This is a genomic window from Pseudomonas sp. B2M1-30, from assembly GCF_025447575.1.
Taxonomy (GTDB): domain Bacteria; phylum Pseudomonadota; class Gammaproteobacteria; order Pseudomonadales; family Pseudomonadaceae; genus Aquipseudomonas; species Aquipseudomonas botevensis.
The window spans coordinates 112,371-170,041 of record NZ_JAOEJT010000007.1; the positions used below are offsets into that span (position 1 = coordinate 112,371).

The following is a 57,671-nucleotide window of genomic DNA, read 5'->3' on the forward strand; positions in this document are numbered from 1 at the left end:
GAGTGGGCTTGTCCACTCCCGCACGGACGATTTGTGAAGGATCAGGCGGTGACCGTCTGCTCCACGAGGTGTCCATTGTCGATCCGTACGTGCCTTGGGTGGAAGCGCTTGAGGCTGCTGCGGTGGCCGACGCTGACGATGCTCAGCCCCGGCAACTGATCGATCAGCGCCTGATACAGCGTCGCTTCGTCTTCCTCGTCCATCGCCGACGTCGCTTCGTCCATGTACAGCCAGTGCGGCGCGTAGAGCAGCGCCCGGGCGAAGGCCAGTCGTTGCTGCTCACCCGGCGACAGCATGCGCTGCCAGTGATTGGCCTCATCCAGACGCGTAACCAGATGCGGCAGGCGGCAAGTTTCCAGCACTTGTGCATAACGCTCCGGCGCGTAGGTGTCGCCCGGCTGTGGATAACTCAGCGCTTCACGCAAGGTGCCGATCGGCAGATAGGGCTTCTGCGGCAAGAACAGGTAGCGCGCCGCCGGCAGCCGGATATTGCCATGCCCCGCCGGCCACAAATGGCCCATCGCGCGCAGCAGGGTGGACTTGCCGCTGCCGGAGCGACCGCTGAGCATGACGCGCTCACCCGCCTCGACGGTCATGTCGCCGTTGGTCAGCAGATGACGACCGTCGGCCAGATCCAGACCCAGGTTGTGCACCTTCAATTCGCTGCCCTGGTTCTGCACGTCGATGGCCGGTGCGCGCTCTTCATTGTCGCTCATGGCCTGGCGGAAACTCAGCAGTCGGTCGCACGTGGCACGCCATGCCGCCAGATCCGAATACGCGCTGATGAACCAGCTGAAGTTCTCCTGCACATTGCCGAATGCCGAGTTGATCTGCATCAGCTCACCCAGTTCGATCTTGCCCGACAGGTAACGTGGCGCGGCGACGATGAACGGGAAAATGATTGCGATCTGGCCATAGCCGGAGGTGAAGAACGTCAGGCGTTTGGACACGCGCATGATGTCCCAGAAGTTGTGCCAGACCAGCCCGAAGCGGCTGCTCAAGCGGCGAGTCTCATTCGGCTCGCCGTTGTACAGGGCGATGCTCTCGGCGTTCTCGCGCACTCGCACCATGGAGAAACGCAAGTCGGCTTCGAAGCGTTGTTGTTGGTTGTTCAGACCGATCAGGCGCCGACCGATCAGGTGCGTCAGCCAACTGCCGACCGCCGCATACAGCAGCGCACACCAGAACATGTAGCCGGGAATCTCGACCCCGAACACTTCGATGCTGCCCGACACGCCCCACAGGATGATCGAGAACGACACCAGGCTGACCACGGTGCGGATCAGTCCCAGGCCAAGGCTCAAGGTGTTGGCGGTGAAGGTGTTGAGGTCTTCGGAAATCCGCTGGTCGGGGTTATCGGTGTAACCGCCCTGCTCCAGCTGATAATAGTTTTTGTGGCCGAGCCAGCGTTTGAAGTGGTTCTCGGTGAGCCACGCCCGCCAGCGGATGGTCAGCATCTGCGTCAGGTACAGCCGGTACACCGCGCCAAGGATCGCCACCGTGGCGATGCCGCAGAAATACAGGATCAACTGCCAGAACGCTGCCTCATCCTTCTTTTGCAGGGCGTTGTAGAAATCCTTGTACCAACTGTTGATCCACACCGAAATGGCAACGCTGAACAGCGACAGCGCAATCACGGCGATCAGCAGCGTCCAGGCCTTGCCCTTCTCTTCGCTGCGCCAGTAAGGCGTGGTCATCGCCCACACTTTGCGAAAAAACTGCCCGCGCACAGCATCGTTGACCGCGGAATATTCAGCGTTCTGATTCATGGAAAAGGCTCGATAAAGAAAAGAACAGACACGCACCGATCATAGTTGATCGGTGCGTTTTATCGCGAGGGCTGGCGATAGCCGTTCAGCGCAGGTTCAGCGACGAACCGGGCGCTTCTGCAGTTTGCGCTGCAAAGTGCGGCGGTGCATGCCCAGGGCGCGGGCAGTGGCGGAGATGTTGCCTTCGTGTTCGGTCAGCACGCGCTGGATGTGTTCCCATTGCAGGCGATCCACCGACATCGGGTTTTCCGGCACCAGGCTGTCGAGGTCGGCATGCTCGGAAAGCAGCGCGGCCAGGACGTCGTCGGCATCCGCCGGTTTGCACAGGTAGTTGCACGCACCGCGCTTGATCGCCTCGACGGCGGTGGCAATGCTCGAATAACCGGTGAGGATCACCACGCGCATTTCCGGGTCCAGTTCCAGCAGCTTCGGCAGCAGGACCAGACCGGAGTCGCCGTCCATCTTCAGGTCGAGCGCGGCATAGTCCGGCAGATCGGCCTGGGCCAGCGTCAGGCCCTCCTCGGCGGAACTGGCGGTGCTGACGCGAAAGCCACGACGGGCCATGGCACGGGCCATCACCCGGGTGAAGGTCGCATCGTCGTCGACCAGCAGCAAATGCGGCAGTTCTTCGCCTTCGACTTGGATTTCGTCACTCATGTTGGTCTCCTCGGGCGCCGTGGGGCAGACGCAGCTCGGTGAGCGTGCCGCCTTCCTCATGACTATAGAGTTTCACTGAGCCGCCGGCGCGTGTCACGCTGGCCTTGCTCAAAAACAGGCCCAGGCCGAAACCTTTGCCCTTGGTGGTAAAAAACGGTTTGCCGATCTGCTCGGCGATGGCCAGCGGCACACCGGCACCGTGGTCGCGGATGCTGATGGTCAGGTCTTCGGCGCTCCAGTCCAGGGTCACCTGGAGATTTTCCGGACAGGCGTCGGCGGCGTTGTTCAGCAGGTTCAACAAGGCCTGGGTCAGATCCGGTGGCGGCGCCATGCGCGGCACGGTGCCCTGGCCCAGACGCTGGAAGCGGTAACTGGCCTCGGGGCGCATCAGGTGCCAGCGGTTGAGCGCCTCGTCGAGCCAGTCGGTGACGTCCTGCATTTCCACCGCCAGACGCCGGTTGGCCTCGGCGGCACGCACCAGTTGCTGCAGGGTCTGCTTGCACAGCTTGACCTGATCCTGCAGCACCTTCAGATCGTCTTGCAGCATCGGATCGGGATGATCCTGCTGCATTTCCTTGAGCAGCACGCTCATGGTCGCCAGCGGCGTACCCAGTTCATGGGCGGCGCCGGCGGCCTGGGTGGCGACGGCGAGCAACTGCTGATCGCGCAGGCCTTCTTCGCGGCGGATCGCGCGCAACTCTTCCTGACGGCGCAGTTCCTCGGCCATGCGCGCGGCGAAGAAAGTGATCACCGCAGCGGCGAGGGCAAAGCTCAGCCACATGCCGTAGATCTGCAGATTCTCCCGAGCGACCGGCAAGGTTTCCAGCGGATAGAAGTGCGTCAGCATCAGGGTATACAAGGCCAGCGCGATACCGGACAGAATCACCGAATAGCGCCATGGCAGCGTCACCGCCGCGATGGTCAGCGGCACCAGATAATACGAAACGAACGGGTTGGTCGAACCACCGGAGAAATACAGCAAGGCACTGTGGATAAACAGATCGCAGGCCAGTTGCAGCGCGTATTCGAGCTCGGTGACCGGCCATGAGGTGCGCAGACGCACGGCGGTGAACACACAAAGCAGAATCGAACAGCCGAGGGTCATCACCAGTTGCACCCACGGCAACGGCAACAATTGCAGCCAGTAGGCCAGGCCCACGGAACCGGCCTGCGCGGCCAGCACCAGCGTGCGGATAAAAGTCAGCCGCCAGAGGTTCTGGCGAGTGGCGGAAGTCAGTTGTACGGGGGCGAGCATGAGCTCTCCTGATGAGCGCTCCAGGCGGATCGCACGGAGTATAACCAAGCCGCGCGCCCGAGAGGCGAAAGTGCGTCAAACGACCACACCGGCGTGTGCAAGGAAAAAGCACGGCGCTCGCCATCTGTATAGAAGTTGTAACTGGGCGAACCGGATCATAGACGCTAGAGTCTGATGGTTTCACGCAGGCCCCCGAACCATCACCTGCGCCCATATCAAGGAGCTTTCATGCACACATTTCGCCGCAGCGCCGCCCTTCTCGCCCTGACCGTCGGCAGCGTCGCCAGCCTGCCGGCCCTGGCCGCCGATGATCTGCACTACAACCAGATCGCCCTGCGCGCCGAAGTCAGCAAGGAAGTGGCCCGCGACCTGATGATCGTGACCCTGTACACGGAAGAGCAAAACGCCGACCCGGCCAAACTCGCCGCCGACATCAGCACCACCATGAACAAGGCGCTGGCCCAGGCCAAGCAGGTCAAGGACATCACCCTGCGCCAGGGCAGCCGCAACAGCTACCCGATCTACGACACCAAGGGCCAGAAAATCACCGGCTGGCGCGAACGCGCCGAACTGCGTCTGGAAAGCGCCGACTTCGCCGCCCTGTCGAAACTCACCGGCGAACTGCTGACCGACCTGAAGATGGGCGGCATGGACTTCGCGATCGCCGACCCGACCCGTAAATCCAGCGAAGACGCCCTGCTCAAGGAAGCCGTGACCGCCTTCAAGGCCCGCGCTCAACTCGCCACCGACGCCCTCGGCGGCAAGGGCTACAAAATCGTCAGCCTGAACCTCAACAGCAACGGTTATCCACAACCCTACATGCGTGCCCCCATGATGATGAAAGCGGCGGGCATGGACGCAGCACCGGTGACACCGGATGTAGAAGCCGGCACCAGCCAGGTGAGCATGACCGCCGACGGCTCGATTGAAGTGCTGATGCAGTGAGTTGATTCGAGGTGAATGAAAAACCGGCGATCCGCGAGGGTCGCCGGTTTTTTTGTGGCCTTGGGAAGCGGCCCTCCCCCCACATATACCGAGATAGACACTCCCCCAAGAAAAACGATATTTCCGCCCACCCCGGAATCCCCGCTACTCTCAAAAAAAACCAACACCAAAACCCGGGGACTCAATGGAAAGCTTCACCCTGAAATCGCTGCTACTCGCCCTCGCCTTCACCGCCATGACCCCTCTGGCACACGCCGCCACAACCCTTGTGTACTGCTCGGAAGCCAGCCCCGCCGGCTTCGATCCCAGCCAATACACCAGCGGCACCGACTTCGATGCCTCCGCCGAAACCGTCTTTAACCGTCTCACCCAATTCAAACGTGGCGGCACCGACATCGAACCCGGCCTGGCGACCCGCTGGGACGTCTCCGCCGACGGCCTGCAATACACCTTCCACCTGCGCGAGGGCGTGAAATTCCACACCACGGACTATTTCACCCCGACCCGCGACTTCAACGCCGATGACGTGCTGTTCACCTTCCAGCGCCTGCTCGATCCGGAGAACGCCTTTCGCAAGGCCTATCCCGCCGAGTCGCCGTACTTCACCGACATGGACCTGAACACCACGATCAAATCCGTGGAAAAAATCGACGACCACACCGTGCGCTTCAACTTGAACAACGTCGACGCCGCGTTCGTGCAAAACCTCGCCATGAGTTTCGCCTCGGTGCAGTCGGACGAATACGCCGCGCAACTGCTCAAGGAAGGCAAGGCCGCCGATCTCAACCAGAAACCGGTCGGCACCGGCCCGTTCGTGTTCAAGCGCTACCAGAAGGATTCGCAGATCCGCTATGCGGCGAACAAGGCCTACTGGAAACCCGAGGACGTGAAGATCGACAACCTGGTGTTCTCGATCACCCCGGACGCCGCCGTTCGCCTGCAAAAGCTCAAGACCGGCGAATGCCAGGTCAGCGGCTACCCGCGCCCGGCCGACATTGAAGTCATGGAGCAGGACCCGAACCTGCGCGTGTTGAAGCAGGCCGGATTCAACCTCGGCTTCCTCGCCTACAACACCACCCATCCTCCGCTGGATCAGCTCAAGGTCCGTCAGGCTCTGGACATGGCCATCGACAAACCGGCGATCATCAAGGCCGTCTATCAGAGTGCCGGCCAGTTGGCGCAAAACGCCCTGCCGCCGGCGCAATGGTCGTTCGATCCGAACATCAAGGACGCCCCATACGACCCGGTGAAAGCCAAGGCGCTACTCAAGGAGGCCGGGGTTGCACCGGGTACAACCATCAACCTCTGGGCGATGACCGTGCAGCGCGCCTCGAACCCGAATGCGCGGATGTCGGCGCAGATGATCCAGCAGGATTGGGAAAAGATCGGCATCAAGGCCAACATCGTCAGCTACGAATGGGGCGAGTACATCAAGCGCGCCAAGAACGGTGAACACGACGCGATGATCTACGGCTGGACCGGTGACAACGGCGACCCCGACAACTGGCTGGGCGTGCTTTACAGCTGCGCGGCGGTGAAAGGCAGCAACTACGCCAAATGGTGCGATCCGGCCTACGACAGACTGGTGCAGCAAGCCAAGGTCTCCACCGATAAAGCGCAGCGGGTAAAACTGTATCAACAGGCGCAACTGATCCTTAAACAACAGGTGCCGATCACCCCGATCGCCAACTCCACGGTGTTCCAGCCGCTGCGCAAGGAAGTCACCGACTTCCGCATCAGCCCGTTCGGTCTTACCCCGTTCTATGGTGTGGGTATAAATAAGTAACACCCAGCCCCAACCGGGAGCATTTTGCGTCCCGGTTGCACCTTTTTAGGGCGCTGCTTGCACCGTAAAAACCGTCCGCAAACGGTTAAATGCGTCAAAAGTTATACAGATGCGACATTAAGGTACGTTCGTGCCACGGTTTAGGGCCACCAGTCGCTCTGGATCTTGCATTGGGTATAGCCCCTGCATAAGTATCCGCAGGCACGACTCACGAGGTCGTACCTCACTATTAAAAAATGACAACAAATCATGAGGCCAACATGCTTAAACACGCGGTCATTCCGTTCTTAGTCGGCGCAGGCTTGTTAGCCTCCGCACCTTTCGCCACCGCCGCGACTAACCTTGTGTTCTGCTCCGAAGGCAGCCCGGCCGGTTTCGACCCAGGCCAGTACACCACCGGAACCGACTTCGACGCCTCCGCCGAAACCATGTTCAACCGTCTGACCCAGTTCGAGCGTGGCGGCACCGCCGTGATTCCTGGGCTGGCGACCAGTTGGGACATTTCCCCGGATGGCCTGAGCTACACCTTCCACCTGCGTGAAGGCGTCAAGTTCCACACCACCCCGTATTTCAAGCCGACTCGTGAGTTCAACGCCGACGACGTGCTGTTCACCTTCAATCGCATGATTAACAAGGATGACCCGTTCCGTAAGGCGTACCCGACCGAATTCCCGTACTTCACCGACATGGGGATGGATACCAACATCACCAAGATCGATAAAGTCGACGACCACACCGTCAAGTTCACCCTCAAGGAAGTTGATGCCGCGTTCATCCAGAACATGGCCATGAGCTTCGCCTCCGTCCAGTCCGCCGAATACGCTGCCCAACTGCTCAAGGAAGGCAAGGCTGCCGACATCAACCAGAAACCGATCGGCACTGGTCCGTTCGTGTTCAAGAGTTATCAGAAAGACTCGAACATCCGTTACACCGGCAACAAGGACTACTGGAAGCCTGAAGACGTCAAGATCGACAACCTGATCTTCGCCATCACCACCGACCCGTCGGTGCGTATCCAGAAGCTGAAGAAGAACGAGTGCCAGGTCACCCTGTTCCCGCGTCCGGCCGACCTCGCAGGACTGAAAGCCGATCCGGCGCTGAAGATGCCTGACCAGGCCGGTTTCAACCTGGGCTACATCGCCTACAACGTGATGGACAAGGTCAAGGGCAGCAACGAGCCGAACCCGCTGGCTGACCTGCGCGTTCGCCAGGCAATGGACATGTCGGTCAACAAGCCGCAGATCATCGACTCGGTTTACCAGGGCGCCGGCCAGTTGGCCGTCAATGCCATGCCGCCGACCCAGTGGTCCTACGACACCACCATCAAGGACGCCAAGTACGATCCTGAGAAAGCCAAGGAGCTGCTCAAGGAAGCCGGCGTCAAGGAAGGCACCGAGATCGTTCTGTGGGCGATGCCGGTACAGCGTCCGTACAACCCGAACGCCAAGCTGATGGCCGAAATGCTCCAGTCCGACTGGAAGAAGATCGGTCTGAACGTGAAGATCGTCAGCTACGAGTGGGGCGAGTACATCAAGCGCTCCAAAGGTGGCGAGAACCAGGCCATGATCATTGGCTGGAGCGGTGACAATGGTGATCCGGACAACTGGCTCAACGTGTTGTTTGGTTGTGACGCGCTGAGCGGCAACAACTTTGCCAAATGGTGCGACAAGAAATTTGACGGCCTCGTCAAAGACGCCAAGCGCACCACCGACCAGGCCAAGCGCACCGAACTGTACAAGCAGGCGCAACACGTCCTCAAAGATGCTGTTCCATTCACACCTATCGCTCACTCGACGGTGTATCAACCCATGCGCGCCAACGTGCAGGATTTCAAGATCAGCCCATTCGGCCTGAACTCCTTCTACGGCGTCAGCGTCAAGTAAAAGAGGCAGCGGCGACGCTCTCAACGTCGCCGCTGTTTTTTGCCGATCTGTTAGGAATTTACTTACATCCTTTTCCACTCGATCTGACCGAGTCGGTATAGGACGTGTTGCCTTTTCCTACGAGTCTTTAGGACTCAGCGCATTTACTGCCAGCCCCACGGCCCCTACCGTCGGGAGTCTGACCAGTCACTGCGTGGACTATCGGTTTTCGCCGTGCGTATCGGTTTGAATTCGCTGCAGCCACAACGTCCCCGGAAGGGACCGCGGTGCATCGAAAAACACTAAAAAAGAGGGAGCGTCATGCGCCATACCTTGATTTGTTCCGCATTGCTGGGCGCCGGCCTGTTGGCCGCCACGTCCGCCAGTTTCGCCGCCGGCAAAAGCCTGGTGTTCTGCTCCGAAGGCAGCCCGGCCGGGTTCGATACCGCGCAGTACACGACGGCGACCGACAACGACGCCGCCGAGCCGCTGTATAACCGCCTGGCAGAGTTCGAAAAAGGCGCGACCAATGTCGTACCAGGCCTGGCAACGCGTTGGGATATTTCCGAGGATGGCCTCACGTACACCTTTCACCTGCGTGAAGGGGTGAAATTTCATACAACGCCGTACTTCAAGCCTACACGCGACTTCAACGCCGACGACGTGCTGTTCACGTTTAACCGCATGCTCGATCCGCAACAGCCATTCCGTAAGGCTTATCCCACCGAGTTCCCGTATTTCAACGGGATGAGCCTGAACAAGAACATCGCCAAGGTCGAAAAGACCGGGCCGCTGACCGTGGTCATGACGCTCAATACCGTCGACGCCGCGTTCATCCAGAACATCGCCATGAGCTTCGCCTCCATCCTGTCCGCCGAGTACGCCGACAAGCTGCTGGCCGAAGGCAAGCCGAGCGACATCAACCAGAAACCGGTCGGCACCGGCCCGTACGTGTTCAAGAGCTACCAGAAAGACTCGAACATTCGTTACACCGGCAACAAGCACTACTGGGACCCGAGCCGGGTCAAGCTCGATAACCTGATCTTCGCGATCAACACCGATGCGTCGGTGCGCGTGCAGAAACTCAAGGCCAACGAGTGCCAGATCACCCTGCACCCGCGTCCGGCCGATATCGAGGCGCTGAAGAACGATCCGAAGCTGCAACTGATCACCAAGCCTGGTTTCAATCTGGGCTACATCGCCTACAACGTGCACCACAAACCCTTCGACCAGCTCGAAGTGCGTCAGGCGCTGGACATGGCGGTGAATAAACAAGGAATTCTCAACGCCGTTTACCAGGGCGCCGGTCAGTTGGCGGTCAACGGTATGCCACCGACCCAGTGGTCCTACGACGACACGATCAAGGACACCGCCTACAACCCGGAAAAGGCCAGGGAATTGCTCAAGGCCGCCGGCGTCAAGGAAGGCACCGAAATCACCCTGTGGGCGATGCCGGTGCAACGCCCGTACAACCCCAACGCCAGATTGATGGCCGAAATGCTCCAGGCCGACTGGGCGAAGATCGGCCTGAAAGTGAAGATCGTCAGCTACGAATGGGGCGAGTACATCAAGCGCATCAAGAACGGCGAGCACGACGTCAGCCTGATCGGCTGGACCGGTGACAACGGCGACCCGGACAACTGGCTCGGCACGCTGTACAGCTGCGACGCCATTGGCGGCAACAACTACTCCATGTGGTGCGATCCGGCTTACGACAAGCTGATCAAGCAGGCCAAGGTCGTGACCGACCGCGACCAGCGCACCGTGCTCTACAAACAGGCCCAGCAGTTGCTCAAGCAGCAAGTGCCGATGACGCCTGTCGCTCACTCGACGGTCAACCAGCCGCTGAGCGCCAAAGTCGAAGGGTTCAAGGTGAGCCCCTTCGGCCGCAACGTTTTTTCGGGTGTCAGCATCGATTAAACAAAAAACCGATTAGCCGCAACGCTGAGGGGGCCGTCTACCCCCTCACGCAAGCGCTTTGCCGAAATTCGCCAATCAGGCATTTTGCAAACGTTTGCGATGTGTGAATGAGTTCTAAACCAAATAGCCGGGCAATCAAAAAAGACCGGTATAAAAAGAAAGTAAAGGAGCTTCACCCATGAAACTGAGCAGCACCGCGATACTGGCCTTGGCCATCAGCAGCATCACCGCCACGGCTTACGCGGAAAACCAGAGCCAGGCGTTCACCCCGGTGACCGTCAACGACAAGAGCGCCCAGGCCGAAGCCACCGGCTTCCTCGAAGGTCAGTCGATCAGCGGCACGACCCGTAACTGGTACGCCAACGAGCAACTCAAGCGCGGCGGCAAGTTCGCTTATCGCAAGGACGGAGTATCGACGCCGACCGATCGCCGGATCAACTGGGTGCAAGGCACCATCGTCAAGTACAACTCGGGCTTCACCGAAGGCACCGTCGGTTTCAGCACCGAAGTGGCGGCGTACAACGCCATCGCCCTGGAGCGTGATCGCGAGAACCTGGCCTCCAACAACGGCGGCGCGCCGGGCACCCGTCCAGGCGCCGGCAACAACCGTACCCTGACCAAGGAAGGCGGCGACGCTCAAGGCCAGTGGAGCAAACTGGGCCTGGCCAACGTCAAGGCCCGTATCTCCAACACCACCCTGACCGCCGGCCGCATGAACTTCAGCAGCCCGCAGGTCGACGTGATCGGCAACCGTGCGCTGCCATCGAGCTTCGAAGGTATCGCGATCCACAGCGAAGAGCTGAACAACCTGTCCTTCGACCTGGCCACCTTCGACCGCGTCTCGCCACGTACCGAAGAAAGCCTGAGCAAGTTCCGCTCCGAGTACGGCAACATCGACGCTGAAGCCGACCATGTGAACACCGCCGGTATCTCCTACCAGCCACTGGAAAGCCTGAAAACCAGCCTGTGGGCGACCCAGGCCGAAGACCTGTGGAACCAGTACTACTTCGGCGCCACCCACGAGCTGGGTGACAGCCAGGTGCTGAGCCTGACCACCGGCCTGAACTACTACAAGACCGTCGACGAAGGCAAAAAGAAGCTGGGCGAAATCGACAACGACACCTACTCCCTGTCGTTCGGTCTGACTCACCAGGCCCACAGCCTGACCTTCTCGTACCAGGAAGTGAACGGTAACGAGTACTTCGACTACCTGCACGAAACCAACGGCATCTACCTGGCCAACTCCCTGCTGTCGGACTTCAACGGTCCGAACGAGAAGTCCTTCCAGGTGGCCTACGGTCTGAACATGGCCGAATACGGCGTGCCGGGCCTCAAGTTCAACATCTACCAGGCTCGCGGCTGGGGCATCGACGGCACTCACTACAAGGGTGGCGGCTATGACGGCGTGCAGGCGATGGACGGCGAAACCCACTACGAATACGGCATCGGTGCTTCCTACGCCGTACAGAGCGGTCCTCTGAAGGCGACCACCGTGCGCGCGACCTACACCGCCCACCGCGCCAGCGAGAACCAGGCTGACGGCAGCATCAACGAGTTCCGTCTGGTGACCACCGTTCCATTCAACATCCTGTAAAAACCCACGCCGACGGCTGACTCAGTGACGAGTCGGCCGCTCGGCTTTTGTCTTCAACCGATTGCAGAGGGTTCTTGATGAAAATGCTTCCCCTACGTGCGGCCATCGCGGCTGCGTTGCTGAGTGTCGCCGTCGGCGTCTCGGCCAAACCCTTGGTGGTCTGCACCGAAGCCAGCCCGGAAGGCTTCGATATGGTCCAGTACACGACTGCAGTCACAGCCGATGCGGTGGCCGAAACCATCTTCAATCGACTGGCGGACTTCAAGCCCGGCACCACTGAGGTGATTCCGGCGCTGGCCGAATCCTGGGACATCAGCGATGACGGCCTGACCTACACGTTCCACCTGCGCAAAGGCGTCAAGTTTCACACCACCGAATATTTCAAGCCGACCCGCGACATGAATGCCGACGACGTGGTCTGGAGCTTCCAGCGTCAACTGGACCCGAATCACCCGTGGCACAAGCTGTCGAGCGTGGGCTTCCCGTACTTTGAAAGCATGGGCTTCAAGGAACTGCTGAAAAACGTAGAAAAAGTCGACGACAACACGGTCAAGTTCACCCTGACCCGCCGCGAAGCGCCATTCCTGGCCGACATCGCAATGGCGTTCTCATCGATCTACCCGGCCGAATACGCCGACCAGTTGCTCAAGGCCAACAAGACCGGCGATCTGAACAACAAGCCGATCGGCACCGGCCCGTTCGTCTTCCAGCGTTACAACAAGGACGCCCAGGTACGGTTCAAGGCCAACCCAGACTACTTCCGTGGCAAGCCACCGGCCGAGGCGCTGATCCTGGCCATCGCCACCGACAACAACGTGCGCCTGCAGAAACTCAAGGCCAACGAGTGCCAGATCGCCCTGTATCCGAAGCCGGATGACATTCCGAGCATCAAGAAAGACAGCAACCTGAAAGTCGCCGAGCTGGACGCGATGACCGTCTCGTACATCGCGATGAACACCCAGCACAAGTACATGAGCGACGTGCGCGTGCGCAAAGCCATCGACATCGCCTTCGACAAGGAAGCCTATGTCAACGCGCTGTTCGGCAAGGGCAACGCCACCGTGGCGGTCAACCCGTACCCGCCGACCCTGCTGGGCTACAACCACGAGCTGAAAAACCCGCCACGCGACCTCGACAAGGCACGCGCGCTGCTCAAGGAAGCCGGGGTTCCGGACGGCACCGTGTTTACCCTGTTTACCCGTAACGGCGGCGGCCCGACCAACCCGAACCCGATGCTCGGCGCGCAGATGATGCAGGCCGACCTGGCGAAAGTCGGGATCAAGGTCGACATCCGCGTCATGGAATGGGGCGAGATGCTTAAACGCGCCAAAAACGGCGAACACGATATGGTGTCGGCCGGATGGGCGGGCGATAACGGCGACCCGGATAACTTCCTGACGCCTATGCTCAGTTGCGAAGCCGCGAAGAACGGCGAAAACTACGCTCGCTGGTGCAACGACAAATTCCAGGCACTGCTGGATGAAGCACGGGCTAAAGTAGATCCGGCCGAACGCGCCAGACTCTATGAACAGGCCCAGGTGCTGTTCAATCAGGACCAGCCATGGATCAGCATGGCCCATACCCGGATGTTCACTGCAATGCGCAACAATGTAGAGGGCTACAACATCAGCCCTCTGACAACCAATAACTTCGCCACTACCCAGGTGAAGTAGATAAGAAACTCCCGGCCTCCCTGACCCCAGGGTCGCCGGGCACGCCTAACCGGCTGATGAGGTAGCACACAAGATGTTTAGTTTTATTGCCCGCCGACTGGGGTTGTTGATCCCCACGTTTTTCGGCATCACCCTGCTGACCTTCGCGTTGATTCGCATGATTCCCGGCGACCCCGTGGAAGTGATGATGGGCGAACGTCGGGTCGACCCCGAAATGCACGCTCAGGCAATGGAACGCCTTGGTCTGAACAAGCCGCTGTACGCCCAGTACCTGGACTACATCGGCAAACTGGCCCACGGCGATCTCGGTGAGTCCCTGCGTACCCGCGAGAGCGTGTGGACCGAGTTTACCTCCCTCTTCCCCGCGACCCTGGAACTGTCCATGGCCGCGCTGCTGTTCGCCGGCGTCATCGGCCTGCTGGCCGGGGTGATCGCGGCACTCAAGCGAGGATCCCTGTTCGACCATGGGGTGATGGGCATCTCCCTGGCGGGATACTCGATGCCGATCTTCTGGTGGGGCCTGATCCTGATCATGTTCTTCTCGGTCAGCCTGGGCTGGACCCCGGTTTCCGGACGGCTCGACCTGCTCTACGACATCGAGCCACGCACCGGTTTCATGCTGATCGATACCCTGCTGGCCGATGACGCCGGCGCGTTCCTCGACGCCCTGCATCACCTGATCCTGCCGGCCATCGTGCTGGGCACCATTCCGCTGGCGGTGATCGCGCGGATGACCCGTTCGTCGATGCTCGAAGTGCTGCGCGAAGACTACATCCGCACCGCCAAGGCCAAAGGCCTGTCGCCGTCGCGCGTGGTGTTCGTCCACGGCCTGCGCAACGCGCTGATCCCGGTACTGACCGTGGTCGGTCTGCAAGTCGGCACCCTGCTGGCCGGCGCGGTCCTGACCGAAACCATCTTCTCCTGGCCCGGCATCGGCAAATGGCTGATCGAAGCCATCGGCGCCCGGGACTACCCTGTCGTGCAGAACGGCATCCTGCTGATCGCCTGCCTGGTGATCCTGGTCAACTTCGTAGTGGACATCCTCTACGGCTTTGCCAACCCACGCATCCGTCATCAGCGCTGAGGTCAATACCATGAGCACTCCAACATCCTCAGTAGCCACCGCCGCCCCGAGCGCGGATCAAAGCCTGCTGTACCCATCGCCGTACAAAGAGTTCTGGCAAGCCTTCGCGAAGAACAAGGGCGCGGTTGCCGGCCTGCTGTTCATGCTGCTGGTGGTTTTCTGCGCGATCTTCGCGCCGTGGGTCGCCCCGCATAACCCGAGCGAGCAATACCGTGACTTCCTGCTGACGCCACCGGCGTGGCTGGAAGGCGGTCAGATGCAGTTCCTGCTCGGCACCGATGAACTGGGCCGTGACCTGCTGTCGCGGCTGATCCAGGGTTCGCGCCTGTCGCTGCTGATCGGCCTGTCGTCGGTGGTGATGTCGCTGATTCCGGGGATCCTGCTGGGTCTGTTCGCCGGTTTCTTCCCGAAAATGCTCGGCCCGACCATCATGCGCCTGATGGACATCATGCTGGCCCTGCCGTCGCTGCTGCTGGCCGTGGCGATCGTCGCCATCCTCGGCCCAGGCCTGATCAACACCGTGATCGCGATCGCCGTGGTGTCCCTGCCGTCCTATGTACGTCTGACCCGCGCCGCCGTCATGGGCGAACTGAACCGCGACTACGTGACCGCCGCGCGCCTGGCCGGCGCCGGTCTGCCACGCCTGATGTTCATCACCGTGCTGCCCAACTGCATGGCACCGCTGATCGTTCAAGCGACCCTGAGCTTCTCCTCGGCGATCCTCGATGCCGCCGCCCTGGGCTTCCTCGGCCTGGGCGTCCAGCCGCCAACCCCTGAGTGGGGCACCATGCTGGCCTCGGCCCGCGACTACATCGAACGCGCCTGGTGGGTCGTGAGTCTGCCTGGTTTGACCATTTTGCTCAGCGTGCTGGCAATCAACTTGATGGGCGACGGCCTGCGCGATGCGCTGGACCCGAAACTCAAGAACGCCGCCTGAGGAGATTCCCATGTCATTGCTAGAAATCAAGAATCTCAACGTTCGCTTCGGCGACAAGAACGCCACCCCGGTGGTCGACGGCCTCGACCTGAAAGTCGACAAGGGCGAAGTGCTGGCCATCGTGGGCGAGTCCGGTTCCGGCAAATCCGTGACCATGATGGCGCTGATGGGCCTGATCGAGCACCCGGGGATCGTCACCGCCGACGCCCTGAGCTTCGATGGCAAGAACATGCTCAAGCTGAGCAACCGCCAGCGTCGGCAGATCGTCGGCAAGGACCTGGCGATGGTGTTCCAGGACCCGATGACCGCGCTGAACCCGAGCTACACCGTCGGTTTCCAGATCGAAGAAGTGCTGCGCCTGCACCTGAAAATGTCCGGCAAGCAAGCGCGCAAACGCGCCATCGAACTGTTGGAAAAAGTCGAAATCCCGGGCGCCGCCAGCCGTATGGACGCCTACCCGCACCAACTGTCCGGCGGCATGAGCCAGCGCGTGGCGATTGCCATGGCGATTGCCGGCGAGCCGAAGCTGCTGATTGCCGACGAACCGACCACCGCACTCGACGTAACGATCCAGGCGCAGATCATGGATCTGCTGCTGGCCTTGCAGAAAGAGCAGAACATGGGCCTGGTGCTGATCACCCACGACCTCGCCGTGGTCGCCGAAACCGCCCAGCGCGTGTGTGTGATGTATGCCGGGCAGGCCGTTGAAGTCGGCCAGGTGCCGCAACTGTTCGACATCCCGGCGCACCCGTACAGCGAAGCGCTGCTCAAGGCGATTCCGGAACACAGCCAGGGCGCTGAGCGCCTGGCAACGCTGCCGGGCATCGTTCCCGGCCGTTACGACCGCCCGCAAGGCTGCCTGCTGTCGCCGCGCTGCCCGTACGTGCAGGACAGCTGCCGCGCGCAGCGTCCGACCCTTGACCCGAAAAGCCACAGCCTCGCCCGCTGCTTCTACCCGCTGAACCAGGAGGTGGCGTAATGGCCGTCGTACTTACCGCCCGCGACCTGACCCGTCACTACGAAGTCTCCCGAGGCCTGTTCAAGGGCCACGCGACCGTGCGCGCCCTCAACGGTGTGTCGTTCGAACTGGAAGCCGGCAAGACCCTCGCCGTCGTCGGTGAGTCGGGCTGCGGCAAATCCACCCTGGCCCGCGCGCTGACCCTGATCGAGGAGCCGTCGTCCGGCTCGCTGAAGATCGCCGGCCAGGAAGTCGCCGGCGCCGACAAGGCCCAGCGCAAGCAACTGCGCAAAGACGTGCAGATGGTGTTCCAGAGCCCGTACGCCTCGCTCAACCCGCGGCAGAAAATCGGTGATCAACTGGCCGAGCCGCTGCTGATCAACACCAACCTGAGCGCTGCCGAACGTCGCGAGAAAGTCCAGGCGATGATGAAGCAGGTGGGCCTGCGTCCCGAGCACTACCAGCGTTATCCGCACATGTTCTCCGGCGGTCAGCGCCAGCGGATCGCCCTGGCCCGCGCGATGATGCTGCAACCCAAGGTGCTAGTGGCGGACGAACCGACCTCGGCGCTGGACGTGTCGATCCAGGCGCAGGTGCTGAACCTGTTCATGGACATGCAGCAGGAGTTCAACACCGGTTATGTGTTCATCTCCCACAACCTGGCCGTGGTGCAACACGTGGCCGATGATGTGATGGTGATGTACCTCGGTCGCCCGGTGGAAATCGGCCCGAAGGAAGACATCTATGCCCGTCCTCTGCATCCGTACACCCAGGCGCTGCTGTCGGCGACCCCGACCATCCACCCGGATCCGGACAAGCCGAAAATCAAGATCGTCGGCGAGCTGCCCAACCCGCTGAACCCGCCGCCAGGTTGCGCGTTTCACAAGCGCTGCCCGTACGCGACCGAGCGTTGCAGCAGCGAAGTGCCGGAACTGCGCTCGCTCGATACTCGTCAGGTGGCTTGCCACTACGCCGAGCAGTTCCTGTAGGAACCGGGCAAAAAAATGTGGGAGCAAGGTTGCTCCCATAGATGAGGATTGTGTTGTTTCAGTGATTCAAGCGTTAACCAAACCCCTGCTCCGCCGATTGCGCATCAGTCGAGGGAGCGGGGGTTTTCTTTTGCCTGGAATCTAGGTCTGGCTGTCGCCGTCATCCGGATCATCGGTGTCCGGCTCATCGGTGGTGTCATCGTCATCGCCGGAACTGCCGCCCTGCCCCTTGTCGCCTGGTTCAGCTTCAGAAGCGGCAATCATCAATCCACCGTGTCCGGCCTGCCCATTGAACGCCTGGGTATCGTGACTCTCACATTCGGCCCACGCCGTCGCGGTGCCGAGGGACAGCATGACCATCACTTTCAACAGCAATAAAACCCGTAGCAGCCTGTTCTTCATAACCGTTTCCATCCTTTTGCAGGTGAAACACAAGTGCCTGGCTGGTGCTCTTGAAATCTAGCGCCGATCAGCCCGGTTCTCCAGATAGGACGCTGACAGATGCGCAGAATTGCCCTCGGTGGACAGACCGCTTTCGAATAACGGCCATAACTGGATCAGCTAAGTGCGCCTGAAGTACACGCTTCCAGTCTTCTAAACAGCGATGTTTATACGACACCTCCCGACACGCCTTACAGGCTACGCATCCTTGCGCCAATGCCTACGAGTACTCCAGAATCCGCCGGCTTGTGCACTTTGGGGTCGGGTTTTATCGTTTCCGGGTCGCTGAATAAATCGGCGATCGGGTTTAGCAGCTCGGTTTATCAAGGTCCGTAAGCGTCGCCATTCGATCAGCGTTGCTGATTAGCGTTAGGGCGGCTTTGCGTGGGGCACTTCGGTGCGCCGGGTTCCTTGATTCCTGGTCTGCTAACCCACGTATAGCCGCCACCCACCCCGTTTAGCAGCGATGGATGCCGGCTTCATTTATCAAGGAGCTGCACCATGTTCAAAGCGACACCCAATCCGCCAGACGAATTACCGCCCACCGACACCACCTCCCCCTACGAATCCGCCGATTCAAAGAGACTGCACGAAGCCGCCGAACGTGCCCTCGATCATTACCTTAATCCACCCAACAATCCCGACCAGAAACGCAAACGCGGTCCGATGTACGCCGTCGACCCGGCCTACACCGGCGAAGAGCTGCTGGCCAATGTCAGCGAAACCCTGGGGTCGGCGAAAACCATCGCCCTCGACTTCGCAGGCATGCTGCCCCCGCCGCACCGCCGGACGCTGCTGGGAATTGCGCAATTGGTGATGCTCAGTGAACTGGCGGTCAATCGGGTGCTGGATAAGCTGGAGCTGCCGCGCTAGTTGCGGATGATCGTTCCTGCAAAGGGAATCGACCCGCCAATAAAAAACCCCGCAGCTCGCGCTACGGGGTTTTCGGTACGACGTTCAGCGCTTAGTGATGCTCACGGGTCGCGCGGAACTTCACGTCCGGCCAGCGTTCTTCCATCAGGGCCAGGTTGACGCGGGTCGGGGCGAGGTAGGTCAGGTGACCGCCGCCGTCGATCGCGAGGTTTTCCACCGCCTTGTTGGAGAATTCCTCGAGCTTCTTCTTGTCGCTGCAATCGATCCAGCGCGCGGAGTACACGGTGATCGGCTCGTAGGAGCACTCGACCTTGTATTCCTCTTTCAGGCGGCTGGCCACCACATCGAACTGCAGCACACCGACGGCGCCAAGGATGATGTCGTTGGTGCGTTCCGGGAAGAACACCTGGGTCGCGCCTTCTTCGGCCAGTTGCTGCAGGCCCTGGCGCAGTTGCTTGGATTTCAGCGGATCACGCAGGCGCACGCGGCGGAACAGTTCCGGGGCGAAGTGCGGGATACCGGTGAAGCCCAGGGCTTCGCCTTCGCTGAAGGTGTCGCCGATCTGGATGGTGCCGTGGTTGTGCAGACCGATGATGTCGCCGGCGTAGGCCTCTTCCAGTTGCTCACGCTCGGAGGAGAAGAACGTCAGGGCGTCGCCGATGCGCACGTCCTTGCCGGTGCGCACATGGCGCATCTTCATGCCTTTTTCGTACTTGCCCGAGCAGATGCGCATGAAGGCGATGCGGTCGCGGTGCTTCGGGTCCATGTTCGCCTGGATCTTGAAGATGAAGCCCGAGAACTTCTCTTCCACCGGCTCCACGGTGCGCTCGTTGGCGACACGCGGCAGCGGACGCGGCGCCCAGTCGACCACGGCGTCGAGGACGTGATCGACACCGAAGTTGCCCAGCGCCGTACCGAAGAACACCGGGGTCAGTTGACCGTCGATGAACTCCTGCTGGTTGAACTCGTGGCAGGCGCCCTGCACCAATTCAAGCTGTTCGAGGAAACGCTCGTACTCGTCACCCAGATGCGCGCGCGCTTCGTCGGAATCGAGCTTCTCGATGATCTTGGTTTCGGTGCGTTCGTGACCGTGGCCCGGGGTGTAGACAATGATGTAGTCGTCGGCCAGGTGGTACACGCCTTTGAAATCGCGGTAGCAACCGATCGGCCAGGTGATCGGCGCGGCCTTGATCTTGAGGACTGCTTCGATTTCGTCGAGCAGTTCGATCGGGTCGCGGATGTCACGGTCGAGTTTGTTGATGAAGCTGACGATAGGCGTGTCACGCAGACGGCAGACGTCCATCAGGGCGATGGTCCGTGGCTCGACACCTTTACCGCCGTCGAGAACCATCAGCGCCGAGTCCACGGCGGTCAGGGTGCGGTAGGTGTCTTCGGAGAAGTCTTCGTGGCCCGGGGTGTCGAGCAGGTTGATCATGTGTTCGCGATACGGGAACTGCATGACCGACGTGGTAATGGAAATACCCCGCTGCTTCTCCATCTCCATCCAGTCGGATGTCGCATGGCGGTCGGATTTACGGGATTTCACCGTACCGGCCACCGCAATCGCCTTGCCCATCAGCAAGAGCTTTTCGGTGATGGTGGTTTTACCGGCATCGGGGTGGGAAATAATGGCGAAAGTGCGGCGTTTCGCGACTTCGGCGGCCTGTCTGGTCATGGGAAATCGCCTGGCGGTGATTCAAAAAAGGGCCGCGATTATAGCCCAAGTCGATGCAATAACCGAACCGTTGAGCACATTAAGGGTGGCCAAATGCTGCCTCAGATGGGAACCTTTTAAAGCACGGAGACGTCCATCCCCTGTTACGAATTTTCGTCAGGGGCTGAAAAATCAGCAAGTTAGCCTGACGAGGCTGCGCTCATGGCCCGCTTTCAGACAGCAATGCCTGCTCTGAAAAACGGCTGCTTCTCGCGAACGACTTTCCCGGCGTCCAAGTACGGCATGCCACACGGGACAGCGTGCGCCGACTGAAAAAAAAGGAGTCCGCCTGTGGCTATCCGCTATGGCAAAGGGCTGATGGGAGGTGCGGTGGTGATCGCGCTCCTGGCCCTGCTGGTTCACTGGATCGGCATCAACACCATCGAGCATTACCGCGACGATTTGTTGTTTTACCTGCAAGCTCATCTGATTCTCGTCCTCGCTTCCATGCTGGCCGCCCTCGTCGTGGGCATCCCCGCCGGTATCTTCCTCAGCCGCCCGACCATGGTCGGCCGCGCCGAACGCTTCATGCAGATCTTCAATATCGGCAACACCGTGCCACCGCTGGCCGTACTCGCGATTGCCCTGGGGATTCTCGGCATCGGCAGCGGCCCGGCGATCTTCGCTCTGTTCCTCGCCTCGTTGCTGCCGATCGTGCGCAACACCTACGAAGGCCTGAAAAACGTCCAGGGTTCGCTGAAAGAAGCCGCCACCGGCATCGGCATGACCCCGCGCCAGGTGCTGTGGAAAGTCGAGTTGCCCAACGCCGTGCCGATCATCGTCGGCGGCGTGCGTGTGGCGTTGGCAATCAACGTCGGGACGGCGCCGCTGGCCTTCCTGATCGGCGCCAACAGCCTCGGCAGCCTGATCTTCCCCGGCATCGCCCTGAACAATCAGCCGCAATTACTGCTCGGCGCCGCGTGTACCGCGCTGCTGGCCCTGCTGCTCGATGGCGTGGTCACCCTCGCCAGCCGTCTCTGGCTGGAACGCGGTTTGCGCCCGTCTTAAGGCTTCGGAAGGACTTTTTCATGAAACGACTTAGCTTGATTCTAGGCTGTGCCCTGCTGTTCGCAGGATTGGCCCAAGCCGCCGAAAAACCGCTGATCCGCATCGGCGCCCGGGTGTTCACCGAACAGACCCTGCTCGCGGAAATCACTTCGCAATACTTGCGCAGCAAGGGTTACGACGCGCAGATAACCGGCGGTCTGGGCAGCAACCTGGCCCGCAGCGCCCACGAAAGCGGGCAACTGGACATGCTCTGGGAATACACCGGCGTCTCCCTGGTGGCCTACAACCATGTCAGCGAAAAACTCGACAGCGAACAGTCCTACGCCCGGGTGAAAGAACTCGACGCGAAAAAGGGACTGGTCTGGCTCACCCCGTCGAAATTCAGCAACACCTACGCCCTCGCCCTGCCGCAAAAAGTCGCCGAGCAATATCCGCAGATCCACACCATCAGCCAATTGAACGACGTGCTCAAGGCCGAAGCCAAAACCAATCATCTGGTGGCGCTGGATACCGAGTTCGCCAACCGTTCCGATGGCCTGGACGGCATGGTCAAGCTCTACGACATGAACCTGACGCGCAAAAACATCCGGCAGATGGATGCGGGCCTTGTTTATACGGCGCTGCGCAATGGCCAGGTGTTCGCCGGCCTGGTCTACACCACTGACGGGCGCCTCAACGCGTTCGGCCTGAAGCTGCTCGAAGACGACAAGCACTATTTCCCGGACTACACCGCCGCGCCGGTCGTGCGTCAGGCCTTCCTCGACCAGCACCCGCAATTGGCCGAACAGCTCAAGCCCCTGGCGGAACTGTTCGACGACGAAACCATGCGCCGGCTCAACGCCCGGGTCGATGTCGATCACCAGAGTCCATCCGCCGTGGCCGCTGATTTCCTGCGCCAGCATCCACTCAACTAAGGAGGAAAAGTCATGGAATTCTTCAACGCCTTTTCCCATCTCGACTGGCAGCAGGTGATGCACCTGACCTGGCAGCACATCACCCTGGTCGGCATCGCTGTCAGCCTGGCGATCTGCATTGGCGTGCCGCTGGGCATTCTGATGACGCGCTTTCCAAGCCTCGCCGGTCCGTTGCAGGCCAGCGCTACGGTGCTGCTGACTGTGCCATCGATTGCGCTGTTCGGCCTGCTGCTGCCGTTCTACTCGAAGTTCGGCCAGGGCCTCGGCCCGATGCCGGCAATCACCGCCGTGTTCCTTTATTCATTGCTGCCGATCATGCGCAACACCTACCTCGCGTTGACCGGCGTCGAACCGGGCATCCGTGAAGCCGCGCGCGGCATCGGCATGACCTTCGGCCAGCGTCTGCGCATGGTCGAACTGCCGATCGCGGTGCCGGTGATCCTCGCCGGGGTGCGCACCGCCGTGGTGATGAACATCGGCGTGATGACCATCGCCGCCACCATCGGTGCCGGCGGCCTCGGCGTGCTGATCCTCGCCTCCATCAGCCGTAGCGACATGTCGATGCTGATTGTCGGCGCACTGCTGGTCAGTCTTCTGGCGATTTTTGCCGACCTCATTTTGCAGTGGCTGCAACGTTCGCTGACTCCAAAAGGACTCCTGAAATGATTGAACTTCAAAACCTCAGCAAGACCTTCCAAAGCAACGGCAAAGACGTGAAAGCCGTGGACTCGGTGAGCCTGACCGTCAATGAAGGCGAAATCTGCGTGTTCCTCGGGCCATCGGGTTGCGGCAAAAGCACCACGCTGAAAATGATCAACCGCCTGATCAAGCCGACTTCGGGCAAGATCCTGATCAACGGCGAAGACACCACCGGCCTCGACGAAGTGACCCTGCGTCGCAACATCGGCTACGTGATCCAGCAGATCGGCCTGTTTCCGAACATGACCATCGAAGAGAACATCGTCGTCGTGCCGAAACTGCTTGGCTGGGACAAACAGAAATGCCACGACCGCGCCCGCGAATTGATGAGCATGATCAAGCTGGAACCCAAGCAATATCTGCATCGCTATCCGCGCGAGTTGTCCGGTGGCCAGCAACAGCGGATCGGGGTGATTCGTGCACTGGCGGCGGATGCGCCGCTGTTGCTGATGGACGAGCCGTTCGGCGCGGTCGATCCGATCAACCGCGAGATGATCCAGAACGAGTTTTTCGAGATGCAGCGGGCGCTGAACAAGACCGTGATCATGGTCAGCCACGACATCGACGAAGCGATCAAACTCGGCGACAAGATCGCGATTTTCCGCGCCGGCAAACTGCTGCAGATCGATCACCCCGACACCCTGCTCGCCCACCCGGCGGACGATTTCGTCAGTAACTTCGTCGGCCAGGACAGCACACTCAAGCGTCTGCTATTGGTGAAAGCCGAAGACGCAGCAGACAACGCCCCCTCGGTGAGCCCGGAAACCCCGGTGGCCGAGGCGCTGGAACTGATGGACGAACATGACCGCCGCTACGTGGTGGTCACCTGTGCCGAGAACAAGGCACTGGGTTATGTGCGTCGTCGCGACCTGCACCGGCAGACCGGCACGTGCGGGCAATTCCTGCGCGAGTTCAACGCCACCGCCGCGTACGACGAACACCTGCGGATCCTGCTGTCGCGCATGTATGAGTTCAACCGCGCATGGCTGCCGGTGATGGATGCCGAGCGGGTGTTCCTTGGCGAGGTGACTCAGGAGTCGATTGCCGCTTACCTGAGTTCGGGGCGTTCGCGGGGGATGAAGACCCATATCGTGTCGCCGGCCGAGATCGCCGTCGCCTGACCGGACACCTTCGAAAGGGCACAAGCTTGCTCGCGAAAGCGGTCTGTCAGTTGATGAAAGCAGTCGACTGGCACGGCGCCTTCGCGAGCAAGCCTGCTCCCACAGGTTTTTGTACATTTTTTGAGCAACGCACGCACCGGAAAGAAATATCAACACCAGCACGCCAGAAGTGCCACCGGAAACACCTCGGCCATGAGCCAAATTCCCCCTCGACAAACCTTCTCGCCGCCAACGTCGCCGATGTTGCCGCTATCGTAGTTATCCGCGATCCAGCGCAGAAAAGCGTCGAACGTGCAGGTATTTTTAACACTTCAAAATTGTCGGGGAACATCTGGCCGTCATCTCTGTCGGCTACAAAGAGTGATGTTCGCGACGCACGTCAGAAGAGTGCAAAAACGCGACATTTTTAGTTGATCTCAGGCCCCCCACGCCCTAAAGTTCGCGCCGAACGTCCATGCTGGAAACGATCCATCCGGCTCAAGTACTGACGACGAGACAGCAAGGCCAAGGGAAAGAAGCTGAATTTTCCCATGGCCTTTTTGCTTTCGGCGACATGCCTTGGGAAGTAGGCGAACCAAAGTGGGGATACGGAGGACGTTCATATGCACCCATTGATTAACGACGTTTGCCACTAGGAGTCCCAAGTATGTCGATCCAGGTCGAAGACTATTTCGCGCGCGAAACCTTTCAGAAAATGAAGGCATTCGCCGACAAACAGGAAACCCCGTTCGTGGTGATCGACACCGCGATGATCGCCCAGGCCTACGATGACCTGCGCGCCGGTTTCGAATTCGCCAAGGTCTACTACGCGGTCAAGGCCAACCCGGCCGTCGAGATCATCGACCTGCTCAAAGAGAAAGGCTCGAGCTTCGACATCGCCTCGATCTATGAGCTGGACAAAGTGCTGAGCCGTGGCGTGCGCCCGGACCAGATCAGCTACGGCAACACCATCAAGAAGTCCAAGGACATCCGCTACTTCTACGACAAGGGCGTGCGCCTGTACGCCACCGACTCGGAAGCCGACCTGCGCAACATCGCCAAGGCCGCGCCGGGTGCGAAAGTCTATGTGCGGATCCTCACCGAAGGTTCGACCACCGCTGACTGGCCGCTGTCGCGCAAGTTCGGCTGCCAGACCGACATGGCGATGGACCTGCTGATCCTCGCCCGCGACCTGGGCCTGGTGCCTTACGGCATTTCGTTCCACGTCGGCTCGCAACAGCGCGACATCAGCGTCTGGGACGCCGCGATCGCCAAGGTCAAAGTGATTTTCGAACGTCTGAAAGAAGAAGACGGCATCCACCTGAAGCTGATCAACATGGGCGGTGGCTTCCCGGCCAACTACATCACCCGCACCAACAGCCTGGAAACCTACGCTGAGGAAATCATCCGCTTCCTGAAGGAAGACTTCGGTGACGACCTGCCGGAAATCATTCTGGAGCCGGGCCGTTCGCTCATCGCCAACGCCGGTATTCTGGTCAGCGAAGTGGTACTGGTCGCGCGCAAATCCCGCACCGCCGTCGAGCGCTGGGTCTACACCGACGTGGGCAAGTTCTCCGGCCTGATCGAAACCATGGACGAAGCGATCAAGTTCCCGATCTGGACCGAGAAGAAAGGCGAGATGGAAGAAGTGGTCATCGCCGGCCCGACCTGCGACAGCGCCGACATCATGTACGAAAACTACAAGTACGGCCTGCCGCTGAACCTGGCGATCGGTGATCGTCTGTACTGGCTGTCGACCGGTGCGTACACCACCAGTTACAGCGCGGTTGAGTTCAATGGCTTTCCGCCGTTGAAGTCGTTCTACGTGTAAGCCCTCGCGCTGAAATGCAAAAAGCCCATGACGTGTCATGGGCTTTTTTGTGTCTGGTCTGGGGGGTGTGGTGGGTTTCAGATCCGCTGCAATTCCAGACAACGCCGCGCGTAAGCCCCAGCCAACGCTTGAATCCTCAAATCTGTCGCCCCCGCCAGCGCCTCGCTCGCCACACGCAAGAAATTCAGATTACCGCCGGCCAGCGCCTTCTCCAGCCAGACGACCGCATCCTCGACCTGCCCGGCATCCGCCAGCACCGCCGCATAACTGAACTGCCCACGAAAATCCCCGCCCTCGGCCGAACGCCGATACCACTCACGGGCCGCTGCCGGGTCCGCCGGACATACCTGCCCTTCTTCCAGATAACGCCCCAGCAGGTTCATCGATTTGGCATGTCCAATACCCGCCGCCCGCTGATACAGCGCCAATGCCTGAAGATGATCCACCGCCACGCCGCGCCCGGTCGCCAGCAGGTTGGCGAGGTTGTACATCGCCCAGTCCAGCCCGGCCTCGGCGGCGATCCGGTAGTGTTGCGCGGCAATCCCGGCGTCCGCCGCGCAGCCCCAGCCATGTTCGTGACAGCGGCCGAGCATGTTGCGCGCCATCAGATGGCCGTGCCCGGCGGCGATCCCGAACCAGCGCAGCGCCAACGGTTGATCCTGGGCGATGCCGTGGCCATCGAGCAGGATCTGCCCAAGCAATGCCTGGGCTTCAGGCACGCCCTCGCCGGCCGCGAGCAAAATCGCCTGGGCGGCGCGGGCCGGGCTTTCTTCGAGCATGGCGTTGAGACGCTGGCCGTCGAGGACTTCCTCGCGGCGTAACCGGAAATCCGCCACTTACACCTCGACCCAGCGCCGCAGCAGGTTGTGATAGGTGCCGGTGAGGCGGATCAGCGACGGGTGATCGGGAACGTCGCGGGTCAGTTGCTGGATCGCCCCGTCCATCTCGAACAGCAGCGCGCGCTGACTGTCTTCGCGCACCAGACTTTGGGTCCAGAAGAACGACGCGTAACGCGCGCCACGGGTGACCGCGTTGACCTTGTGCAAACTGGTGCCGGGGTACAGCACCATGTCACCGGCCGGCAGTTTCACCCGCTGGGTGCCATAGGTGTCCTGGATTTCCAGCTCGCCGCCGTCGTAATCCGCAGGTTCGCTGAAAAACAGCGTGGCCGACAGGTCGGTACGCACCCGCTCGATACTGCCCTTGGGCTGGCGCACCGCGTTGTCGATGTGGAAGTCGAAACTGCCGCCCGCCGTGTAACAGTTCAGTAACGGCGGGAAGACTTTGTGCGGCAGCGCGGCAGACATGAACAGCGGATTTTTCCACAGCCGCTCGAGCATCGCGGCGCCGATTTCCTTGGCCAGCGGATGGCCTTCAGGCAGTTGCAGATTGTGCTTGGCCTTGGCCGATTGATAGCCGGCGGTGATCTTGCCGTCCGCCCAGTCGGCCTCTTCCAGCGCCTGGCGAATGCGCTGCACTTCGTCTTTTTCGAACAGACCGGGGATGTGCAGCAGCATGGCAATGTCACCTGATGGCAAAGAGGCGGCAATGGTATTGATTCTTATTGACTGTGTAAAACCCGGCGGACGGATGAACTGGCAAAAACCGTAAGGTTAAATTGTAAAGAATGTAAATTCGTCGCGAATAACAATGTTTCGCAATTGATACGAATACCTGTTTACCCTATATTCCGCCGCCTCAAATCCTTGGGGAGGGGAATAAAAATGGCACGTCAACAAGCACAATTACCGGTCAGCACACCTCGTCTGCTCGCTTCCGCAATTGGTGTGGCAATCACCGCCGGCTCCGCCGGACACATGGTGTTCGCCGCCGAAAAAACCGACAGCAAAGCCTCCGGCAATGCCATCGCCCTGGACGCCACCGCCATCACCGGCGAAGCCCAGGACTCGACGTCCTATCAGGTCGAGAAAGCCTCCTCGCCCAAGTACACCGCGCCGCTGGTCGACACGCCGCGCTCGGTCACCGTCATCCCGCAACAAGTCCTGAAAGACACCGGCGCCCTGAACATGCAGGATGCTCTGCGCACCGTACCGGGCATCACTTTCGGTGCCGGTGAAGGCGGCAATCCGCAGGGTGACCGTCCGTTCATCCGTGGCTTCGACGCCCAGGGCGACACCTACCTCGATGGCGTGCGCGACACCGGTTCGCAGAGCCGCGAGATCTTCGCCGTGGAAAACATCGAAGTCAGCAAAGGCCCGAACTCGGCCATCGGCGGTCGCGGCGCAGCCGGCGGCAGCATCAACCTGGTGAGCAAGAAAGCGCACCTGGGCAATTCGTTCGACGGTGGTTTCACCTGGGGCTCCGACCAGACCCAGCGCTACACGATGGATGGCAACTATCAGTTCAGCGACACCGCCGCCGGCCGTCTGAACCTGATGAGCCACGAAAGCAACGTCGCCGGTCGCGACAAGGTCGACTACGACCGTTGGGGCATCGCACCGTCCCTGGCCTTCGGCCTGGGCACCGACACCCGCGTCAACCTCGACTACTACCACCTCGAAAGCAACGACACCCCGGACTCGGGCATCCCGTACACCATCCCGGCCGGCGGTTCGGCAGCCCGCACCAAGTCCAATCCGGACAAGCCTTACGCCGGTGGCGATCACAGCAACTTCTACGGCCTGGATCGTGACTTCCGCAAGGGCCGCACCGACACCGCGACCTTCGCCATCGAGCATGACCTGAGCGACTCGCTGACGATCAAGAACACCCTGCGCCACGGCACCAGCATGCAGGATTACATCCTGACCCAGCCGGATGACAGCAAGGGCAACGTCAACAACGGCAGCGTCTGGCGTCGTGCGAACACTCGGGTGAGCAACACCGAGACCACCACCAACCAGACCGACCTGTTCGGCAACTTCTACGTCGCCGGCTTCAAGAACAGCTTCTCCACTGGTGTCGAATACACCCGTGAGGAAAGCCAGAAGTCCTCGTACAACGTCAACACCGACACCACGCCGCGCACCACCGCCGCGACCACCAACTGCACCCCGGCGATGATCGGCGTACCGAGCGGCTACAACTGCACCTCGCTGTCGAACCCGAACCCGAACGATCCGTGGAACGGTGCGATCTCGCGCAACTACGCCGGCACCGACACCCAGTCCGATACCTACGCCCTGTACGTGTTCGACACCCTGGAACTGTCCCAGCAATGGCTGGTGAACATGGGCCTGCGTTACGACCACTTCGAAACCGGCTACAACACTTACAACAACGCGGGTCGCACCACCTCCAAGGGCAGTGACACCAGCGAGTTCGTAACCGGTCAGTTCGGCGTCGTCTACAAGCCGGCGGAAAACGGCAGCATCTATGCGTCCTACGCCACCTCCGCCACGCCACCGGGTAACACCCTGGGCGAAGGTCAGGAAGGCAACCCGCTGGGCGGCACGCCGGACCGCAACGGCAACCTGCTCAAGAGCGACCTGGAGCCGGAAACCACCAAGAACTACGAAATCGGCACCAAGTGGGATCTGCTGAACGATCGCCTGTCGCTGACCGCCGACATCTTCCGCACCGAGAAAGAAAACGCTCGCGTACAAGTCGACACCACGTCGTACGAAAACGCCGGCAAGACTCGCGTGCAAGGTATCGAGCTGTCGGCCAGCGGCAAGATCACCGACAAATGGCAAGTGTTCGCCGGCTACGCCTACATGGACAGCAAACAAGTTGACGGTGGTGACCTGCCGGCCAACAAGGCCAACAACGGTAACGAGCTGCCTAACACGCCGAAAAACAGCGCCAGCCTGTGGACCACTTACCAGCTCACGCCGAAGCTGACCATCGGTGGCGGCGCGTTCTACGTCGACGACGTGTTCGGCAGCGTGGCCAACACCACCATGGTCGATTCGTACGTTCGTTACGACGCGATGGCGGCCTACAAGCTGAGCAAGAACGTCGACCTGCAACTCAACGTGCAGAACCTGACCAACGAGGTCTACTACGACAAGGCCTTCTCGACCCACTTCGCCAACCAGGCGGCGGGCCGTACGGCGCTGTTGAGCACCAACTTCCACTTCTAAGCAAACCGCAGGAGCAGGCGCCAGCCGCTCCTGCACAGAAACAGGCCCCGTTCATTCGATTGAACGGGGCTTTTGTGCGTAATAAAGAACGCTTCTCGATAACCCACGGCATAATGCGCGCCGTGAAGACAATTTTCGAACGGACAAGGCGAGCGACGTGTTGAAGAAAACCCTGTTCCAGTTGCACTGGTTCTTTGGCATCACGGCCGGTCTGGTGCTGGCCCTGATGGGCATCACCGGCGCGGCCTACTCGTTTCAGGATGAAATCCTGCGGGCGCTGAACCCGTCAGTGTTGCAGGTGGAAAAACAGGTCGCCGGGGTGCTGCCGCCAGCGGAGCTGGTGGAGCGCATCGAAGCCGCGTCCGGCAAGAAAATCGCCATGCTCTGGGTCGAAACCGACAGCGGCAACGCCGCGCGGGTGTACTTCGCCCCGCCCAAGGGCGAGCGCCGTGGCGAAATGCGCTACTTCGATCCGTACACCGCCGAGTTCAAGGGCGATGCCACCGGCCAGGACTTCTTCGGCCTGATGCTGCAACTGCACCGCTTCCTCGCCATGGGCGATACCGGGCGCAACATCACCGGCGCCTGCACCCTGATGCTGCTGTTTTTCTGCCTCTCCGGCCTGTACCTGCGCTGGCCGCGCCAATGGAACAGTTGGCGCGTATGGCTGACGCTGGACTGGAAGAAAAAGGGCCGCAGCTTCAATTGGGATCTGCATTCGGTGGCCGGAACCTGGTGTCTGTTGGTGTATCTGCTGCTGGCACTGACCGGGTTGTCCTGGTCCTACGAGTGGTACAACAAGGGCCTGACCCGACTGCTCTCCGACGCCCCGCAAAACGAGCGCGTGCGCGGCGGTCGCGGCCCGGCGCCCGAAGGCCCGGCACCGGTCGCCGATTACGCGGCGATGTGGAGCAGCATCTACAGCAGCGCCGGCCCGGGCCTGTCGGCCTACAACATCCGCATGCCGCCAGTGGCCGGCCAACCGGCGACGGTGTTCTACCTGCTCGACAGCTCGCCTCATGATCGCGCGCTGAACCAGATCACCCTCGACCCGGCCACCGGCATCATCAAACGCGTCGACCGCTATGCCGACAAGAGCTTCAAGGCGCAACTGCTGACCAGCATTTATGCACTGCATGTCGGCAGCTATTTCGGCCTGGCCGGACGGATCATCGTCACCCTCGCCGCCGTGTGCATGCCGCTGTTTTTCATCACCGGATGGCTGCTGTACCTGGATCGCCGTCGCAAGAAAAAGCAGATCCGGGACGCACGCCAGGGTCTCGCACAACCGGCCGGCGATGCTTCGGCGTGGCTGATCGGTTTCGCCAGCCAGAGCGGTTTTGCCGAACAACTGGCGTGGCAGACCGCCGGCCAGTTGCAGGCCGCCGGCCTGCCGGTGAAGGTGCAGCCGCTGGCGAATGTCAGCGAGCAGGATCTGCGTGAATCGGACAACGCCCTGTTCGTGGTCAGCACCTTCGGCGACGGCGAGGCACCGGACAGCGCTCGCGGTTTCGAACGCAAAGTGCTGAGCCACGCCTCGCAACTCGACCGCCTGAACTTCGCCGTGCTGGGGCTGGGGGATCGCCAGTATCAACACTTCTGCGGCTTCGCCCGGCGCCTGCATCAATGGCTGGGCGAGCACGGCGGCAAGTCGCTGTTCGCGCCGGTGGAAGTCGACAGCGGCGACCCATACGCCCTGCGCCACTGGCAAACCCAGCTCGGCCTGATCACCGGACAGGCGCCGGTCGATACCTGGCAGGCACCGAGCTACGAAAACTGGACGCTGGCACGTCGCGAACTGATGAACCCCGACAGCAGCGGTTCCCCCGTGTACCTGCTGGGTCTGAGCGCACCGAACACCAGCAGTTGGCTGGCCGGTGATCTGGTGGAAGTGCTGCCACGCAACTGCCCGTGGGCCATCGAGCATTTCCTCGACGGCCTCGGCATCCGTGGTGAAACCCCGGTCCAGGTCAACGGCCTCGAAGAGTCGCTGGAACTGGCCCTCGCCACCCGCCAGTTGCCCGAACACCGCGCGCATCTGGTCGGCCTGCACGCCCAGGCGCTGGTCGATGCCATGGTGCCGCTGGCGATGCGCGAGTATTCGATCGCCTCGATTGCCGCCGACGGCGTGCTGGAGCTGATCGTGCGCCAGGAACAACACAACGATGGCAGCCTCGGCATCGGCTCCGGCTGGCTGACGGAGCACGCTCCGGTGGGCAGCGGCATCAGCATGCGGGTGCGACGCAACAGCGGTTTCCACCTGCCGAACGAAGCGCTGCCGATGATTCTGCTCGGCAACGGCACTGGGCTGGCCGGATTGCGCAGCCTGCTCAAGGCACGGATTGCCGGCGGACAACAGCGGCACTGGCTACTGTTCGGCGAGCGCAATCGCGAGCACGATTTCCTGTGCCGCGCCGAGCTGCAAGAGTGGTTGATCAACGGTGATCTGGAGCGACTGGACCTGGCGTTCTCCCGGGATCAGGTAGAGAAAATCTACGTGCAGGATCGCTTGCGCGAATCCGCTGCCGAGCTGAAGAAATGGCTGGCGGACGGTGCAGTGATTTACATCTGCGGCAGCTTGCAGGGGATGGCTTCGGGGGTGGATCAAGTGCTGAATGAGGTGCTTGGGGCTGCCGAGGTTGAACGGTTGATCGAGCAGGGGCGGTATCGTCGGGACGTTTATTGATCGACTTGAGTCAGTCGCCCTCACCCTGGCCCTCTCCTTTTGGGAGAGGGCCAGGAGTTGTTGATCTTGAGCCATTCAAACCGGCTGCAACCTCTGCTCGAACACCGCCACCCCATCCAGATCCCGCAACACCACACTCATCTCCCCGCTCTGCCCTTCGATATTCACCTCGCCAAAAAACTGAAACCCGGCAAACGGCGATGTGTTCTGCGCCGGCGGTGCCTTCTCGAAGACCACCTCGGGGCCAAAGGTTTTATCCAGCGGATTAGGCCCGAAACTCCCGGCATTCAACGGGCCGGCGACAAACTCCCAGAACGGTTCGAAATCCTGGAACGCCGCACGATCCGGGTGATAGTGATGCGCCGCGCAGTAATGTACGTCCGCCGTCAGGAATACGAAATTGCGCACCTGTTGCGCCCGCAGGAAACCGAGCAATTCGGCAATCTCCAACTCGCGTCCCTGAGCCGGACCGGGGTCACCGTTGGCCACGGCCTCCCAACGTGCGACACCGGGGCTGACCTCACCGTCCGGCACGCCGAGGCCGATCGGCATGTCGGCGGCGATGACTTTCCACTGGGCTTTCGATGCTTTCAAACCGCGCTTGAGCCAGTTCAGTTGCTCGCGCCCGAGGAACGGTTTTTCCGCGCCGAGATTGTCGTCGTTGGCGCCGCGATAACTGCGCATGTCGAGCACGAACACATCGAGCATCGGCCCGTAGCTGAGCTTGCGATAGATCCGCCCGCCGCCATCGGCGGCCTGCAAACGCATCGGCGAATATTCGAGCCAGGCCTGACGTGCACGGCCGACCAGGGTGTGGATATTTTTTTCCTGATAACGCTCGTCGAGTTGCTTGCCCGGCGACCAGTTGTTGACCACTTCATGGTCGTCCCACTGCCAGATCTGCGGCACTTCGGCGTTGAAGCGGCGGATGTTTTCGTCCATCAGGTTGTAGCGATAGTTGCCGCGATAGTCGTCGAGGGTTTGCGCAACCTTGCTCTTGGCTTCAGTGGTGATATTGCGCCACACCCGACCGCCCTCGGTGGTCAGTTGCGCCGGCACCGGGCCGTCGGCGTAGATGGTGTCGCCGCTGTGGATAAAGAAGTCCGGCAAACGCATGCGCATGGCTTCATAGATGCGCATGCCGCCGATATCGGGGTTGATGCCGAAGCCCTGGCCGACGGTGTCGCCGCTCCAGACAAAACGGATATTGCGCCGCGCGGTCGGTGCGCTGCGCAAATGGCCGAGCCACGGTTCGCTGGCGACGCCGGTGCGGGCGTCCTTGAAGTACACACGGTAGAAAATCGCCTGATCGGCCGGCAACCCGGTGAGTTCAACGCGGGCGGTGAAATCGCTGCGGGCATCGGCCAGCGCGGAGACGACACGGCGCGGATGGCGGAACTGGCTGCGGGTGTCCCACTCCACCACCATTTGCGCCGGGCGGTCGGCGCGGCTCCAGATCATCGCCCGGTCGCCCTGCAAGTCGCCGGATTGCACGCCGTCAGTGAGTTGCGGTCGATCCTTGACCGAAGCAATCACCGCCGGCGCCAGTCCTGGCATCAGCAGCCCGGCACCGACCGCCTGCATCACACGCCGGCGACCGAGGTTGAAATCGCTCATGGTGTTCTCCCTGAAAAAAGGAAAACTTAAGCACGGGTTTGTGAATCGGGAGTGACACCGGACAAATGATTGCCGGCAGAGAAAGCGCCTTGTGGGAGCAGGCTTGCTCCCACAAGGCGAGGGCGTCAGGCCTTGGCCGGTTCCAGCGCCAGCTCCACTGACTCCGGCCGCTTGACCAGCGCATACACCACCGCCGTCAGCAGACTGCCCGCGACAATCGCCAGCAGATACAACAGCGCATGGTTGATCGCATTCGGAATCGCCAACACAAACAGGCCACCGTGGGGCGCCATCAGTTTGCAGCCGAAATACATCGACAACGCACCAGTCAGCGCACCACCGGCAATGCTTGCCGGAATCACCCGCAGCGGGTCCTTGGCGGCAAACGGAATCGCCCCTTCGGAGATAAAGCACAGCCCCAGCACCAGCGCCGCCTTACCGGCCTCGCGCTCGGTCTGGGCAAACTTGCGTCGGGCAATGAACGTGGCGATGCCGAGGCCGATCGGCGGCACCATGCCGGCGGCCATGGTCGCGGCCATCGGTGCGTAACTCTGCGAGGCCAGCAGCCCCACCGAGAACGCATACGCGGCCTTGTTGATCGGCCCGCCGAGGTCGACGCACATCATGCCGCCGAGCAACACGCCCAGCAGAATTGCGTTGGTGGTTCCCATGCTGTCGAGGAAATGCGTAAGCGCTGCGAGCATCCCGGCCACCGGTTTGCCGACCACGTAGATCATCACCAACCCGGTAAACAGGCTGGCGAACAACGGGATGATCAGGATCGGCTTCAGCGCTTCCAGACTCTGCGGCAACGCCACATAACGGCTGATCGCCTTGGCCGCATAACCGGCAATGAAACCGGCGACGATCCCGCCAATGAAACCGGCGCTCAGCGTGCTCGCCAACAAGCCACCAATCATCCCCGGCGCCAGCCCCGGACGATCAGCGATCGAGTAGGCGATGTAACCGGCCAGCAGCGGCACCATCAGCTTGAACGCGGTCTCGCCGCCGATCTGCATCAACGCCGCCGCCAGTGTGCCCTCTTCCTTGAACGCAGTGATGCCGAAGACGAACGACAGGGCGATCATCAAACCGCCCGCCACCACCATCGGCAGCATGAACGAGACACCGGTCAGCAGGTGTTTGTAGACCCCGGTTTTCTCTTGCTTGGCCGGCGCCTTGCCATCGCTGGCGGCGCTCTCCTGCTGACCTTCGGCCAACGCTTTGTTGAGTGTCGCTTCCGATTGCTTGAGGGCGATGCCGGTGCCGCACCGGTAGATTTTCTTGCCGGCAAAACGCTCGGTGGCGACTTCGATGTCCGCCGCCAGCAGCACCACGTCAGCCTCAGCAATCGCCGCCGCGCTCAACGGATTGCGCGCGCCGACCGAGCCTTGGGTTTCCACTTGCAGCTCATAGCCCAGGCGCTTGGCCGCCTGCTGCAATGCTTCGGCGGCCATGAAGGTGTGAGCAACGCCAGTCGGGCACGCCGTGACGGCGACAATGCGTGGCGCGGTCTGTGCGACGACAGCAGGCGCAGCCTCGGCAGCCACGTAGATGGCCGCGTCCTGCGCACCGCGCCGCAGCACCTCTTCGACATCTTGCAGAGCTTGCGCCGGAGCAATCCGGAACACGCGCTTGCCGACGAAACGGCTCATGTCCACCGCCCCGGTGGTCACCAGCAACACCCATTCGGCGGCCTCGATCGTCGCCGCCGACAACTGTCGCTCGGGGTGCGCCGCGTCCATCACTTCGACACTGGTGCTCCAGCCCTGACGCTGGGCCGCCGCATCCAGCAGCCGGGCGCACAGCACACTGGTGACCATACCGTTCGGGCAGGCCGTAACAATGGCTAATTTCATGACAAACCCTCTTATTGTTCTGTCAGGGGGCGCACGCGCACGCCCTGTTCAAGCGGCGCCAGTTGCGCGGCGTCCTGGATACCGAAACCGATCTGCGTCACCGCCAGCGCGGCAATCGCCGTGGCCGTGCGCAGGGTTTGCTCTGGCGTATCGGTGCTGAGCAAACCGTGCAGCATGCCGGCCAGCAGCGAATCCCCGGCACCGACCGTGCTGGCGACGCTGACCTTCGGCGGCGTGGCATGCAGCGCCGAGCCGACGCTGAACCAGTTCACGCCATCGGCACCGTGGGAAACCACCACATGCTCGATACCCTGAGCATGCAATCGGGTGGCCGCCTCGGCTTCCGCGACCGGGGAAGTCACCGCGCAACCGAGCGCGTCGGCCAACTCTTCGGTGTTGGGCTTGATCAGCCACGGACCCGCCTTGAGCGCCTCGCGCAGCGCTTCACCGCTGGTATCCAGGGCGACTTTCAGACCCAGCGCTTCAAGGCGCTCGATCAACTCGCGCAACCATTTGGCACTGACCCCACGCGGCAGACTGCCGGCAACCACCACTGCATCATGCCCCGGCGCAATCTGCGCCAGACGCTCGAGCAACGCCTGTTGTGCCTGCGCGCTGACTACCGGCCCCGGACCGTTGATGTCAGTGATGCGGCCGTCATGTTCGGCGACTTTGATGTTGGTGCGGGTCTCCCCCGGCACCCGGACAAAGGCGTCGACGAAACCACGTTTGGCAAACAGGGTTTCGAACGCTTGCAGGTTGTCTTCGCCGAGAAAACCGCTGACCGTCAGTTGATGGCCGAGGTCGGCCAGCACTTGCGCGACATTCACCCCCTTGCCGGCGGCATGGGTATGCATCTCGTCGCTGCGGTTGACCTGACCGAGTGAAAGCAGCGGCAGTTGCACCGTGAGGTCCAGCGCCGGATTGAGGGTCAGGGTGAGAATCTTGGCCATTACAGGGCCTCCACTAATGCGCGCACTTCGTTGGCGCTGCCCACGGCCAGCGCGTGTCGGGCAAGGGTTTGAGCCTGGGTCAGGCTGAGTTCGCGGATGCGTGCCTTGACCTCGGGAATGCTGCGTCCGGACACGCTCAACTCATCGACGCCGAGGCCGACCAGCACCGGCACTGCCAGCGGGTCCGCCGCCAGTTCGCCGCACACGCCGACCCATTTGCCATGGGCATGAGCGGCGCGCACGGTGATGTCGATCAGTTGCAGCACCGCCGGATGCAAGCCGTCAGCCTGGGCGGACAGCGTCGGGTGACCACGGTCGATGGCCAGGGTGTATTGGGTCAGGTCGTTGGTGCCGACGCTGAAGAAGTCCACTTCTTTGGCGAGTACCGGCGCCAGCAATGCGGCGGACGGTACTTCGATCATGATCCCCAGTTGCAGATCGGCGACCGGGATTTCCTGGCGCAGACGCTCGGTCATGTCCCGGGCCTGACGCCATTCTTCGACGCTGCCGACCATCGGGAACATGATCCGCAATGGGCGGTTGTCCGCCGAACGCAGCAACGCGCGCAACTGCGCTTCCATGATCTGCGGACGTTGCAGGGTCAGGCGAATGCCGCGCACGCCGAGGAACGGGTTTTCCTCCTTGGCGATCGGCCAGTACGGCAGCGGTTTGTCGCCGCCGACGTCCAGCGTGCGCACCACCAGCGGCCGCCCGGCGAGGCCGTCGAGAACACGGCGGTATTCGGCTTCCTGGGTGGCTTCGTCCGGCGCCTGCGGGTGGGCCATGAAAATCAGTTCGGTGCGCAGCAGACCTATGCCTTCGGCGCCCTGCTCTACCGCACTGGTGACACCGGCGCTTTCGCCGATGTTGGCGAACACTTCCACGGCATGGCCGTCGCGGGTGTGCGCCGGTTGATGGCGTTGTTCGGCAGCGACCTTGAGGCGTTGTTCGCGGGTGTCGCGCTCTTCGGTGGCGCGTTGCAGGGTCGCGGCATCCGCGTCCACATGCAGGCGACCGCGCTGACCGTCGAGCAGCAACGGCGTGCCCGGCGCCAGCAGCAACACCGCCGCACCGGCACCGACCAGCGCCGGAATCCCCAGAGCACGGGCGACGATGGCGCTGTGAGCGGTGGCGCCGCCACGGGCGGTGAGAATCCCCGCGACCCGTGTCGGATCGAGCCGCGCGACATCCGACGGGCCGACTTCATCCATCACCAGAATGTATGGTTGCTCGGGTTCGCTCGGGGTCTGCACGCCACACAACTGCGCCAACACCCGGCGACCGATGTCGCGCAAGTCCGCTGCCCGTTCGGCGAGCAATGCGTCCTGCAACGACTCCTGCTGTCTGGCCGCCGCTTCGATCACCGCCATCCACGCAGCTTCAGCGCTTTCGCCCTGCTTGAGACGGGTGTCGACTTCGTCGGTGAGTTCCGGGTCGTCGAGCATTTCCTGATGGGTGATGAAGATTTCGCGGATCGCCTTGGCCTTGCTGCGCTCGATCAACCCCTGAATATCGCCGCGCACATCCGCCAGCGCTTGCTTGAGGCGCTCGCGTTCGATGGCGGCGGACTCACCGCGCAACGGATAATCGATGGCTTGCTGCACCTGAATGTGCGCAGGACCGATGGCGATGCCCGGTGCGGCGGGAATCGCTTGCAGCACGCTGCCAGAGGCCGGGGCGATTAGCACTTCGGCAATCTCGGCGATCGGTTCGCGCGGCTGGCTCACTGCCGGCAGCGGCTCGACGTCTTCACCGAGGCCTTCTTCAATGGCCGCCAGCAAAGCCGGCAAGGCGTCGGCGGCGATGCTCGGCTCGGCGATCAGCTCCAGCACCTGACCGCGCCGGGCGCCGAGGCTGAGCAACTTGCTCAGGCTCTTCACCGACACCGCGCTGTCCGGGCCGTCAACGATGCGCAGGCGAATTTCACCCTCGAAGCTCTTCGCCAGTTGCGCGAGAACTTTCGCCGGCCGTGCGTGCAGGCCATGCGCGTTAGCCAGGGCAATCCGCGCGCTCGGCCAATCGGCGGGCAGTTCGCCGCCGAGCACTTCGAGGACTTTGCGGCTGCTGGTGGCGCGGCCCAGTTCATGGCCACGCCCTTCGATCAGCAACGCACACAGGCGTTCGAGCAAAGCCTGATGCGCTTCACCGAGGCTGGCGAGGCAGAACAGCCCGCTGAGCGGCTGGCCGAGGTAGCGCATCGGCTTGTCCGGGGTGACGAAGGCCAGGCCGGGACGCTTGACGGTCTGTTCGCTGTGCAGCCACCACAGGCCATCGCCCAGCGGCAGCGCTTCGACCTGCTGCAGAATTCCGGCGAAACCGTTGCTCACGCAATCGGCCTGACGCAGCAGGCGCGCGCCGCGCCAGACCAGTTCTTCGAAATCGTCGGCAGAAACACCGAGGCCGATCATTTGCGCATCGAGGGCCAGTTCCTGTGGCGCGCCTTGCAGCAGTTTCAAAAGCGCTTCGGGAGAACTGGCGCGGCGCAGGGCCTGGCCCAGATCCGTCTCGCCGAGGGCGCGGGTCAGCAATTGCAGCAGGCGCAGGTGCTCGTCGGATTTGGCGGCGATACCGATTGCCAGGTAAACGATCTGACCGTCGCCCCAATCCACGCCGTCGGGGAACTGCATCAGGCGCACGCCGGTGGTGAACACCAGTTCGCGGGTTTCCGGTGTGCCGTGGGGGATGGCGATACCCTGGCCAAGAAAGGTCGAGCCCTGGGCCTCCCGGGCCTGCAACCCGGCGAGATAACCGTCGGCGACCAGGCCATCGGCCACCAGATGACTGGCCAGCAATTGCAGGGCGGCGGGTTTATCCACGGCCGACTGGCCCATGGATATCTGCTCTACAGTGAGCTCGAGCATGCGATCTCCTTTTTGGCGCGTGAGCACGCCAGGTATTGTTTTGAATGGTTGCAGCTTAGGCGCTGGCCTGCTTCCCTTTCAGGGGCAGTTTTGGCGGTTTCACGGCAGAACCGGCAAAAGGCCTCAGAAGTGCAGAAAATACGCTTGCTGAAACGTTTAATCTAGATTGTTCGGCACGTTACTCGATAATGTCTCATCCTTGAAGTCCAACTTGTCGGATGCGCTGCGACAATGGTCGCCTGCCCGAATCGGGTAGGATTGACGAAAATGTCGGGGCAAGCTCGAAAAACAAAGGAAATCCCGGGTTGAAACTCAGTGATATTGCGCGATTGGCCGGCGTGTCCGTGACCACCGCCAGCTACGTCATCAACGGCAAGGCCGAACAGCAACGCATCAGCAACGCCACCGTCGAGCGGGTGCGGGCGGTGGTCGATCTGCACGGCTTCACCCCCAATCCACAGGCCGCCGGCTTGCGCAGCCGCCACACCCGCACCCTGGGCTTTATCCTGCCGGATCTGGAAAACCCCAGTTACGCGCGGATCGCCAAGCTGCTGGAACAGGGTGCGCGGGCTCGTGGTTATCAATTGCTGATCGCCAGCTCCGACGATGCGCCGGACAGCGAGCGGCAATTGCTGCAACTGTTCCGCGCCCGGCGCTGCGACGCGTTGATCGTCGCCAGTTGCCTGCCGGCCAGTGACGACAGCTACCGCCAGTTGCAGGCCAAGGGTCTGCCGATCATCGCCATCGACCGGGTGATGGAGCCGGAGCATTTCTGCTCGGTGATCAGCGACGACCGCGAAGCCAGTCTGCACCTGACCGAAAGCCTGCTCGACCCGCAGCCGAAACAGATCGTGCTGCTCGGCGCCCGTCCCGAACTGAGCATCAGCCAGGAGCGCGCCGCCGGGTTCAAACAGGCCCTCGCCGGGTTCAAGGGGCAGGTGTTGGTCGAGCACGCCGAATCGTTCAATCGTGAATGCGGCCAACAACTGATGGAAGAACTCCTGCAGCGCCTCGGGCATTTGCCGGATGCGCTGGTGACCACGTCCTACGTGCTGTTGCAGGGGGTGTTCGACGCGTTGCATGACTTCCCGCTGAAGTCACGACCGCTGCGCCTCGGCACCTTCGGCGATACCCAGTTGCTGGACTTCCTGCCGCTGCCGGTCAACGCCATGGCCCAGCAGCATCAGTTGATCGCCGACAAGGCGCTGGAACTGGCGCTGGCGGCGGTCGAGCAATCGGATTATCAGCCGGGCGTGCAAGCCATCCCGCGTACCTTCAAGCAGCGTATTCACCGGAACTGAACCGTGGAGCTGATCGACAGCCACACCCACCTGGACTTTCCCGACTTCGACGCCGACCGCTCGGCGTTGCTGGCCGAGAGCCGCGCCCTCGGGGTGCGGCGGATGGTGGTGCTGGGTGTCTACGAAGGTAACTGGCAGCGGGTGTGGGAGCTGGTGCAGGCCGATGCCGACCTGTATGCGGCTTTCGGCCTGCATCCGGTCTATCTCGATCAGCATCGCCCGCAGGATGTGCAGCGCCTCGGCGAATGGCTGACCCGGCTGCGCGGTCATCGGCAACTCTGCGCGGTGGGCGAGATCGGCCTGGATTACTTTATCGAAACCCTCGACCGCGACCGCCAGCAGGCACTCTTCGACGCACAATTGCAGCTGGCGGCGGACTTCGAGTTGCCGGCGCTGATCCACGTGCGCCGCAGCCATGCGGCGGTGATCGCCACGCTCAAACGCTTCAGACTCAAGCGCGCGGGCATCATCCACGCCTTCGCCGGCAGCCGTGAAGAGGCGCGGGAGTACATCAGGCTTGGGTTCAAACTGGGGCTGGGCGGCGCACCGACCTGGCCCCAGGCATTACGCATGCATCGGGTGCTGGCGGACTTGCCGCTGGCGTCCGTGGTGCTGGAAACCGACTCCCCGGACATGGCGCCCGCCATGTTTCCCGGCGAGCGCAACACCCCGGCGCATCTGCCGGCGATCTGCACCGCACTGGCCGAACGGATGAACATCAGCCCCGACCAATTGGCCGCCGCCAGCACGGCCAACAGTTGCGAAGTGTTCGGCTGGTAATCAGTCGCCGTGGGCGCGGGCGGCTTCGAGCAGCAGCGTCAGGTGCTGGCGTCGACGCACGTAGTCGATCATCGCAAAGAACAGGAACACCGCGATCAACGAGAAATTCAGCTGTTCCGTGACGCTGATGATCCCCACCCACTCCAGCACCAGTGCCACCAGCAGCGCGGTACATATCGTCACCACTGCGCTGGCGCGCAACATCGCCAACGAATCAAGCGACTTGAAGCGTTTGATCTGTTCGGGGCTGCGCAACTCCAGCGTCTTCTGACAGTTCGTGCAGGTGAAGGCTTCGTTGATCGCAATCGCATTGAGCTGCCAGGGCTTGAGCAGCAGCGTGGTCTGGCAATGGGCACAACGGCCCTGGACTCCCAGGGTTGCAGCGGACATGGGCGGTCTCCTCCTGGTGGTGTGTGACAGGGATCTTGATTGATTGAAGACGAAAATCCAGCGCTCACATGAAAACAAGATCCGACTGACATGCACAGCCCCAAAAAGCCTACAAATACTTCAGATAAAACTTGTGGTCCGTGTTTCTTCAAACACGGAACGCGCTGATCAGTTGTTTGAGCTCGACCACCTGCGCCGAGAGCGCACGACTGGCGTCTTCGGTCTGGTGCGCGCCCTGGGCCGTGCGTTCACCGGCGCGATTGATCTCGACGATGTTCTGGTCGATGTCATGGGCCACGGCGGTCTGCTGCTCCACCGCAGCGGCAATCTGTTGATTCTGGTCGACGATCATGCCTACGGCGCCGAGGATATTTTCCAGGGCCTGCTGGACTTTTTCCGACTGCCCGACGGTGCCATTGGCCATCTGATGGCTGACACCCATGGCCTTCACCGCCGCACCGACTCCGCCATGCAGCCGGTCGATCATCTGCTCGATCTCTTCGGTCGATTGCTGGGTACGCTTGGCCAGGGTACGCACTTCGTCCGCCACCACCGCAAACCCTCGGCCCTGCTCACCAGCGCGGGCGGCTTCGATGGCCGCGTTGAGCGCCAACAGGTTGGTCTGCTCGGCGATGCTCTTGATGACCTCCAGCACGCGGCTGATCGACTGGCTGTCGCTGGCCAACTGGTTGATCACCAGCACCGACTGATCGATCTCGCCGGCCAGTGCCGCGATGCTGCCCTGCTGCGACTCCACCAGTCCGCGCCCACTGATGGTTTCGTCATTCACGCTGTGGGCGCTGCTGACCGCCGCCGCCGCGCTGCGAGCCACCTCCAGTGAAGTCGCCGACATCTGGTTCATCGCCGTCGCCACTTGTTCGATCTGGCTGCGCTGCCCGGCCACGGCCTGATTGCTTTGCGCCGAGACGCTTTCCACTTGCCCGGCCTGACGCTCGACTTCGCCGACGGTATGGCCGACGCGCTCGATCAGGTCGTGGATCTTGCGCACGGTGCCGTTGAACACCTCGCCCAACTCGCCCAGTTCATCGCGGCTGTTGGCTTTGAAATTGACCGTCATGTCCCCCGCCGCCACTTTGTCCATCATCGCGCCGAGGCGTTTGAGGGTGGTGCGGGTCGAGGCGTAGAAACCGCCGTAGAGATAGAAAATCAGCACGAACACCACCGACAGCGCCGAAGCCTGCAAGACCATGTGCGTGCGGTTTTGCGTCAGGCGCTGTTGCAACTGGCTGTCGAGGAATTTCAGGGTCGCTTCGTTGAGCTGGTAGGTCTGCGCCATCAGTGCAGTGACCTGGTCGTAGAAGCCCTGCCACGGAGCGTCGAGGGTGTCGGCCATCACCACTTGCTCCTCGAACAGCTCGCTGGCCTGCTTCAACGAAGCCTTGCTGGCGTCCGCCGGAGCGCTGAGGGATTCACGGGCGGACTTGCTCGAACCGAGGGCGTCCTGAAGTTTCAGGCCGTACTCGGCCTGGAGTTTTTCGATCTGTACCAGCAACTCATCGAAACGGGTGCTGGAGGCACTGTTGAGAAAACCCTGGCCCAGGGAATACGAGCCCATGGCCCGGCCCTCGCCGATAAGCTGGGTCACCGCCGGGGTGACGTTGGTGACCAGCTCGCTGAGTTGGCGGATGTCGCTCTGGTTGTCGCGGCTCAGACCGGCCTGGCTGGCGACGATCTGGCTGAAAATCTGCGCGCTGCCCAGCAGCTTGGCGATCAGCGCACTTTTGCTTTGCAGGGAGTTTTCCGCTTGCTGGGCCTTGAACGCGGCGATCATCTCGTCGCGCTTGCCGTCGAACACCTTGATCTGCTCCGGGTCCTCGGTCATCGCCGCCAGCCCTTGCAGCCGCGTCAATACACTTTGTTCAAGGGTGGTGATGTTCGCTTCGACATTGCCGGCCTTGCCGGACTGGCCGAGGGTGACGTTGATCTGCACCAGATTGTTCAGGGTTTCCAGATCCCGGCGCAGGGTCAGGCTGCTGCCCAGCAGATCGAGGCTTTGCAGTTCAACGCGGGTGCCCTGGAATTCGCGGTAGGAATCGCGAACCAGATAGAAGTTGGTCACCAGCATTGGCACCAGGAACAGCACGCTGATCAGGCTGAACTTCATGCCGAAGCTCAAGCGGTTCATCAGCGAGACGGCGGGATAGAGCAAGCTCTTCACTGGAAGTCTCCCTTGGTTTTTCTTGTTTTTTTATTGGCAGGCGCGGGGCGACAGCAGATAGCCACTATCGGGCGCCATCTCTGTATAGCTCAAATCGAAGGGAGGTTTTGTAACTTAAGGTTAACGGCCGGAGCGAGACGATGACTGGAGCCGGCCGTGACGAGGGAGTTGCTCCCCCGCCACCCTGAATTGCACTTCGAACTCAGTGAACCAGCACCGTCCACAAGGCAAACCCGGCATACCACAGCACCGCCGCGCGCAGCAGCAGTTCCCACAGGCAGTCGAGGGTGTTGATGCCATCCGACCCGACCACCGGAGGCGGGATCTCCCCCGCCGCCAGCCCGACCTTGTTGATCAGCTGCCCGGCGCTGATGTTCCAGTTCAGCAACTCGTGCAGCATCACCCGGCTGACCGCGACGAAGTTGCCGACCAGCGCGAGACTTGCCGCCAGCAAGCGCACCGGCACCCAGTCGAAGGCGTGGCGCAGTTGCCCGGCCCGTTCGACCACCGCCGGGTTGCGCGCATGCTCCTCGGCCAGCGCGAGCAGGCGATAACTCAGCGCCGCGACCGGGCCGAGCAGGAAGTACCAGAAAATCACCGCGAAGAAGCTTTGGTACGCCTGCCACAACAGATGCGCTTGCACCCGCTCCAGCAGTTGCTCGCCGCTGTCGGCGCAGATGTCCAGATCGCGCTTGGCGACATGCGCGGCGGCTTGCAGGTCTTCCCGGCGCCAGGCATCGCGGAACGGCCCGAGGCCACCCAGCAGGTCGCCGCGTCCCAGGCTGTAAATCACCACCAGCAGATGCACTGGCAACGCCAGCAGGCCGTAGGCCACCGGTTCCAGCACCAGCAGCAACAATCCGAGCAAAGCCACCGGCAGCAACACCAGAATCACCAGCACCAGCCACGGCTGCTGTTTCAGGCGCTGGCTGTTTTCAAGCTTGTGCAGTTCGCGGATCCATCCGCCATCGCGTTGAACCCGATGACGCAGGGCCGAGAACTTCTCGATCCACAGCGCCAGCAGTAACACCAGAAAACTCATTGTCCTTCCTCTTGTACCAGGGCCGCGCGGTAGCGTGCCCAGTCAAATGCAGGTCCCGGATCGGTCTTGCGCCCGGGTGCAATGTCGCTGTGTCCGCAGATGCGCTGGCCGGTGATCGCCGGAAACCTCGCCTGCAACTGGCGGGTCAGCGCGGTCAACGCCAGATACTGCGCATCAGTGAACGGCAGATCATCGGTGCCTTCAAGTTCGATGCCCACGGAAAAATCGTTACAGGTTTCCCGCCCCTCGAAACTCGAAACGCCGGCGTGCCACGCCCGCTCAAGACAGGAGACAAACTGGGTGACCTTGCCGTCACGTTCGATCAGAAAGTGCGCCGACACGCGCAGGTCGGCGATCCCTGCAAAGTAGGGATGCTCCGTGACATCCAGACGATTCTGGAAAAATTCCTGCACCTTGCCGGTGGCGAATTGCGCGGGTGGCAGGCTGATGTTGTGGATCACCAGCAGGGAGACTTCGCCCGCCGGGCGTTCATTGAAGTTGGGCGACGGGCAGACCTGCACCCCCTGACACCACCCGCTAGCGGGATCCAACTGCATACCGATTCCTTCAACGCCGACTGTGTTGGCGCCCAGTATGCCGTGATCGGCCCCCGGCGCGCGATCACTTGCCGCGATTGAGCCGCCGCAGATTGCCCAGCACCGACTCCAGAGCCCGGTCGAACAGCAAGGTGTCGTCCAGCGCCCGCGCCGCGCCACGACGAAACGCCTGGGCCAGGCCGATACGGCTGTGCTCCAGCACTTTCATCCCGGTGCGGTCGACGAACACGTATTTGCCGGTGGCTTCGATGATCGCCGCCAGTTTGCAGCGCAGGGTGTGTTCCTCGTCTTCCTCGAACGCCACCCAACTGCCCAGACGTAGCTGATCGACCTGACGCAGACTGGCGTCGTCCTCGGGCAGACGCGCCGCCGACAGCGTCTGCGCGCCCTCGTCGGCAATCGGCAAAACGATCCGCTGCGACACCTCGACCAGATGATCCACCTCCTGCGAAGGCTCCAGCACCCGCACATGCAGGGCTTCCAGTTCACTGAAAAATTCGCTGGTGGCAAACGGATCGAACGCCGAACTGCTCAAGCCGTTACGCAGGGACTTCAGCAGCCCCGGCACCAGATTCAGCAGCCGCAGGGCGAATTCGGGATCGTCCTGGCGCTGCACGCTCCAGATCAGTTGCTCCATGGTCTGGACGTCAGCCTGCCACTCGGCGCATTGGTCGCCGTGCTTGAGGCAGGTCAACAACAGCACTTTGCTCCAGGCATCCCGGACAAAAGCCACCACCGACGGTGGCAGGACTTTGCCCAACAGCGCCTGATTCAGCGCCCGCTCGACACGGCGCCGGGCCAGCTCGGTTTTCGCCCGGCCCTCTTCCGCATCGCGCAGACGTTGCTCAAGCAATTCGCTACGCCGACGCTCGTCGCCGGTGAAGGCCAGAAAGTCTGCCAGCAGTTCGGAAAATATCGTCGGATCGTCGACGAAATCGTTGAGCAGGCGCTGCACCACTTGTTCGATGCGCAGGTACAGACTGTCTCGCGCATCACCGTCGCAATCGCCCCAGCCCATGGCGGCGTCGGCAATTTCATTGAGCAGGCGCCGCGCCGGGTGGCTGCTGCGACTGAAGAAACTCTTGTCCAGCACCGCGACTTTCAGCATCGGAATCTGCAACCGGGCGATCAACGCCTTGAGCGAATCCGGCAGGTTGCGGTCGTCGAGGATGCATTCGAAGACCATGGCGATCAGGTTGATCACATCCTCGTCCGCACCGCCGACGAAGCGCGACTTACCGCTTTTCACACTGACGCGAGTGAGCAGTTGTTCGAGCTGATTGCGCAGGTCGAAATCATCCTGCGCAGCGGTCAGGGCCGGCACGTATTGCTGCAAGTGCGAGAGCAGGCGCAGCAGGTCGCGGGTGGAAATCGGCTGGGCGACAACGCTGGGCTCCAGGGTCGGCGCGACACTGCCGCGCACATGCAGGAGCAATTCCTGCAAGGCCGCGAACACTTCCTGAACGCTGTCGTCCGCCGGCAAATGATCGCTTTCGCGCGCTTCACTGCGCACGCTGGCGGCGGCCTGGTCGGTGGCCCGCCGCGCCGGTGCCGGTTTCAGTTCGGGCAACACGCCGGTGGCGCTCAGCAGTTGATTGGCTTCGGCATAGAGTTGATCGGTGCTGGCCAGCACATAACGCTCGAACAGCTTGAGCAGGATCAGCTTGACCTTGATCTCCACCCCCAGGTTGCGCCCGGCCTGCAGGAAGTATTCGCAGAGCATCGCCGGTCCCAGCGGGTTGTGCAGGTCGTCGCGGCTTTCGCCGAGCAGCGCATTGAACCGTGCGGTCAATTGACCGAGGGCGAAGCCGTCGCGGTTCAGCACCCGGCCGACCATGGTTTCGATCGCGACGCTGCGCTCCATGTCGTCGGTGCGCGGCGCCTCCTCTTCGTACACGAGGGCGTGGGGCAAGGTGCTTTGCGCGGGATCGTATTGAGTGAGGCCGACGAACGCCTCGAAGAACAGTTCGAGAAAGCCGCGCTCGATATGTTTGCGCTTGAGGCGCAGGTCGCGCATGGCTTCGAAAAAGATGTTCTGTTCGACGTCGTTGCGCGCGCGATCAGCCATCTCGAACAACGTGTCGTCGGCGTTATCGAACAGATCCTGCAAGCCCTGACGCAACTGCTGGGCAGCCTTGTCGCGAACCTGAAGCAGAATCACAGGCAGGCGGGCGAGCGGCGAGTGGGTCGCCTGATCGGTAGCAGCCTTGTGCAAAGGCACTACTTTCCCGTCGTTGTGCATCCTGCCTCCTGAAGCGGTGATTCTTTCGGTCAGTTTCAACTCACCCCTTGTGAAAGCGGGCTTTGCAAATCGAGAACTCGAGAGATACGTCAAAGACATGACGTCAAATGCAAGGCGGATTATCTTGCAAAAGATATCCCCGGCGCCATAGGCGTCAGGGTTTCCCCTATACGTAAACTCCCGTTAATGACCACGGTCGAACGGCGTTTGCTCAAAGAAAATCGACCAGATGCAGTCAAGCTCACGAGTTCTCGCCTTGGGTTGGCCGATGCCATGCCCCTATAATCGGGCCACTTAGTTTGTGGAGCCCGTTATGCCGAATCTACGTCTCGCCGACTTGACCGCCGAAATCGAAGCCAACGTGCGCCGTGCGTTGCTCGAAGACATCGGCAGCGGCGACATCACCGCGCAACTGATCCCGGCCGAACGCCTGGCCAAAGCCACCATCATCACCCGCGACCACGCCGTCATCAGTGGCACGGCCTGGGTCGATGCGGTGTTCCGTCAGCTCGATCCGCGCGTGGCCGTGCATTGGCAGGTACGCGACGGCGAGCGGGTCACGCCCAACCAGCCACTGTTTCACCTGGAAGGCCCGGCCCGTTCGCTGCTCACCGGTGAACGCAGCGCGCTGAACTTCCTGCAATTGCTGTCCGGCGTGGCGACCCGCGCGCAGTACCTGGCTGATTTCGTCGCCGAAACCCAAGTCAAACTGCTCGACACCCGCAAGACCCTGCCGGGGTTGCGTCTGGCGCAGAAGTACGCCGTGACCTGCGGCGGCTGCCACAACCACCGCATCGGCCTGTATGACGCCTTCCTGATCAAGGAAAACCATATCGCCGCCAGCGGCGGCATTGCCCAGGCGATTACCGCCGCGCACCGGATTGCCCCGGGCAAACCGGTGGAGATCGAAGTGGAAAACCTCGATGAGTTGAAGGAGGCCCTGGAGGCCGGCGCCGACATCATCATGCTCGACGAATTGAGCCTGGACGACATGCGCGAAGCCGTGCGCCTGAACGGCGGCCGGGCGAAACTGGAGGCCAGCGGCGGCATCAACGAAAGCACGCTGCTGCCGATCGCACAGACCGGGGTGGACTACATCTCGATCGGCGCGATGACCAAAGATGTGAAAGCGGTGGATCTGTCGATGCGCCTGAGCCTCTGAATCCGGCAGGCAATAAAAAACGCCAGCCCGGTCGGGGCTGGCGTTTTTGTTTCAGACCACCAGATTGTTCATCTCGCAGTAAGAATCCCAGTCGACGCCGAGCACCTCGGCGGCTTCCTTGTGCAGTTCCAGGCGCTTGGCCTCGAACTCCTCTGGCGTACTGGTGTACTTGAGCGTCAGCTCCCACGGCTGCAGACCCTGGGCTTCGGCTTCGTCTTCGAAGGCCCACTGGATCTGGTCTTGCTGATCATCGGGACTCAAGTCTTTGATCTCGTCCATCAACTCCGTGGCGTCGAGCTTGTACTTCTCCAGCGCCTGTTCGTGTCTTTGCTCTTGGGTCAATTCTTTCACGGTCATGTCGTTCTCGCAGATCATGGGAATGGAAGATGGATCTGGATCTTCAAGGATCTCTCTGACGCGGTTAGTCCGGCCTTCAGAACCATTCGGGATCATCTGAAAACTGCTGGGCGATGCTCATGCAGGCCTCGAATATAGGTGGTTTGGATGACGAATGACACGGGACTTTACATCTCTCGCACAAAAAGCTGACCACGGGAACATAAATCCGGATTCCGAGTCATAGCGATGTGCCATATCGGCACTCCCTTCGCTGTTCACAAGGAACCCCAGTGATGCGCAGCCTTTCGAAGATTTCTTCTGTTGTGTCCACTACCGCAATGACCGCCCTGCTCGGCGTGCTGGCCCTGCCGGGAAGCGCCATGGCACTCGAGCTCAGCAACAGCAGCCCGTCCTACGGAGACAAGATTCCCGCCCTCCACGATGACTATGGCAACAAGGTGATCATCAGGACCAATATCGGCGTCGATGACCTGGAAAAGATGCGTGCCACCGTCAATGAGCATTCTCAGCAGCTCGAAGACCTCAAGCGCGGCAGCAGTTCCAGCTCAAGCTCCAGCAGCCGGGAAATCGACGAGTTGAAGAACAAGGTCAAGGAACAGGATCGCGAACTCGATACGCTCGGGCGTCAGGTCGAAGACCTCAAGCGCAACAGCGGATCAAGCTCCAGCTCCAACAGCAGCGAGATTTCCAGTCTGAAGCAGAAGATCAACGATCAGGATCGGGCGATGGATCAACTCAAACGCACGGTCGAGGACCTGAGTCGCAAGGTGAAGTAAGGGGGGAGATTGGTGCCCGAGACAGGAATCGAACCTGCGACCTTCGCGTTACGAGTGCGCTGCTCTACCGGCTGAGCTACACGGGCGGTGGGCTAAACCTAGCACCGGTCTTGAAGTCCGGCAACTGCGCAGGATGTCTCGATATTTCGCAGGCAAAAAAATGCCCCGCCGTTTTCACGGCGGGGCATTTTCATTGCGCTGAAGCGTCGGGGTGATTAAACGCCCGAAGCCTTGGCCGCAGCCACGTCTTTGATGGACAGCTTGATACGGCCGCGGTTGTCCACGTCCAGTACCAGCACTTCCACTTCCTGGCCTTCTTTCAGGATGTCGGTCACTTTCTCTACGCGAGCGTCGCTCAGCATCGAGATGTGAACCAGACCGTCCTTGCCCGGCAGGATGTTGACGAATGCGCCGAAGTCGACGATGCGCTCAACCTTGCCGACGTAGATCTTGCCGATCTCGGCTTCGGCGGTGATGCCCAGAACGCGCTGACGTGCAGCTTCAGCCGCTTCCTTGGTTTCGCCGAAGATCTTGATCGAACCGTCGTCTTCGATGTCGATCGAAGCCTTGGTTTCTTCGCAGATCGCACGGATGGTCGCGCCACCTTTACCGATAACGTCACGGATCTTGTCGGTGTCGATCTTCATCGCGATCATGGTCGGAGCGTTGGCCGACAGCTCGGTACGCGACTGGCCAATGATCTGGTTCATCTGGCCGAGGATGTTCAGGCGCGCTTCCAGGGCTTGGCCCAGAGCGATTTCCATGATTTCTTCGGTGATGCCCTTGATCTTGATGTCCATCTGCAGCGCGGTCACACCTTTGGCGGTACCGGCTACTTTGAAGTCCATGTCGCCCAGGTGGTCTTCGTCGCCCAGGATGTCGGTCAGGACAGCGAATTTCTCGCCTTCTTTAACCAGACCCATGGCGATACCGGCAACCGGTGCCTTCATCGGCACACCAGCGTCCATCAGGGCCAGGGAAGCGCCGCAAACGGAAGCCATCGAGCTCGAACCGTTGGACTCGGTGATTTCCGAAACCACGCGGATGGTGTACGGGAACACGTCAGCGGCTGGCAGCATGGCCGAAACCGAACGGCGGGCCAGACGGCCGTGACCGATTTCGCGACGACCGGCGCCACCCATGCGACCACACTCGCCCACCGAGAACGGAGGGAAGTTGTAGTGCAGCATGAACGGGTCTTTTTTCTCGCCTTCCAGGGTGTCCAGCAGTTGTGCGTCACGGGCAGTACCCAGCGTCGCGACGACCAGAGCCTGGGTTTCGCCACGGGTGAACAGTGCCGAACCGTGGGTCTTCGGCAGAACGCCGACTTCGATGTTCAGCGGACGTACGGTGCGAGTGTCGCGGCCGTCGATACGTGGCTTGCCGTTTACGATGTTTTCGCGAACGGTGCGGTATTCGATTTCGCCGAAAGCGGCTTTGACTTCGCTGGACGAAGGCTGACCTTCTTCACCGGACAGCTTGGCAACGACCTGGTCACGCAGCTCGCCCAGACGCGCGTAGCGGTCGGCCTTGATGGTGATGGTGTAGGCCTGGGAGATTGCGTCGCCGAACTCGGCACGGATCGCACCCAGCAGTTCGGTGGCTTCTGGAGCCGGAGCCCAGGTCCAGGTTGGCTTGGCAGCTTCAGCGGCCAGTTCTTTAACGGCGTTGATCACCACCTGGAACTCGTCGTGAGCAAACAGTACCGCGCCCAGCATCTGGTCTTCGGTCAGCTCTTTGGCTTCCGATTCAACCATCAGCACGGCGTCCGAAGTACCGGCAACGACCATGTCCAGGCTCGAGGCAGCCTGCTGCTCGTAAGTCGGGTTCAGCAGGTAGCCGGTGCTTTCGTGGAAAGCAACGCGGGCGGCGCCGATCGGGCCGTCGAACGGGATGCCCGAGATAGCCAGGGCAGCCGAAGTACCGATCATCGCAGCGATGTCCGGATCGGTCTTCTTGCTGGTGGAAACGACGGTGCAGACAACCTGCACTTCGTTCATGAAGCCTTCAGGGAACAGTGGACGGATCGGACGGTCGATCAGTCGGGAAGTCAGGGTTTCTTTCTCGGAAGGACGGCCTTCGCGCTTGAAGAAACCGCCAGGGATCTTACCGGCAGCGTAAGTCTTTTCCTGGTAGTGAACGGACAGAGGGAAAAAGCCTTTGCCTGGATCGGCTTGCTTGGCACCGACGACGGTCACCAATACGCTGACGTCGTCGTCAACGGTGACCAGCACTGCGCCGGAGGCCTGACGGGCAATACGGCCAGTCTCGAGGGTAACGGTCGATTGACCGAACTGGAATTTCTTGATTACCGGGTTCACGGTGTCCTACCTTCTTTGTGGCTCTTGGGGGAACTGGTTTCTTGCGAAATTCTTGGGCAATGTCGGGAATCGGCCCGATGCGGATTGTCCGGGGTGTTCGAGTAAATCAGGTGTCGCAGATAAAACTAGAGGCTGGGAGCCTGCCGGACGCCGGCGGAAAACCGCTGACGTCTGACAGACCACCAACCTCATAGCGCAATCGCTGATTAGCGACGCAGACCCAGGCGGCCGATCAGAGCGCTGTAACGGCTCAGATCTTTGCCTTTCAGGTAGTCCAGCAGCTTACGGCGCTGGTTAACCATGCGGATCAGACCACGACGGGAGTGGTGATCTTTACCGTTGGCCTTGAAGTGACCTTGCAGTTTGTTGATGTTGGCGGTCAGCAGTGCAACTTGCACTTCTGGCGAACCAGTGTCACCAACAGCTTGCTGGTAGTCAGCAACGATTTGAGCTTTTTCTTGAACGTCGAGAGCCATGAGGCAATCCTTTTATCAGGAAACTGTTTCAAAAACAGTTTCAACAGGCCAGGGACAAATCCCTGTATCTATAAATGAGAAGTGACCGTGCCTGTTGACAGCCACCCTCGCCAGCCTGCTGTTACACAGACCGGTTTCGGTCATTCCGACCGAATCAGTCGACGCGGCGCGATGCGCCCGTCTTCGCTCACTTCACCGATACCGATGAAGCGACCATTGTGATCCTGTACCCGCACCATGCCGAACTTCGGAGCATCCGGGGCACGTACCGGCTGGCCGTTGAGCCAGTAGAACGCGCTCGCTTCCGAGAAGTGCAGCAGTGGCCAATCCTGCAGGCCGCTGTCCGATGGCATCAGGAAGCGGTCGACCGCTTCGTTGCCGCCTTCGGCATGTGCCGCTTCCAGCTCTTCGAGCGTGACGGTCTGCGCCAGGGTGAAAGGCCCGGCCTGGGTACGGCGCAATTCAGCGACGTACGCACCACAACCGAGTTGCTCACCGATATCCTCCACCAGAGTGCGGATATAGGTGCCTTTGCTGCAATCCACCGCAAGTCGCGCAGTATCGCCTTCGAAGGCCAGTAATTCCAAGCGCGCAATAGTAACAGAACGCGCTTCACGCTCCACTACTTCGCCTGCACGAGCCAGCTTGTACAGCGGCTGGCCATCACGCTTGAGCGCCGAGTACATCGGCGGTATCTGGCTGATTTGCCCGCGAAATTTCGGCAATGCCGCTTCGACATCGGCGCGACCAACGGTCACCGGACGCTCCTGCAAAACCTCGCCCTCGGCGTCCGCCGTGGTAGTGGTTTTGCCCAGTTGCGCCAGGGTTTCATAACCCTTGTCGGAATCGAGCAGGTACTGCGAGAACTTGGTCGCCTCGCCGAAGCACAGCGGCAGCACGCCGGTGGCCAGCGGATCGAGGCTGCCGGTATGACCGGCCTTCTCGGCATTGAGCAGCCAGCGAACCTTCTGCAACGCGGCGTTGGAGGTGAACCCCAGCGGCTTGTCGAGCAGGATGATACCGCTGACGTTACGACGGATACGTTTGACCTGAGCCACCGAATTACTCCTTGGTGTCTTCAGGTTCGGCCGCATCCACGTGCTGGCTGTCTTCAGCCACGGCACGCTCGATCAGCGCCGACAAGTGCGCACCACGGGCGACGCTTTCGTCGTAGTGGAAGTGCAACTGCGGCACACTGCGCAGCTTCATTTCACGACCCAGTTGCATGCGCAGGAAACCGGCGGCAGCGTTGAGCACCTTGATGCTTTGTGCGATGTCGGCGGCGCCTTCCTGCCCCATCACGGTGATGAAAATCTTCGCGTGACCCACGTCACGGCTGACATCCACAGCGGTAATGGTGACCAGGCCGACACGCGGGTCTTTGACTTCACGACGGATCAGCTGGGCCAGCTCACGCTGCATCTGATCGCCGATACGTTGGGTACGGCTGTATTCTTTTGCCATGATTTTGTTACCTGTTACTGCCCTGCGGTGAAACCCGCAAGGTCTGAAAGCGGCAAACGCCCGGCCTGACAAATGCCAGACCGGGCGTTGCGTTTAGAGTCCGCGTGATGGACTGCGCAGCTCACTGCGCCAGGCCATCACAGCTCTTGAAGTGCGCGAGTCAGAGGCTGCGAGCAACCTGAACCTTCTCGAAGACTTCGATCTTGTCGCCGACCTTGACGTCGTTGTAGCTCTTCACGCCGATACCGCATTCCATGCCGGCACGTACTTCGGAAGCGTCATCCTTGAAGCGGCGCAGGGATTCCAGCTCGCCTTCGAAGATAACGATGTCTTCACGCAGTACACGGATCGGACGGTTACGGTGAACGACACCTTCGATCACCATGCAACCGGCGATCGCGCCGAACTTCGGCGAACGGAACACGTCACGCACTTCGGCCACACCCAGGATGTTCTCGCGAACATCGCTGCCGAGCATGCCGGTGAGGGCTTTCTTGACGTCTTCGATGATGTCGTAGATCACGTTGTAGTAACGCATATCCAGACCTTCCTGCTCGACGATCTTCCGTGCGCCAGCATCGGCACGCACGTTGAAGCCGAACAGTACAGCGTTGGAAGCCAGTGCCAGGTTGGCGTCGGATTCGGTGATACCACCGACACCGCCACCGACCACGCGCACTTGCACTTCGTCGTTGCCCAGGCCGTTCAGAGCGCCCTGCAAGGCTTCCAGCGAACCACGGACGTCGGACTTGAGGACGATGTTGAGCGTCTTCTTCTCTTCCTGGCCCATGCTTTCGAAGATGTTTTCCAGCTTGCCGGCGTGAGCGCGAGCCAGTTTGACTTCGCGGAACTTGCCTTGACGGAACAGAGCCACTTCACGGGCTTTCTTCTCGTCGGCAACCACGCTCATCTCGTCGCCAGCGTCCGGCGTACCGTCCAGGCCGAGGATCTCGACCGGAATGGCCGGACCTGCTTCCTTGATCGGCTTGCCGTTCTCGTCGAGCATGGCACGCACACGGCCATAGTTCGAGCCGACCAGCACCATGTCGCCTTGACGCAGAGTACCGTCCTGAACCAGCACGGTCGCCACCGGGCCACGGCCCTTGTCGAGACGCGATTCAACCACGACACCACGGCCAGGAGCCGAAGGAGTGGCGGTCAGTTCGAGAACCTCGGCTTGCAACAGAACGGCTTCGAGCAGTTCGTCAACGCCAGTACCCATCTTCGCGGAAACCGGAACGAATGGCGTGTCGCCACCCCAATCTTCGGAGGTCACACCGTGAACCGACAGTTCGCTACGGATGCGATCGAGGTCGGCACCCGGCTTGTCGATCTTGTTCACCGCAACCACCAGCGGAACGCCAGCAGCCTGGGCGTGCTGAACGGCTTCGATGGTTTGTGGCATCACGCCGTCGTCCGCCGCAACCACCAGAATCACGATGTCGGTCGCCTTGGCACCACGGGCACGCATTGCGGTAAACGCGGCGTGACCCGGGGTGTCGAGGAAGGTGACCATGCCGCGTTCGGTTTCAACGTGGTACGCACCGATGTGCTGGGTGATACCGCCGGCTTCGCCCGCAGCAACCTTGGCACGACGGATGTAGTCGAGCAGCGAGGTCTTACCGTGGTCAACGTGGCCCATTACGGTCACGACTGGCGCACGAGGAACCGCTTCACCTTCGAACTTCAGGGACTCTGCCAGGGAATCTTCCAGGGCGGTGTCACTGATCAGGGTCACTTTGTGGCCCAGTTCTTCAGCAACCAGTTGGGCAGTTTCCTGATCCAGTACCTGGTTGATGGTGGCTGGAGTACCCAGCTTGAACATGAACTTGATGATTTCGGCAGCTTTGACCGACATCTGCTGGGCGAGATCGCCAACAGTGATGGTTTCGCCGATCTTCACTTCACGCACGACAGGGCCGGTCGGGCTCTGGAAACCGTGGGCGTTGCGTTTCTTCAGCTTGGACTTGCCGCGACCACCACGACGGAAGCCATCGCTTTCTTCGTCGGTAGTACGTGGCGCCGCACGTGGAGTCGGCGCTTTTTCCTTGACCGAGGCGCGATGCGGAGCATTTTTGCGCTCGCCATCACCACCACCGCGACGGCTGTTTTCATCAGCACGTGGCTTGTCCGGACGGCGTTGCTCGTCACGCTTGCGAGTGTCGGCAGCTGGCGCGGCAGCCTCGACCGGCGCAGCTTCGCGCACAGGTTCGGCCACAGCAGCAGGAGCAGGAGCAGGAGCAGCGGCAACCGGCTCGGCGGCAGCGACTGGCGCAGCAACAGGCTGGCGACGCGCTTCTTCTTCGGCGCGATGCTTGGCTTCTTCTTCAGCCTTCTGGCGGGCAGCATTTTCTACTGCACGACGCTCGTCCAGTTCACGCTTGCGCTCGGCTTCGATTTCTTCCGGGCTGCGCTGTACGAAAACTTTCTTCTTGCGAACTTCAACGCTGATGCTTTTGCTGCCAGCCACACGCAGGGTGCTGGTGGTTTTACGCTGCAGCGTGATCTTGCGTGGTTCTTCCACTTTCGCCTTGTGGCTGCTTTTCAAGTGAGTCAGCAGGGATTGCTTTTCACTGTCAGTCACATTTTC

45 protein-coding genes and 1 tRNA gene (1 of these 46 only partly in view) are annotated in these 57,671 nt (G+C 61.3%); 23 read left to right on the forward strand and 23 right to left on the reverse strand.

Features of this window, described 5'->3' with window-relative positions:
- Nucleotides 1-41: 41 nt before the first annotated feature.
- The 3 genes from N8H74_RS15830 to N8H74_RS15840 form a co-directional block, all read right to left on the reverse strand.
- Entirely contained in the window at nucleotides 42-1,769 is a 1,728-nt protein-coding gene (locus N8H74_RS15830; protein WP_262148676.1) for an ABC transporter ATP-binding protein/permease, read from the reverse strand.
- A gap of 96 nt (nucleotides 1,770-1,865) precedes the next feature.
- The gene (locus N8H74_RS15835; RefSeq protein WP_217830996.1) at nucleotides 1,866-2,426 is read right to left on the reverse strand and encodes a response regulator transcription factor; all 561 of its coding nucleotides are present in this window, start codon (nucleotides 2,424-2,426) and stop codon (nucleotides 1,866-1,868) included.
- Nucleotides 2,419-3,681: an ATP-binding protein gene (locus N8H74_RS15840; protein ID WP_217830997.1), complete on the reverse strand. Its 1,263-nt coding sequence runs from the start codon at nucleotides 3,679-3,681 to the stop codon at nucleotides 2,419-2,421. The genes N8H74_RS15835 and N8H74_RS15840 overlap by 8 nt, the downstream gene beginning before the upstream one ends.
- A 228-nt stretch (nucleotides 3,682-3,909) precedes the next feature.
- Between N8H74_RS15840 and N8H74_RS15845 the strand changes: the two genes are divergently transcribed.
- From N8H74_RS15845 to N8H74_RS15890, 10 genes are all read left to right on the forward strand, one after another.
- Nucleotides 3,910-4,626: an SIMPL domain-containing protein gene (locus N8H74_RS15845; RefSeq protein ID WP_217830998.1), complete on the forward strand. Its 717-nt coding sequence runs from the start codon at nucleotides 3,910-3,912 to the stop codon at nucleotides 4,624-4,626.
- 184 nt (nucleotides 4,627-4,810) lie between these two features.
- Complete coding sequence (locus N8H74_RS15850; RefSeq protein ID WP_262148679.1) at nucleotides 4,811-6,412, forward strand: ABC transporter substrate-binding protein; 1,602 nt, start codon at nucleotides 4,811-4,813, stop codon at nucleotides 6,410-6,412.
- A gap of 260 nt (nucleotides 6,413-6,672) precedes the next feature.
- On the forward strand, nucleotides 6,673-8,295 hold the full coding sequence (locus N8H74_RS15855; RefSeq protein ID WP_217831000.1) for an ABC transporter substrate-binding protein: 1,623 nt from the start codon (nucleotides 6,673-6,675) through the stop codon (nucleotides 8,293-8,295).
- A 300-nt stretch (nucleotides 8,296-8,595) separates the two neighbouring features.
- The gene (locus N8H74_RS15860; RefSeq protein ID WP_262148681.1) at nucleotides 8,596-10,194 is read left to right on the forward strand and encodes an ABC transporter substrate-binding protein; all 1,599 of its coding nucleotides are present in this window, start codon (nucleotides 8,596-8,598) and stop codon (nucleotides 10,192-10,194) included.
- Between the two features lie 178 nt (nucleotides 10,195-10,372).
- Entirely contained in the window at nucleotides 10,373-11,788 is a 1,416-nt protein-coding gene (locus tag N8H74_RS15865) for an OprD family porin (RefSeq protein WP_262148683.1), read from the forward strand.
- A gap of 77 nt (nucleotides 11,789-11,865) precedes the next feature.
- Nucleotides 11,866-13,461 carry an ABC transporter substrate-binding protein gene (locus N8H74_RS15870; protein WP_262148684.1) on the forward strand — a complete coding sequence of 532 codons (1,596 nt, stop codon included), beginning with the start codon at nucleotides 11,866-11,868 and terminating at the stop codon, nucleotides 13,459-13,461.
- A gap of 73 nt (nucleotides 13,462-13,534) precedes the next feature.
- Nucleotides 13,535-14,545 carry an ABC transporter permease subunit gene (locus tag N8H74_RS15875; protein ID WP_217831004.1) on the forward strand — a complete coding sequence of 337 codons (1,011 nt, stop codon included), beginning with the start codon at nucleotides 13,535-13,537 and terminating at the stop codon, nucleotides 14,543-14,545.
- A 10-nt stretch (nucleotides 14,546-14,555) separates the two neighbouring features.
- Nucleotides 14,556-15,482 (forward strand): ABC transporter permease subunit, encoded by a 927-nt coding sequence (locus N8H74_RS15880; protein ID WP_217831005.1) that lies wholly within the window; start codon nucleotides 14,556-14,558, stop codon nucleotides 15,480-15,482.
- Between the two features lie 10 nt (nucleotides 15,483-15,492).
- Nucleotides 15,493-16,461, forward strand: coding sequence for an ABC transporter ATP-binding protein (locus tag N8H74_RS15885; protein WP_217831006.1), 969 nt, complete (start codon nucleotides 15,493-15,495; stop codon nucleotides 16,459-16,461).
- Complete coding sequence (locus N8H74_RS15890; protein ID WP_217831007.1) at nucleotides 16,461-17,429, forward strand: peptide ABC transporter ATP-binding protein; 969 nt, start codon at nucleotides 16,461-16,463, stop codon at nucleotides 17,427-17,429. Before N8H74_RS15885 ends, N8H74_RS15890 begins: the two co-directional genes overlap by 1 nt.
- Nucleotides 17,430-17,570: 141 nt before the next feature.
- On the opposite strand, the gene N8H74_RS15895 is transcribed toward N8H74_RS15890, so the two are convergent.
- Nucleotides 17,571-17,831: a hypothetical protein gene (locus N8H74_RS15895; RefSeq protein ID WP_217831008.1), complete on the reverse strand. Its 261-nt coding sequence runs from the start codon at nucleotides 17,829-17,831 to the stop codon at nucleotides 17,571-17,573.
- Nucleotides 17,832-18,371: 540 nt separating this feature from the next.
- Here N8H74_RS15895 and N8H74_RS15900 point away from each other — a divergent pair.
- Nucleotides 18,372-18,743 carry a hypothetical protein gene (locus tag N8H74_RS15900; protein WP_262148689.1) on the forward strand — a complete coding sequence of 124 codons (372 nt, stop codon included), beginning with the start codon at nucleotides 18,372-18,374 and terminating at the stop codon, nucleotides 18,741-18,743.
- A gap of 91 nt (nucleotides 18,744-18,834) precedes the next feature.
- On the opposite strand, the gene N8H74_RS15905 is transcribed toward N8H74_RS15900, so the two are convergent.
- A complete protein-coding gene (locus tag N8H74_RS15905) occupies nucleotides 18,835-20,418 on the reverse strand; it encodes a peptide chain release factor 3 (protein WP_217831010.1) in 1,584 nt (527 codons plus the stop codon).
- 357 nt (nucleotides 20,419-20,775) lie between these two features.
- Here N8H74_RS15905 and N8H74_RS15910 point away from each other — a divergent pair, with 357 nt between their 5' ends.
- The 6 genes from N8H74_RS15910 (at nucleotide 20,776) to N8H74_RS15935 (ending at nucleotide 26,009) form a co-directional block, all read left to right on the forward strand.
- The gene (locus tag N8H74_RS15910) at nucleotides 20,776-21,465 is read left to right on the forward strand and encodes an ABC transporter permease (protein ID WP_217831117.1); all 690 of its coding nucleotides are present in this window, start codon (nucleotides 20,776-20,778) and stop codon (nucleotides 21,463-21,465) included.
- Nucleotides 21,466-21,485: 20 nt separating this feature from the next.
- Nucleotides 21,486-22,379 (forward strand): glycine betaine ABC transporter substrate-binding protein, encoded by an 894-nt coding sequence (locus N8H74_RS15915; RefSeq protein ID WP_262148691.1) that lies wholly within the window; start codon nucleotides 21,486-21,488, stop codon nucleotides 22,377-22,379.
- Between the two features lie 12 nt (nucleotides 22,380-22,391).
- Nucleotides 22,392-23,045: an ABC transporter permease gene (locus N8H74_RS15920; RefSeq protein WP_262148693.1), complete on the forward strand. Its 654-nt coding sequence runs from the start codon at nucleotides 22,392-22,394 to the stop codon at nucleotides 23,043-23,045.
- Nucleotides 23,042-24,199 carry an ABC transporter ATP-binding protein gene (locus N8H74_RS15925; protein ID WP_217831013.1) on the forward strand — a complete coding sequence of 386 codons (1,158 nt, stop codon included), beginning with the start codon at nucleotides 23,042-23,044 and terminating at the stop codon, nucleotides 24,197-24,199. The genes N8H74_RS15920 and N8H74_RS15925 overlap by 4 nt, the downstream gene beginning before the upstream one ends.
- A gap of 53 nt (nucleotides 24,200-24,252) precedes the next feature.
- Nucleotides 24,253-24,609: a hypothetical protein gene (locus N8H74_RS15930; RefSeq protein ID WP_262148695.1), complete on the forward strand. Its 357-nt coding sequence runs from the start codon at nucleotides 24,253-24,255 to the stop codon at nucleotides 24,607-24,609.
- A 236-nt stretch (nucleotides 24,610-24,845) separates the two neighbouring features.
- The gene (locus N8H74_RS15935) at nucleotides 24,846-26,009 is read left to right on the forward strand and encodes a type III PLP-dependent enzyme (protein WP_217831015.1); all 1,164 of its coding nucleotides are present in this window, start codon (nucleotides 24,846-24,848) and stop codon (nucleotides 26,007-26,009) included.
- A 77-nt stretch (nucleotides 26,010-26,086) separates the two neighbouring features.
- Here the strand turns inward: N8H74_RS15935 and N8H74_RS15940 are convergent, their stop codons facing one another.
- On the reverse strand, nucleotides 26,087-26,788 hold the full coding sequence (locus tag N8H74_RS15940) for a tetratricopeptide repeat protein (RefSeq protein ID WP_262148843.1): 702 nt from the start codon (nucleotides 26,786-26,788) through the stop codon (nucleotides 26,087-26,089).
- A 57-nt stretch (nucleotides 26,789-26,845) separates the two neighbouring features.
- Entirely contained in the window at nucleotides 26,846-27,526 is a 681-nt protein-coding gene (locus N8H74_RS15945) for a Fe2+-dependent dioxygenase (RefSeq protein WP_262148697.1), read from the reverse strand.
- A 207-nt stretch (nucleotides 27,527-27,733) separates the two neighbouring features.
- Here N8H74_RS15945 and N8H74_RS15950 point away from each other — a divergent pair, with 207 nt between their 5' ends.
- Nucleotides 27,734-30,055 (forward strand): TonB-dependent siderophore receptor, encoded by a 2,322-nt coding sequence (locus N8H74_RS15950; protein WP_262148699.1) that lies wholly within the window; start codon nucleotides 27,734-27,736, stop codon nucleotides 30,053-30,055.
- A gap of 157 nt (nucleotides 30,056-30,212) precedes the next feature.
- Nucleotides 30,213-32,741: a sulfite reductase flavoprotein subunit alpha gene (locus N8H74_RS15955; protein WP_262148701.1), complete on the forward strand. Its 2,529-nt coding sequence runs from the start codon at nucleotides 30,213-30,215 to the stop codon at nucleotides 32,739-32,741.
- Between the two features lie 75 nt (nucleotides 32,742-32,816).
- On the opposite strand, the gene N8H74_RS15960 is transcribed toward N8H74_RS15955, so the two are convergent.
- The 4 genes from N8H74_RS15960 to ptsP form a co-directional block, all read right to left on the reverse strand.
- Complete coding sequence (locus tag N8H74_RS15960; protein WP_262148703.1) at nucleotides 32,817-34,358, reverse strand: alkaline phosphatase D family protein; 1,542 nt, start codon at nucleotides 34,356-34,358, stop codon at nucleotides 32,817-32,819.
- A 125-nt stretch (nucleotides 34,359-34,483) separates the two neighbouring features.
- Nucleotides 34,484-36,217 carry a PTS fructose-like transporter subunit IIB gene (locus tag N8H74_RS15965; RefSeq protein ID WP_262148705.1) on the reverse strand — a complete coding sequence of 578 codons (1,734 nt, stop codon included), beginning with the start codon at nucleotides 36,215-36,217 and terminating at the stop codon, nucleotides 34,484-34,486.
- Nucleotides 36,218-36,228: 11 nt separating this feature from the next.
- Nucleotides 36,229-37,170 (reverse strand): 1-phosphofructokinase, encoded by a 942-nt coding sequence (pfkB, locus tag N8H74_RS15970; RefSeq protein WP_262148707.1) that lies wholly within the window; start codon nucleotides 37,168-37,170, stop codon nucleotides 36,229-36,231.
- A complete protein-coding gene (ptsP, locus tag N8H74_RS15975; protein WP_262148709.1) occupies nucleotides 37,170-40,031 on the reverse strand; it encodes a phosphoenolpyruvate--protein phosphotransferase in 2,862 nt (953 codons plus the stop codon). The genes pfkB and ptsP overlap by 1 nt, the downstream gene beginning before the upstream one ends.
- A 305-nt stretch (nucleotides 40,032-40,336) precedes the next feature.
- Between ptsP and cra the strand changes: the two genes are divergently transcribed.
- Both cra and N8H74_RS15985 read left to right on the forward strand, forming a co-directional pair.
- Nucleotides 40,337-41,332, forward strand: a complete 996-nt coding sequence (gene cra, locus N8H74_RS15980; protein ID WP_262148711.1) for a catabolite repressor/activator — start codon at nucleotides 40,337-40,339, stop codon at nucleotides 41,330-41,332.
- Between the two features lie 3 nt (nucleotides 41,333-41,335).
- Nucleotides 41,336-42,112: a TatD family hydrolase gene (locus N8H74_RS15985; RefSeq protein WP_217831024.1), complete on the forward strand. Its 777-nt coding sequence runs from the start codon at nucleotides 41,336-41,338 to the stop codon at nucleotides 42,110-42,112.
- Here N8H74_RS15985 and N8H74_RS15990 read toward each other — a convergent pair whose 3' ends face one another.
- The 5 genes from N8H74_RS15990 to N8H74_RS16010 form a co-directional block, all read right to left on the reverse strand.
- Nucleotides 42,113-42,502: a hypothetical protein gene (locus N8H74_RS15990; RefSeq protein WP_262148713.1), complete on the reverse strand. Its 390-nt coding sequence runs from the start codon at nucleotides 42,500-42,502 to the stop codon at nucleotides 42,113-42,115.
- Between the two features lie 148 nt (nucleotides 42,503-42,650).
- Complete coding sequence (locus N8H74_RS15995; protein ID WP_262148715.1) at nucleotides 42,651-44,681, reverse strand: methyl-accepting chemotaxis protein; 2,031 nt, start codon at nucleotides 44,679-44,681, stop codon at nucleotides 42,651-42,653.
- Between the two features lie 202 nt (nucleotides 44,682-44,883).
- Nucleotides 44,884-45,723, reverse strand: coding sequence for a regulatory signaling modulator protein AmpE (gene ampE, locus N8H74_RS16000; protein WP_262148717.1), 840 nt, complete (start codon nucleotides 45,721-45,723; stop codon nucleotides 44,884-44,886).
- Nucleotides 45,720-46,280, reverse strand: coding sequence for a 1,6-anhydro-N-acetylmuramyl-L-alanine amidase AmpD (gene ampD / locus N8H74_RS16005; protein WP_262148719.1), 561 nt, complete (start codon nucleotides 46,278-46,280; stop codon nucleotides 45,720-45,722). Before ampD ends, ampE begins: the two co-directional genes overlap by 4 nt.
- 64 nt (nucleotides 46,281-46,344) lie before the next feature.
- Nucleotides 46,345-48,522 (reverse strand): DUF1631 domain-containing protein, encoded by a 2,178-nt coding sequence (locus N8H74_RS16010; RefSeq protein WP_262148721.1) that lies wholly within the window; start codon nucleotides 48,520-48,522, stop codon nucleotides 46,345-46,347.
- 313 nt (nucleotides 48,523-48,835) lie between these two features.
- Here N8H74_RS16010 and nadC point away from each other — a divergent pair, with 313 nt between their 5' ends.
- Nucleotides 48,836-49,684, forward strand: coding sequence for a carboxylating nicotinate-nucleotide diphosphorylase (gene nadC, locus N8H74_RS16015; RefSeq protein WP_217831030.1), 849 nt, complete (start codon nucleotides 48,836-48,838; stop codon nucleotides 49,682-49,684).
- Nucleotides 49,685-49,735: 51 nt separating this feature from the next.
- On the opposite strand, the gene N8H74_RS16020 is transcribed toward nadC, so the two are convergent.
- On the reverse strand, nucleotides 49,736-50,041 hold the full coding sequence (locus N8H74_RS16020; protein ID WP_262148724.1) for a DUF6388 family protein: 306 nt from the start codon (nucleotides 50,039-50,041) through the stop codon (nucleotides 49,736-49,738).
- Between the two features lie 275 nt (nucleotides 50,042-50,316).
- On the opposite strand from N8H74_RS16020, the gene N8H74_RS16025 reads away from it, so the two are divergent.
- Nucleotides 50,317-50,820: a hypothetical protein gene (locus tag N8H74_RS16025; protein ID WP_217831032.1), complete on the forward strand. Its 504-nt coding sequence runs from the start codon at nucleotides 50,317-50,319 to the stop codon at nucleotides 50,818-50,820.
- Nucleotides 50,821-50,830: 10 nt separating this feature from the next.
- On the opposite strand, the gene N8H74_RS16030 is transcribed toward N8H74_RS16025, so the two are convergent.
- From N8H74_RS16030 to infB, 6 genes are all read right to left on the reverse strand, one after another.
- Nucleotides 50,831-50,906 (reverse strand) — tRNA-Thr (locus N8H74_RS16030).
- 129 nt (nucleotides 50,907-51,035) lie between these two features.
- A complete protein-coding gene (gene pnp / locus N8H74_RS16035) occupies nucleotides 51,036-53,141 on the reverse strand; it encodes a polyribonucleotide nucleotidyltransferase (protein WP_217831035.1) in 2,106 nt (701 codons plus the stop codon).
- A 206-nt stretch (nucleotides 53,142-53,347) separates the two neighbouring features.
- A complete protein-coding gene (gene rpsO / locus N8H74_RS16040) occupies nucleotides 53,348-53,617 on the reverse strand; it encodes a 30S ribosomal protein S15 (protein WP_003221553.1) in 270 nt (89 codons plus the stop codon).
- Nucleotides 53,618-53,757: 140 nt separating this feature from the next.
- On the reverse strand, nucleotides 53,758-54,675 hold the full coding sequence (gene truB, locus N8H74_RS16045; protein ID WP_217831036.1) for a tRNA pseudouridine(55) synthase TruB: 918 nt from the start codon (nucleotides 54,673-54,675) through the stop codon (nucleotides 53,758-53,760).
- A gap of 4 nt (nucleotides 54,676-54,679) precedes the next feature.
- A complete protein-coding gene (gene rbfA, locus N8H74_RS16050) occupies nucleotides 54,680-55,081 on the reverse strand; it encodes a 30S ribosome-binding factor RbfA (RefSeq protein WP_262148726.1) in 402 nt (133 codons plus the stop codon).
- A 160-nt stretch (nucleotides 55,082-55,241) separates the two neighbouring features.
- On the reverse strand, nucleotides 55,242-57,671 hold the 3' portion of the coding sequence (gene infB / locus N8H74_RS16055; protein WP_262148728.1) for a translation initiation factor IF-2. The gene runs 105 nt beyond the window's last position; 2,430 of the gene's 2,535 nt are visible here — the last part of the coding sequence; its start codon lies off the right edge, out of view; the stop codon is at nucleotides 55,242-55,244.

Excerpts from the sequence above, each read along its gene's own strand:
- N8H74_RS15830 (WP_262148676.1), bottom strand. The coding sequence starts at position 1,769 with ATGAATCAGAACGCTGAATATTCCGCGGTCAACGATGCTGTGCGCGGG.
- N8H74_RS15835 (WP_217830996.1), bottom strand. The coding sequence starts at position 2,426 with ATGAGTGACGAAATCCAAGTCGAAGGCGAAGAACTGCCGCATTTGCTG.
- N8H74_RS15840 (WP_217830997.1), bottom strand. The coding sequence starts at position 3,681 with ATGCTCGCCCCCGTACAACTGACTTCCGCCACTCGCCAGAACCTCTGG.
- N8H74_RS15845 (WP_217830998.1), top strand. The coding sequence starts at position 3,910 with ATGCACACATTTCGCCGCAGCGCCGCCCTTCTCGCCCTGACCGTCGGC.
- N8H74_RS15850 (WP_262148679.1), top strand. The coding sequence starts at position 4,811 with ATGGAAAGCTTCACCCTGAAATCGCTGCTACTCGCCCTCGCCTTCACC.
- N8H74_RS15855 (WP_217831000.1), top strand. The coding sequence starts at position 6,673 with ATGCTTAAACACGCGGTCATTCCGTTCTTAGTCGGCGCAGGCTTGTTA.
- N8H74_RS15860 (WP_262148681.1), top strand. The coding sequence starts at position 8,596 with ATGCGCCATACCTTGATTTGTTCCGCATTGCTGGGCGCCGGCCTGTTG.
- N8H74_RS15865 (WP_262148683.1), top strand. The coding sequence starts at position 10,373 with ATGAAACTGAGCAGCACCGCGATACTGGCCTTGGCCATCAGCAGCATC.
- N8H74_RS15870 (WP_262148684.1), top strand. The coding sequence starts at position 11,866 with ATGAAAATGCTTCCCCTACGTGCGGCCATCGCGGCTGCGTTGCTGAGT.
- N8H74_RS15875 (WP_217831004.1), top strand. The coding sequence starts at position 13,535 with ATGTTTAGTTTTATTGCCCGCCGACTGGGGTTGTTGATCCCCACGTTT.
- N8H74_RS15880 (WP_217831005.1), top strand. The coding sequence starts at position 14,556 with ATGAGCACTCCAACATCCTCAGTAGCCACCGCCGCCCCGAGCGCGGAT.
- N8H74_RS15885 (WP_217831006.1), top strand. The coding sequence starts at position 15,493 with ATGTCATTGCTAGAAATCAAGAATCTCAACGTTCGCTTCGGCGACAAG.
- N8H74_RS15890 (WP_217831007.1), top strand. The coding sequence starts at position 16,461 with ATGGCCGTCGTACTTACCGCCCGCGACCTGACCCGTCACTACGAAGTC.
- N8H74_RS15895 (WP_217831008.1), bottom strand. The coding sequence starts at position 17,831 with ATGAAGAACAGGCTGCTACGGGTTTTATTGCTGTTGAAAGTGATGGTC.
- N8H74_RS15900 (WP_262148689.1), top strand. The coding sequence starts at position 18,372 with ATGTTCAAAGCGACACCCAATCCGCCAGACGAATTACCGCCCACCGAC.
- N8H74_RS15905 (WP_217831010.1), bottom strand. The coding sequence starts at position 20,418 with ATGACCAGACAGGCCGCCGAAGTCGCGAAACGCCGCACTTTCGCCATT.
- N8H74_RS15910 (WP_217831117.1), top strand. The coding sequence starts at position 20,776 with ATGGGAGGTGCGGTGGTGATCGCGCTCCTGGCCCTGCTGGTTCACTGG.
- N8H74_RS15915 (WP_262148691.1), top strand. The coding sequence starts at position 21,486 with ATGAAACGACTTAGCTTGATTCTAGGCTGTGCCCTGCTGTTCGCAGGA.
- N8H74_RS15920 (WP_262148693.1), top strand. The coding sequence starts at position 22,392 with ATGGAATTCTTCAACGCCTTTTCCCATCTCGACTGGCAGCAGGTGATG.
- N8H74_RS15925 (WP_217831013.1), top strand. The coding sequence starts at position 23,042 with ATGATTGAACTTCAAAACCTCAGCAAGACCTTCCAAAGCAACGGCAAA.
- N8H74_RS15930 (WP_262148695.1), top strand. The coding sequence starts at position 24,253 with ATGAAAGCAGTCGACTGGCACGGCGCCTTCGCGAGCAAGCCTGCTCCC.
- N8H74_RS15935 (WP_217831015.1), top strand. The coding sequence starts at position 24,846 with ATGTCGATCCAGGTCGAAGACTATTTCGCGCGCGAAACCTTTCAGAAA.
- N8H74_RS15940 (WP_262148843.1), bottom strand. The coding sequence starts at position 26,788 with ATGCTCGAAGAAAGCCCGGCCCGCGCCGCCCAGGCGATTTTGCTCGCG.
- N8H74_RS15945 (WP_262148697.1), bottom strand. The coding sequence starts at position 27,526 with ATGCTGCTGCACATCCCCGGTCTGTTCGAAAAAGACGAAGTGCAGCGC.
- N8H74_RS15950 (WP_262148699.1), top strand. The coding sequence starts at position 27,734 with ATGGCACGTCAACAAGCACAATTACCGGTCAGCACACCTCGTCTGCTC.
- N8H74_RS15960 (WP_262148703.1), bottom strand. The coding sequence starts at position 34,358 with ATGAGCGATTTCAACCTCGGTCGCCGGCGTGTGATGCAGGCGGTCGGT.
- N8H74_RS15965 (WP_262148705.1), bottom strand. The coding sequence starts at position 36,217 with ATGAAATTAGCCATTGTTACGGCCTGCCCGAACGGTATGGTCACCAGT.
- pfkB (WP_262148707.1), bottom strand. The coding sequence starts at position 37,170 with ATGGCCAAGATTCTCACCCTGACCCTCAATCCGGCGCTGGACCTCACG.
- ptsP (WP_262148709.1), bottom strand. The coding sequence starts at position 40,031 with ATGCTCGAGCTCACTGTAGAGCAGATATCCATGGGCCAGTCGGCCGTG.
- N8H74_RS15990 (WP_262148713.1), bottom strand. The coding sequence starts at position 42,502 with ATGTCCGCTGCAACCCTGGGAGTCCAGGGCCGTTGTGCCCATTGCCAG.
- ampE (WP_262148717.1), bottom strand. The coding sequence starts at position 45,723 with ATGAGTTTTCTGGTGTTACTGCTGGCGCTGTGGATCGAGAAGTTCTCG.
- ampD (WP_262148719.1), bottom strand. The coding sequence starts at position 46,280 with ATGCAGTTGGATCCCGCTAGCGGGTGGTGTCAGGGGGTGCAGGTCTGC.
- N8H74_RS16010 (WP_262148721.1), bottom strand. The coding sequence starts at position 48,522 with ATGCACAACGACGGGAAAGTAGTGCCTTTGCACAAGGCTGCTACCGAT.
- nadC (WP_217831030.1), top strand. The coding sequence starts at position 48,836 with ATGCCGAATCTACGTCTCGCCGACTTGACCGCCGAAATCGAAGCCAAC.
- N8H74_RS16020 (WP_262148724.1), bottom strand. The coding sequence starts at position 50,041 with ATGACCGTGAAAGAATTGACCCAAGAGCAAAGACACGAACAGGCGCTG.
- N8H74_RS16025 (WP_217831032.1), top strand. The coding sequence starts at position 50,317 with ATGCGCAGCCTTTCGAAGATTTCTTCTGTTGTGTCCACTACCGCAATG.
- rpsO (WP_003221553.1), bottom strand. The coding sequence starts at position 53,617 with ATGGCTCTCGACGTTCAAGAAAAAGCTCAAATCGTTGCTGACTACCAG.
- rbfA (WP_262148726.1), bottom strand. The coding sequence starts at position 55,081 with ATGGCAAAAGAATACAGCCGTACCCAACGTATCGGCGATCAGATGCAG.